Annotated in this window: 57 protein-coding genes (2 of these 57 running past the window's edge); 39 read left to right on the top strand and 18 right to left on the bottom strand. The window is 61.4% G+C overall.

The features are described 5' to 3' along the window. A protein-coding gene (purN, locus tag AF337_RS23015; protein WP_049733960.1) for a phosphoribosylglycinamide formyltransferase crosses the window boundary here: on the top strand, positions 1-23 show its end. 649 nt of this gene lie to the left of the window's left edge; only the last 23 of its 672 coding nucleotides appear in the window; its start codon lies beyond the left edge, outside the window; its stop codon occupies positions 21-23. A gap of 1 nt (position 24) precedes the next feature. Here purN and AF337_RS23010 read toward each other — a convergent pair whose 3' ends face one another. The 5 genes from AF337_RS23010 to AF337_RS22990 form a co-directional block, all read right to left on the bottom strand. Then, positions 25-1,185: an acyltransferase family protein gene (locus AF337_RS23010; protein WP_082336850.1), complete on the bottom strand. Its 1,161-nt coding sequence runs from the start codon at positions 1,183-1,185 to the stop codon at positions 25-27. Positions 1,186-1,230: 45 nt separating this feature from the next. After that, complete coding sequence (locus tag AF337_RS23005) at positions 1,231-1,629, bottom strand: hypothetical protein (protein WP_049733959.1); 399 nt, start codon at positions 1,627-1,629, stop codon at positions 1,231-1,233. 264 nt (positions 1,630-1,893) lie between these two features. After that, on the bottom strand, positions 1,894-3,063 hold the full coding sequence (locus AF337_RS23000) for an alpha-D-ribose 1-methylphosphonate 5-triphosphate diphosphatase (RefSeq protein WP_049733958.1): 1,170 nt from the start codon (positions 3,061-3,063) through the stop codon (positions 1,894-1,896). A gap of 147 nt (positions 3,064-3,210) precedes the next feature. Next, positions 3,211-3,801 (bottom strand): NUDIX domain-containing protein, encoded by a 591-nt coding sequence (locus tag AF337_RS22995; protein ID WP_049733957.1) that lies wholly within the window; start codon positions 3,799-3,801, stop codon positions 3,211-3,213. Continuing rightward, positions 3,798-5,936, bottom strand: coding sequence for a molybdopterin-containing oxidoreductase family protein (locus AF337_RS22990; protein WP_049734138.1), 2,139 nt, complete (start codon positions 5,934-5,936; stop codon positions 3,798-3,800). The genes AF337_RS22995 and AF337_RS22990 overlap by 4 nt, the downstream gene beginning before the upstream one ends. 81 nt (positions 5,937-6,017) lie before the next feature. Here AF337_RS22990 and AF337_RS22985 point away from each other — a divergent pair, with 81 nt between their 5' ends. Both AF337_RS22985 and AF337_RS22980 read left to right on the top strand, forming a co-directional pair. Next, positions 6,018-6,887, top strand: a complete 870-nt coding sequence (locus tag AF337_RS22985) for a 23S rRNA (adenine(2030)-N(6))-methyltransferase RlmJ (RefSeq protein WP_049733956.1) — start codon at positions 6,018-6,020, stop codon at positions 6,885-6,887. A gap of 161 nt (positions 6,888-7,048) precedes the next feature. Then, positions 7,049-7,645: a glutathione S-transferase family protein gene (locus AF337_RS22980; protein ID WP_049733955.1), complete on the top strand. Its 597-nt coding sequence runs from the start codon at positions 7,049-7,051 to the stop codon at positions 7,643-7,645. Positions 7,646-7,721: 76 nt separating this feature from the next. Here AF337_RS22980 and AF337_RS22975 read toward each other — a convergent pair whose 3' ends face one another. Continuing rightward, positions 7,722-8,357 (bottom strand): outer membrane protein, encoded by a 636-nt coding sequence (locus tag AF337_RS22975; protein ID WP_049733954.1) that lies wholly within the window; start codon positions 8,355-8,357, stop codon positions 7,722-7,724. Positions 8,358-8,722: 365 nt separating this feature from the next. Here AF337_RS22975 and AF337_RS22970 point away from each other — a divergent pair, with 365 nt between their 5' ends. The 5 genes from AF337_RS22970 (at position 8,723) to AF337_RS22950 (ending at position 13,234) form a co-directional block, all read left to right on the top strand. Then, positions 8,723-9,490 (top strand): SDR family oxidoreductase, encoded by a 768-nt coding sequence (locus AF337_RS22970; RefSeq protein ID WP_049733953.1) that lies wholly within the window; start codon positions 8,723-8,725, stop codon positions 9,488-9,490. Further along, positions 9,487-11,529, top strand: a complete 2,043-nt coding sequence (gene uvrC, locus AF337_RS22965; RefSeq protein WP_049733952.1) for an excinuclease ABC subunit UvrC — start codon at positions 9,487-9,489, stop codon at positions 11,527-11,529. The genes AF337_RS22970 and uvrC overlap by 4 nt, the downstream gene beginning before the upstream one ends. Positions 11,530-11,734: 205 nt before the next feature. Beyond that, positions 11,735-12,325, top strand: a complete 591-nt coding sequence (gene pgsA / locus AF337_RS22960; protein ID WP_003587473.1) for a CDP-diacylglycerol--glycerol-3-phosphate 3-phosphatidyltransferase — start codon at positions 11,735-11,737, stop codon at positions 12,323-12,325. Next, entirely contained in the window at positions 12,322-12,576 is a 255-nt protein-coding gene (moaD, locus tag AF337_RS22955) for a molybdopterin converting factor subunit 1 (protein WP_009992132.1), read from the top strand. Before pgsA ends, moaD begins: the two co-directional genes overlap by 4 nt. A 193-nt stretch (positions 12,577-12,769) precedes the next feature. Next, a complete protein-coding gene (locus tag AF337_RS22950) occupies positions 12,770-13,234 on the top strand; it encodes a molybdenum cofactor biosynthesis protein MoaE (RefSeq protein WP_049733951.1) in 465 nt (154 codons plus the stop codon). On the opposite strand, the gene AF337_RS22945 is transcribed toward AF337_RS22950, so the two are convergent. Continuing rightward, a complete protein-coding gene (locus AF337_RS22945; protein WP_049733950.1) occupies positions 13,231-14,127 on the bottom strand; it encodes a branched-chain amino acid ABC transporter permease in 897 nt (298 codons plus the stop codon). The two genes, AF337_RS22950 and AF337_RS22945, sit on opposite strands and share 4 nt — an antisense overlap. A gap of 65 nt (positions 14,128-14,192) precedes the next feature. Between AF337_RS22945 and AF337_RS22940 the strand changes: the two genes are divergently transcribed. Both AF337_RS22940 and AF337_RS22935 read left to right on the top strand, forming a co-directional pair. Further along, the gene (locus AF337_RS22940; protein WP_049733949.1) at positions 14,193-14,804 is read left to right on the top strand and encodes a CGNR zinc finger domain-containing protein; all 612 of its coding nucleotides are present in this window, start codon (positions 14,193-14,195) and stop codon (positions 14,802-14,804) included. Continuing rightward, the gene (locus tag AF337_RS22935) at positions 14,734-15,237 is read left to right on the top strand and encodes a hypothetical protein (protein ID WP_049733948.1); all 504 of its coding nucleotides are present in this window, start codon (positions 14,734-14,736) and stop codon (positions 15,235-15,237) included. Before AF337_RS22940 ends, AF337_RS22935 begins: the two co-directional genes overlap by 71 nt. A gap of 85 nt (positions 15,238-15,322) precedes the next feature. Here AF337_RS22935 and ndk read toward each other — a convergent pair whose 3' ends face one another. Continuing rightward, on the bottom strand, positions 15,323-15,745 hold the full coding sequence (gene ndk / locus AF337_RS22930; RefSeq protein WP_003574140.1) for a nucleoside-diphosphate kinase: 423 nt from the start codon (positions 15,743-15,745) through the stop codon (positions 15,323-15,325). A 483-nt stretch (positions 15,746-16,228) separates the two neighbouring features. On the opposite strand from ndk, the gene AF337_RS42485 reads away from it, so the two are divergent. After that, positions 16,229-16,528, top strand: a complete 300-nt coding sequence (locus AF337_RS42485) for a hypothetical protein (RefSeq protein WP_128146108.1) — start codon at positions 16,229-16,231, stop codon at positions 16,526-16,528. Positions 16,529-16,595: 67 nt separating this feature from the next. On the opposite strand, the gene AF337_RS22925 is transcribed toward AF337_RS42485, so the two are convergent. Then, complete coding sequence (locus tag AF337_RS22925) at positions 16,596-17,285, bottom strand: glutathione S-transferase family protein (protein ID WP_049733947.1); 690 nt, start codon at positions 17,283-17,285, stop codon at positions 16,596-16,598. A 138-nt stretch (positions 17,286-17,423) separates the two neighbouring features. On the opposite strand from AF337_RS22925, the gene AF337_RS22920 reads away from it, so the two are divergent. From AF337_RS22920 to AF337_RS22855, 14 genes are all read left to right on the top strand, one after another. Next, on the top strand, positions 17,424-17,933 hold the full coding sequence (locus AF337_RS22920) for a DinB family protein (RefSeq protein WP_049733946.1): 510 nt from the start codon (positions 17,424-17,426) through the stop codon (positions 17,931-17,933). A gap of 144 nt (positions 17,934-18,077) precedes the next feature. Beyond that, the gene (locus AF337_RS22915; RefSeq protein ID WP_049733945.1) at positions 18,078-19,127 is read left to right on the top strand and encodes a GGDEF domain-containing protein; all 1,050 of its coding nucleotides are present in this window, start codon (positions 18,078-18,080) and stop codon (positions 19,125-19,127) included. Between the two features lie 154 nt (positions 19,128-19,281). After that, entirely contained in the window at positions 19,282-21,165 is a 1,884-nt protein-coding gene (locus AF337_RS22910; RefSeq protein WP_049734137.1) for an ABC-F family ATP-binding cassette domain-containing protein, read from the top strand. 177 nt (positions 21,166-21,342) lie between these two features. Further along, positions 21,343-22,185, top strand: coding sequence for a polysaccharide deacetylase family protein (locus AF337_RS22905; protein ID WP_049733944.1), 843 nt, complete (start codon positions 21,343-21,345; stop codon positions 22,183-22,185). A gap of 135 nt (positions 22,186-22,320) precedes the next feature. Beyond that, a complete protein-coding gene (locus AF337_RS22900) occupies positions 22,321-22,905 on the top strand; it encodes a TetR/AcrR family transcriptional regulator (RefSeq protein WP_049733943.1) in 585 nt (194 codons plus the stop codon). Between the two features lie 107 nt (positions 22,906-23,012). Then, positions 23,013-23,843, top strand: coding sequence for a transporter substrate-binding domain-containing protein (locus tag AF337_RS22895; RefSeq protein ID WP_049733942.1), 831 nt, complete (start codon positions 23,013-23,015; stop codon positions 23,841-23,843). A 26-nt stretch (positions 23,844-23,869) separates the two neighbouring features. After that, entirely contained in the window at positions 23,870-24,616 is a 747-nt protein-coding gene (locus AF337_RS22890; protein WP_049733941.1) for an amino acid ABC transporter permease, read from the top strand. Further along, positions 24,613-25,404, top strand: coding sequence for an amino acid ABC transporter permease (locus tag AF337_RS22885; RefSeq protein WP_049733940.1), 792 nt, complete (start codon positions 24,613-24,615; stop codon positions 25,402-25,404). Before AF337_RS22890 ends, AF337_RS22885 begins: the two co-directional genes overlap by 4 nt. 4 nt (positions 25,405-25,408) lie before the next feature. Further along, the gene (locus AF337_RS22880) at positions 25,409-26,194 is read left to right on the top strand and encodes an amino acid ABC transporter ATP-binding protein (protein WP_049733939.1); all 786 of its coding nucleotides are present in this window, start codon (positions 25,409-25,411) and stop codon (positions 26,192-26,194) included. Between the two features lie 9 nt (positions 26,195-26,203). Further along, complete coding sequence (locus AF337_RS22875) at positions 26,204-27,562, top strand: MmgE/PrpD family protein (RefSeq protein ID WP_049733938.1); 1,359 nt, start codon at positions 26,204-26,206, stop codon at positions 27,560-27,562. A gap of 14 nt (positions 27,563-27,576) precedes the next feature. Then, the gene (locus AF337_RS22870; RefSeq protein WP_049734136.1) at positions 27,577-28,881 is read left to right on the top strand and encodes an LLM class flavin-dependent oxidoreductase; all 1,305 of its coding nucleotides are present in this window, start codon (positions 27,577-27,579) and stop codon (positions 28,879-28,881) included. Between the two features lie 81 nt (positions 28,882-28,962). Further along, positions 28,963-31,005, top strand: a complete 2,043-nt coding sequence (locus tag AF337_RS22865; RefSeq protein WP_049733937.1) for a prolyl oligopeptidase family serine peptidase — start codon at positions 28,963-28,965, stop codon at positions 31,003-31,005. Between the two features lie 114 nt (positions 31,006-31,119). After that, positions 31,120-32,046 (top strand): Gfo/Idh/MocA family protein, encoded by a 927-nt coding sequence (locus AF337_RS22860; RefSeq protein ID WP_049733936.1) that lies wholly within the window; start codon positions 31,120-31,122, stop codon positions 32,044-32,046. 69 nt (positions 32,047-32,115) lie between these two features. Further along, positions 32,116-32,610 (top strand): hypothetical protein, encoded by a 495-nt coding sequence (locus AF337_RS22855; protein ID WP_049733935.1) that lies wholly within the window; start codon positions 32,116-32,118, stop codon positions 32,608-32,610. Between the two features lie 24 nt (positions 32,611-32,634). Here the strand turns inward: AF337_RS22855 and AF337_RS22850 are convergent, their stop codons facing one another. Both AF337_RS22850 and AF337_RS22845 read right to left on the bottom strand, forming a co-directional pair. Further along, complete coding sequence (locus AF337_RS22850; protein ID WP_049733934.1) at positions 32,635-33,084, bottom strand: DNA polymerase III subunit chi; 450 nt, start codon at positions 33,082-33,084, stop codon at positions 32,635-32,637. After that, positions 33,084-34,574 (bottom strand): leucyl aminopeptidase, encoded by a 1,491-nt coding sequence (locus AF337_RS22845; RefSeq protein ID WP_049733933.1) that lies wholly within the window; start codon positions 34,572-34,574, stop codon positions 33,084-33,086. Before AF337_RS22845 ends, AF337_RS22850 begins: the two co-directional genes overlap by 1 nt. 144 nt (positions 34,575-34,718) lie before the next feature. Here AF337_RS22845 and AF337_RS22840 point away from each other — a divergent pair, with 144 nt between their 5' ends. The 7 genes from AF337_RS22840 to rsmA all read left to right on the top strand — a co-directional run bounded on the left by AF337_RS22840 (position 34,719) and on the right by rsmA (position 43,173). Next, the gene (locus tag AF337_RS22840) at positions 34,719-35,492 is read left to right on the top strand and encodes a phosphatase PAP2 family protein (RefSeq protein ID WP_049733932.1); all 774 of its coding nucleotides are present in this window, start codon (positions 34,719-34,721) and stop codon (positions 35,490-35,492) included. 100 nt (positions 35,493-35,592) lie between these two features. Then, entirely contained in the window at positions 35,593-36,774 is a 1,182-nt protein-coding gene (lptF, locus tag AF337_RS22835) for an LPS export ABC transporter permease LptF (protein ID WP_049734135.1), read from the top strand. Further along, complete coding sequence (gene lptG / locus AF337_RS22830; protein ID WP_049733931.1) at positions 36,771-37,859, top strand: LPS export ABC transporter permease LptG; 1,089 nt, start codon at positions 36,771-36,773, stop codon at positions 37,857-37,859. The genes lptF and lptG overlap by 4 nt, the downstream gene beginning before the upstream one ends. Next, positions 37,859-40,201 (top strand): LPS-assembly protein LptD, encoded by a 2,343-nt coding sequence (locus tag AF337_RS22825; protein WP_049733930.1) that lies wholly within the window; start codon positions 37,859-37,861, stop codon positions 40,199-40,201. Before lptG ends, AF337_RS22825 begins: the two co-directional genes overlap by 1 nt. A 165-nt stretch (positions 40,202-40,366) precedes the next feature. Beyond that, positions 40,367-41,311, top strand: a complete 945-nt coding sequence (locus AF337_RS22820; RefSeq protein ID WP_049733929.1) for a SurA N-terminal domain-containing protein — start codon at positions 40,367-40,369, stop codon at positions 41,309-41,311. A gap of 6 nt (positions 41,312-41,317) precedes the next feature. Beyond that, on the top strand, positions 41,318-42,346 hold the full coding sequence (gene pdxA / locus AF337_RS22815) for a 4-hydroxythreonine-4-phosphate dehydrogenase PdxA (RefSeq protein WP_049733928.1): 1,029 nt from the start codon (positions 41,318-41,320) through the stop codon (positions 42,344-42,346). Further along, positions 42,346-43,173, top strand: coding sequence for a 16S rRNA (adenine(1518)-N(6)/adenine(1519)-N(6))-dimethyltransferase RsmA (rsmA, locus tag AF337_RS22810; RefSeq protein WP_049733927.1), 828 nt, complete (start codon positions 42,346-42,348; stop codon positions 43,171-43,173). The genes pdxA and rsmA overlap by 1 nt, the downstream gene beginning before the upstream one ends. Here the strand turns inward: rsmA and gmk are convergent. The 7 genes from gmk to fabD all read right to left on the bottom strand — a co-directional run bounded on the left by gmk (position 43,170) and on the right by fabD (position 49,763). After that, positions 43,170-43,832 (bottom strand): guanylate kinase, encoded by a 663-nt coding sequence (gmk, locus tag AF337_RS22805; protein ID WP_049733926.1) that lies wholly within the window; start codon positions 43,830-43,832, stop codon positions 43,170-43,172. The two genes, rsmA and gmk, sit on opposite strands and share 4 nt — an antisense overlap. Before the next feature lie 3 nt (positions 43,833-43,835). After that, positions 43,836-44,723 carry a YicC/YloC family endoribonuclease gene (locus AF337_RS22800; RefSeq protein WP_049733925.1) on the bottom strand — a complete coding sequence of 296 codons (888 nt, stop codon included), beginning with the start codon at positions 44,721-44,723 and terminating at the stop codon, positions 43,836-43,838. Between the two features lie 18 nt (positions 44,724-44,741). Next, entirely contained in the window at positions 44,742-45,980 is a 1,239-nt protein-coding gene (mltG, locus tag AF337_RS22795) for an endolytic transglycosylase MltG (protein ID WP_049734134.1), read from the bottom strand. A 179-nt stretch (positions 45,981-46,159) separates the two neighbouring features. After that, entirely contained in the window at positions 46,160-47,422 is a 1,263-nt protein-coding gene (fabF, locus tag AF337_RS22790; protein ID WP_049733924.1) for a beta-ketoacyl-ACP synthase II, read from the bottom strand. 93 nt (positions 47,423-47,515) lie between these two features. Continuing rightward, positions 47,516-47,752, bottom strand: coding sequence for an acyl carrier protein (locus AF337_RS22785; RefSeq protein ID WP_003547058.1), 237 nt, complete (start codon positions 47,750-47,752; stop codon positions 47,516-47,518). Between the two features lie 286 nt (positions 47,753-48,038). Beyond that, positions 48,039-48,776 carry a 3-oxoacyl-[acyl-carrier-protein] reductase gene (gene fabG / locus AF337_RS22780; RefSeq protein ID WP_003578339.1) on the bottom strand — a complete coding sequence of 246 codons (738 nt, stop codon included), beginning with the start codon at positions 48,774-48,776 and terminating at the stop codon, positions 48,039-48,041. A 42-nt stretch (positions 48,777-48,818) separates the two neighbouring features. Then, positions 48,819-49,763, bottom strand: a complete 945-nt coding sequence (fabD, locus tag AF337_RS22775) for an ACP S-malonyltransferase (protein WP_049734133.1) — start codon at positions 49,761-49,763, stop codon at positions 48,819-48,821. Between the two features lie 200 nt (positions 49,764-49,963). On the opposite strand from fabD, the gene AF337_RS22770 reads away from it, so the two are divergent. From AF337_RS22770 to AF337_RS22740, 7 genes are all read left to right on the top strand, one after another. After that, positions 49,964-51,007, top strand: a complete 1,044-nt coding sequence (locus AF337_RS22770) for an aldo/keto reductase (RefSeq protein ID WP_049733923.1) — start codon at positions 49,964-49,966, stop codon at positions 51,005-51,007. A gap of 68 nt (positions 51,008-51,075) precedes the next feature. Continuing rightward, positions 51,076-53,466, top strand: coding sequence for a tetratricopeptide repeat protein (locus AF337_RS22765; RefSeq protein WP_152971160.1), 2,391 nt, complete (start codon positions 51,076-51,078; stop codon positions 53,464-53,466). 277 nt (positions 53,467-53,743) lie between these two features. Beyond that, the gene (rpsF, locus tag AF337_RS22760) at positions 53,744-54,211 is read left to right on the top strand and encodes a 30S ribosomal protein S6 (protein WP_003574183.1); all 468 of its coding nucleotides are present in this window, start codon (positions 53,744-53,746) and stop codon (positions 54,209-54,211) included. 14 nt (positions 54,212-54,225) lie between these two features. After that, positions 54,226-54,474, top strand: coding sequence for a 30S ribosomal protein S18 (rpsR, locus tag AF337_RS22755; protein WP_003547038.1), 249 nt, complete (start codon positions 54,226-54,228; stop codon positions 54,472-54,474). Between the two features lie 148 nt (positions 54,475-54,622). After that, entirely contained in the window at positions 54,623-55,609 is a 987-nt protein-coding gene (locus AF337_RS22750) for a DUF2232 domain-containing protein (protein WP_049733921.1), read from the top strand. A 21-nt stretch (positions 55,610-55,630) separates the two neighbouring features. After that, positions 55,631-56,209 carry a 50S ribosomal protein L9 gene (rplI, locus tag AF337_RS22745; RefSeq protein ID WP_049733920.1) on the top strand — a complete coding sequence of 193 codons (579 nt, stop codon included), beginning with the start codon at positions 55,631-55,633 and terminating at the stop codon, positions 56,207-56,209. A 329-nt stretch (positions 56,210-56,538) separates the two neighbouring features. Beyond that, on the top strand, positions 56,539-56,558 hold the 5' portion of the coding sequence (locus AF337_RS22740; protein ID WP_049734132.1) for a replicative DNA helicase. It continues 1,477 nt past the right edge of the window; 20 of the gene's 1,497 nt are visible here — the first part of the coding sequence; it begins with the start codon at positions 56,539-56,541; its stop codon lies beyond the right edge, outside the window.

The following is a 56,558-nucleotide window of genomic DNA, read 5'->3' as shown; positions in this document are numbered from 1 at the left end:
CGCTGATCGGCGACCGGGCCTAATTTAGTTCAGAGAAAACTTGCGGCTTAGATAAGCACGAACAGGTCTGTCGAACTGCGTGTGTAGAAAATGAGCCCCAGCAACAGCAGCCAAGAGCGTGCAGCTCACGGCGATCGGCAATGGAATAAAGCTGTTTGTGACGTTTTGGAATTGAGAGCCAAGTTGAATAACAGGCAAATGGACGGTGTAAAGAGGATAAGACAATTGTCCAAGGTAGGCCGCGAATGGCTGCTCCTCACTCTGCGGAACGGCAGCCGCTAGCGCCACCACGATTGGAATAATGACGGCGATGCAGACGAAATCGTAGATGTCGCGTGGGACGGCGAACGGCAAAAATAAAACAGCGATCAGGACGAAAAGCGGGATTTGACGTCGTACAGCGGGGATCCGCTGAATGATTTGCCAGCGGAAAATGAGAATACCGGCAAGGAACGAAAAGCCGGCCCTGACGAACCCTTCAAAGAACGTTCGCCAGTTCCCAAATCCAACGGGCCCGATAGTGCCTTCGATCGAAACAATTGCGAAAAGCGCCGCCGCCAACAACGCGAGAGCCGCTATCTCATGCCAAAAATGAATTCTTAGGCGAGCAACCGATCCGTAAATCATGCCAGCCACCATTTCAAAAAAGATGGACCAAAGCGGATTGTTGATCGCGAACGCCTCCTGCCCCAGCAAAAAGCCCGCGGGCAACAGGAGTAACGCGCCGACCGCAAGAATCGAAACATCAGCGAGAGAAATCCCTGGCGCGTAAGCGACTTGCAACGCGAGAACGCCCAAGCCAACACCGACCACGATCATGGGATAAAGCCGCACCATACGTTTCAGGAGGAACGCCGGGCTTCGCAGAGCGCCCGACCTCAGTTTCTGATCGTACGCATTTGCGAGCACGAAACCGCTCAGGCAAAGAAAGAAATCCACGGCCAGATAGGCGTGGGAATTGAGATTGAAGCCAAAAACCTGGCTGGCGTGCAAGAGAGCCACCGATATTGCAGCAATGCCTCGAAGCTCATCCAGAAAGATGAAATGCGGCTTCACCCCGTATTCCCAATTGGCGAGATACAAGGCATCGCTTGGACCAGGGTCCGTTGCGCCGTCTTCATGTCCGGTAATAACAACCAGAGCGGTGGCGCTTATAAAAGACTCCTTAGCATCCTCACTCAACATGTGGAGTTCCGAAACCTGGGTATGGGACAATAACCGACATTCAGCCTAAAACTCTGCTGAGCCTCGAAGAGTGAGCCCCTTCGAATAGCGGCGCACAGCGACCCAAGTGAAAACCTCGAAGGTTATGATGGCGAAAAGCGCAAGGATGACGCCGGCGGCATAGGCGTTGGAGCGGGCTTGGTCCACCAGAGGTAAGGCAACCCATACTGCATATGTGATCTGCACCAAAACGAATATCGAAAATAAAACAAAGAATAAATTTAGTATTCGCAGATCCAAGACCACAATGTTGAACGCGTAAAATCCAACGACCACTGTTCCACTCAGCCAGAAAAGTAACGCGATAGCATCTACCACGCCGAGCGGACCATTCCCCGTCACATAGTCGGATACGCCCCAAACCCACGAAAATGCGCTGCAGATAGCGAAAATCTTCCAGCCCATGATTTTCTCCTTTGAGTTGATAATACCCATGGAGGTTGAACTATCTATCGCAGCGGCCGCTAAAGTTTTAATAACGTTGAGATATCGCGCTGCTGGCACAGGGTGACAGCACATCAGGGTCAATGCCCGCCATCACAGCCCTGGATCTCGCGACAATAGGAGAACCGGAGTGATCCCTTTGGCCAGCCTACACCGTCAGACTGGTCGACCCCACCGGAGTCGGACGGGGATCGCACACCTAGACGAATTCAAGTTCTGATCCAGCTAAGCCGCAAGCGCCCGCAATGGATGCAACGTGCCGTCGCTGTAGACGAAGCGGCCGGCGCGGAAGGTGGCGCGGATGCGATGGACTTCACCCGGTTCGACCGCCACCAGATCGGCGCGCTGGCCGATGGCGATTTCGCCGCGATCCAGAAGGCCGGCGGAGCGGGCGGCATTGCCGGTCGCCATGGCGACGGCGGAGGGCAAGCCGCCTTCCACCATGTCGGCGAGCTTGAAGATGCCGGGCACGAAGGCGGCCGGGTGATAGTCGGCGGCGATGACGCTCAAGAGGCCGGCCCTGGCGGCATCGAGGGCGCTGAGGTTGCCCGACATCGACTGGCCGCGCAGCGCATTCGGCGCGCCCATCAGCGTCCAGAGACCGCGGCGGCGGGCCTCTTCGGCGGCGGGCGCCGTCACCGGGAACTCGCTGATGGTGACGCCGAGATCGTGCATTTCGGCGACTTTCTCGACACTGTCATCATCATGCGAGGCAAGCGACAGCTTGTGCTTCAGCGACAGCGCGACGATCTCCTTCAGCTTGGCCCCGATCTCAGGATTGCTGCGCATGGCGATACGCTTGGCGACGATCTCGGCGGCCATTTCCTCGGAGATGGCGCGGCGCTCGGAAATGCTAAGGATGTAGCTTTGCAGGTTGTTGTACTGGCCCTGGCCCGGCGTGTGGTCGGTGAGCGAAACCATGTCGATCTGGTCGGCATTCAGCAGGCGCTCGAGTGCGGCAGCGGCGCCGACATTGGTGATTTCATAGCGGGCGTGGACGCGGTGGTCGATCAGCAGATCATCGCGCAGGCGGTTGATACCCTCGATCACCGCCGAGGTCGTCTCCAGCGAGCGGACGTGACCGTAGACGCTTTCGGTGGCGAAGGAGACGGCGGCAAAGGCCGTGGTGACGCCGGCGGCGGCAAGCTTCTTGTCGAGCTCGTGGATACCGAAATCGATCGGCATCGTCGCGTTCGGGCGCGGCGCGATCTCGCGCTCGATCATGTCGCCGTGGAGATCGACAAAGCCCGGCATCAGCAACCGCCCGCCGCCATCGATGGCAGCCCCAGCGACCGGCGCCGGCCTGATCTCGGCGATGGCGCCGTCTTCAACCCGCACGGAACCTTCACTCACCACCTCGTTTGGGAGAACGAGGGTGAAATTGCTGAGCCACATGGGCTTTCTCCTGACCGCATCGATGATTGACAGACCGCAGCGGATAGAACCGCTTCGTGACAAACGTATGAACTTTCCGAACGCCAGAACCGCGATCGCGAAACCGTCTTGAGGCCAACCGGCGGCTTGCCCGAGACCGCGCATCCGCTATCGAAGCTTATTCCTGTTCAACAAGGCCCATTGCAGCAGCATGATCGTCTTGGCGTCGAAGATCTCGCCGTTTTCGATCATTTGAGCGGCCTCGTCGAGCGGGACTTCGAGAACCTCGATATCCTCGTGCTCCTCGTCCAGGCCGCCGCCTTCCGCCACGCGGTCGGCGATGTCGATCAGCGAGACGAAGAAGTGGACGACTTCCGTGATGGCGCCGGGTGACGGATAGCATTTGAACAGGAAGCGCGCATCGCGCAGGTGGTAACCGGTTTCTTCAATCGCCTCGCGGCGGATAGCCTGTTCGGGATGATCGTCGTCGAGAAGGCCGGCCGGCACCTCGATCATCCAGGCGGGATCGCCATGGAGATGGACAGGAAGGCGGAACTGGCGGACGAGTACAACGAGATCGCGTTTCGGATCGTAAAGCAGGATGCAGGCGGCCTGCGTGCGATGGTAAACTTCCCGCTTCAATCTCTGGGTCGCGCCCCTGCGGTCGATATAGTCGAGCAGATAGCTGCTCAACCGCGTCCAGCCATTCGACAGCGTTTCCTCGCTGACGATTTTCACCCGTGATTTCGGCTGCATCATGCTGCGTCCCTGCGAAGCCAGACCTTGTTGTCGTGTACGGCCGCCCCGCCATAGGGCGCGACAGGGTCAGCGCCGGTCAAAACGTTGATACCTTCGCCGTCGACATGCGCCTTGTTCGGCCAGAGGCCCTCGGCGATCAGCACGCCAGGCTTCACGTCGGTGGTGATGCGGGCGTGGATGCGCAGATCGCCGCGGCTGTTGCCGATTCGGACGAGATCGCCATGGGCGATGCCGTTGGCTTCGGCGTCGGCCGGATTGATCATCACCTCAGGACGGCCCTCCTTCTGACGCGAGGTCTTGGTCTCGGCGAAGCTCGAATTCAAGAAATTGCGGGCGGGCGAGGTGGCGAGGCGGAAGGGATGCCCGGGATCGGCGACTTCGATGACATCGACCTGATCGGGGAAAACCGGAAGCTCGGCATGCGGCCCGAGCAGGCCGATCGCCGCCGGCGGTTTGTTCGGCGCCGGCTGATCGATCCAGTCCGGGCGGAAATGGAATTTGCCGTCGGGATGGGCAAAGCCGTTCAGGAAATGCGCCTCCTCGAAGGCCGGCTGGCGATCGAACCATTTGTGTTCGAGGAAATGGTCGTAACCCGGTAGGCCACTCGATTCGAGCACGCGGTCGACCATCTCGCGAGCAGAAAAGCCGAAGCCCGGTCGATCGGCGACGCCCAGGCGTTTGGCCAGTTCCTCGATGACGAAAAGATTGGTGCGCACGCTGGGCGGCGGCTCGACCAGCTTCGGCCCGAGCAGGATATGGTTCTGGCCGCCGGCCCGGTAGATGTCGTCATGCTCGACGAACATGGTCGCGGGGATGACGATATCGGCAATCTCGGCCGTTTCGGTCATGAATTGCTCATGCACGGCGACGAAAAGGTCGTCGCGGGCAAAGCCGCGTTTGACGAGGCGCTGCTCGGGGGCGATGTTTGCCGGATTGGTATTCTGGATCAGCATCGCCGTCACCGGACCGCGATGGCGCAAAGCCACCGCATCGCCGGTCAGTACCCGGCCGATCTGCGACTGATCGAGCATGCGGATATCGGCATCCTTCATCGACCGGCCGGTCACCTCCGCATTGTTCATGCGGAAGATGTCGCTGTTCGAATGGAAGGCGCCGCCGCCCTCATACTGCCAGGAGCCGAGAACGGTGGCGACCGAGGCGGCCGCATGCATGGCGACCGCGCCGTTGCGCTGGCGGGTGAAGCCGTAGCCGAGGCGGAAGAAGGTCTTCTTCGTCGTGCCGACGAGGCGGGCGAAGGCTTCGATCTCCTCGACCGAGAGGCCGGTGATATCGGCGGCCCATTGCGGCGTCTTCGTTTTCAGATGGACTTCGAGGCCGGCGGGATCATCGGCATAGCGTGCCATGTAGTCCCGGTCGGCATAGCCGTCGCGGAAGGCGACGTGCATGATGGCGCAGGCGAGTGCGGCATCGGTGCCTGGCTTGACGATCAAGGCCATATCGGCCTGCTTCATCGTCGGATTGTCGTAAATGTCGATGACGACGATCTTGGCGCCGCGCTCCTTGCGCGACTTGATGGCGTGAGTCATCACGTTGACCTGGGTCGAAACGGCATTGGTGCCCCAGATGACGACGCAATCGGTGCGGCCCATCTCGCGCGGATCGGGGCCGCGCAGCGTGCCGGTCGCCACGGTGAAGCCGGTCCAGGCGGGGTTGGTGCAGATCGAGGAGAAGAAGCCGGAATAGCGCTTGGCGTGACGCAGGCGATCGATCGAATCGCGCTGCACCCAGCCCATGGTGCCGGCGTAGAAATAGGGCCAGATCGCCTCGCTGCCGTCCTTTGCCTCGGCCTTCACGAAGGCTTCGGCGATCTCGTCCAGTGCATCGTCCCAGGAAATCTGCTGCCACTGCCCTGCCCCCTTGGCGCCGGCGCGGCGCAAGGGATGCATCAGGCGATCGGGATGATAGAGCCGCTCGGCATAACGGGCGACTTTGGCGCAGATGACGCCGGAGGTGTAGGAGTGATCATTGGCACCGCGCACGCGGCCGATACGGCCGTCCTCGGATATGTCGACCTCCAGCGCGCAGGTGGAGGGACAGTCGTGCGGACAGGCCGTGTGGCCTACCCTGGTGTCCGGCTTCGGGGATTTGGCGTGGATGGGGGTCGCAATGTTCATGGCATTTGTATATTCCAAGCCTTGCACGGCCAAAAGCCACAAACTTTCCCATGACGCGAATTCATACGGGCATCAGCGAAAATGAACTACCGCCACATCTATCATGCGGGCAATTTTGCCGATGTGCTGAAACATGCCGTGCTGGCGCGGCTGATCCGCTATATGCAGAAAAAGGATGGGGCGTTCCGGGTGCTCGACACGCATGCCGGCATCGGGCTCTACGACCTCTCCTCCGAGGAAGCGCAGAAAACCGGCGAATGGCTCGATGGCATCGGCAAGCTGATGGAGGCCGATCTCGGACCGCAGGTTTCCGAACTGCTGGAGCCCTACCTGACAGCCATCCGCGAACTCAATCCCGAGGGCGGTGTCCGCTGCTATCCCGGATCGCCGAAACTGGCGCGCCTGCTGTTCCGGCCGCAGGACCGGCTGTCGGCAATGGAGCTGCATCCCGAGGATTTTGTCAGGCTGCACCGGCTGTTCGAGGGCGATCACCATGCCCGCATCACCGAGCTCGACGGCTGGTTGGCGCTCGGCGCGCATCTGCCGCCGAAGGAGAAGCGCGGCATCGTGCTCGTCGATCCGCCTTTCGAGGAAGAGGACGAATATCAGCGTCTGGCCGAGGGGCTGGAAAAGGCCTATCGCCGTTTTCCCGGCGGTACCTATTGCCTGTGGTATCCGCTGAAAAAGGGCGCGCCGATCAAGGAATTCCACGAGAGGCTGCAGGCGCTCGACATTCCGAAGATGCTTTGCGCCGAACTTTCCGTTCGCAGCGACCGCGGCATCACCGGATTGACGGGCTCAGGCCTCGTCATCGTCAACCCGCCCTTCACCCTGAAGGACGAGTTGCACCAAATGCTGCCGGCGCTGAAGGACCATCTGGCGCAGGACCGTTTCGCCTCGCACCGGGCCTTCTGGCTGCGCGGCGAGACCAAGGCGGTCAAGGACGATTGACCCGTTAACTAGAGCGCCGCGCGTCCGACAGAACGCGCTAAGGACGCTCTAGAATCCTTGGATTGCGCATAATCCTTTCCGAAAATCGATTCCGATTTTCGGGGTTATGCGCTAGCGTCGGGAATAGTCCGCCGCAGTTTCACAAACTCATCAGGTATCCCATGAAGCTCCTTTGGTCGCCGCCCTCCCCCTATTCCAGCAAGGTGCGGATGGCCGCGCATTTCCTGGACATCGAGTTGAACGCCATCCGGGTCGACACCAATACCGCGCCGGCGATGCTGGTGGAGAACAATCCGCTCGGCAAGATCCCGACGCTGCTGACCGATGACGACGCCTCGGTCTTCGACAGCGTGGCGATCATGCATTTCTTCGACCGGCTGGCGAAGGGCAAGCTCTATCCTTCGAAGAAGGGCAAACGCACGGATGCGGACGTCCTGGAATCGCTCTGCGACGGCATCTGCGATTGCCTGCTGGCGATCATGTATGAGCGGCGTTTTCGCGATGAGGAAAAGATCCATCAGCCCTGGATCGACCGGCAGTGGAAGAAGGTGATGAGCGGGCTTGCGCATCTCAGCGCCAAGCCGCCGAAACTGGGCAAGAAACTCAACGGCGGGCATTTCGCCCTGGCCGCCACGCTCGGCTATCTCGATCTGCGCTTCAAGGGCCAGTGGGAAGCCGATCATGCGCCGCTGATCGACTGGTTGCGGCAGTTCGAAAAGAAATTCCCCGCCTATCAGGAACTCAAGACCCAGGCCTGAGCGCCTGGCAACGACAAGCAAGCAGCAAAAAGCCGGGCGACGTGCCCGGCTTTTCCATGCTTGGATAATTCTGTTCTTAGAACTTGACGCCGATACCGAGCTTGACGCTGTTCTCGTCGTAACCGCGCGAGAAGCTGCCGGAGTCGAGGTCGTAATCCTTGCTCTGGTAGTCGGTGTAGCGATATTCCAGGCGCGTCGTGATGTTGTTGGTCACGAAGGCTTCGACACCGGCGCCGACCGTATAGCCGTAGTTCGTCTTGCTTTCGTCCGAAGTGCCGTCGGAAACCTTGACGTTGCCGAGGGCAAGACCGGCCGTGCCGTAGAGCAGGAAGGGGTTCATGTCGTAGCCGACGCGGCCACGGACGGAGCCGTTCCAGCCATACTTGTTCTTGACGCCGCCCGAGGAAACGTCGTCGCCGCTGTAGCCGAGATCGGATTCAACGCCGTAAACGATCTGGCCCTGCTGCCAGTTGTAGCCGGTGAAGACCTGGCCGCCGAAACCATAGGTGTGGCGGTCGGAACCGAAGTCACCCATGTTGTAGGTGCCGGCGCCGCCGAGGTAAAAACCTTCCCAGCTGCCGGCCGGCTTGACCGGAGCGTCCTGGGCGACCGGTGCTTCCGGAACCTGGTCGACGGCATCGGCCGCCTGAGCTGCCGAGACGCCCGCAATTGCAAAAACGGAGGCCATGAGGCCAGCAATGAGTACACGCATACTTAGTCTCCTTTCAGTCCCGCTTCGCTTGCCATCTGTCTATCAGTGAAGCATTGGCGGGATATTGCCAGATGTCCCTTCCGGATCGAGACTGAAATTGGAACTCAAATGCGGATTTGAAAGAGCCAAATTGTGATATCATTGTGGCTGCCACATGGCCGAAATTCGATGTTGCTTCGAAGCAACATACAATTCATTAACCTTACTGAAGGGTTAAACTGAAAATACTTAATTTAAGAAATCGCATTCTTAAATAATACATAGAATATCCCGCCCTTGGATGCAACCGCAATGGCCTATTTATATAATCTCCGCCCGCCCCTATATAGTCGGCAGACAGACTCGCGGGATTAGAAGGCAGGATTTTGAACCACAAAAGACTTCGCTCGGCCCTTGTAACAGGGGCTGCTAAAAGAATAGGCCGGGCAATCGCCGAAGACCTTGCTGCAAATGGCTTTTCCGTTGCGATCCACGCGAACGGCTCCCTCCGTGAAGCCGAAGAGTTGGCGGCGGAATTGCGGCAGAAGGGATTTCGGGCGATCGCGCTCAAGGCCGACCTTACCGATATCGGCGCAACCGGCGAGCTCGTGAAAAGAGCGTCGGAAGCTCTCGGGCCGATCGACCTGCTCGTCAACAACGCCTCTATTTTTCACCAGGATTCGGCCCGCAGTTTCGATGCACAGGCATGGTCGCAGCATTTCGACATCCATGTGCGGGCGCCGTCGATCCTTGCCGCAGCCTTTGCCGAACAACTGCCCGATGATGCGACCGGGCTGATCGTCAACATCATCGACCAGCGGGTCTGGGCGCTCAATCCCGGCTTCTATTCCTACACGCTTTCGAAGGCCGCACTCTGGACGGCGACGCAGACGATGGCGCAGAGCTTCGCGCCGAAGCTGCGCGTCAACGCCATCGGCCCCGGTCCGACGGTGCGCAGCGCGCGGCAATCGGAAGAGGACTTCCAGGCTCAGATCGACGGGCTTATCATGAAAGCGGGGCCGGGATTCGGCGAGTTCGGACAGACGATTCGCTTTCTCTTCGACACGCCCTCGATCACCGGCCAGATGATTGCCCTCGACGGCGGCCAGCACCTCGCCTGGCAGACGCCCGATGTGGCGGAGATTACGGAATGAACGGACGAAAGCTGCCGGATGGCGGCGTTCTCTACGACGATACGGATGAGAGCGAAGACGAGATCGAGGTGGAAGGCGACGTTTCCGCCGCTGCGCCGCTTGCGGCTGCGGTCGACTGGAACGCCGGCAGCCTCAACGAGACGGGACTCATCGGCGCCGAACTGATCGGTGAATTCGTCAAGCGGCTGCCGAACAGCCCCGGCGTCTACCGCATGTTCAATGCCGAAGGCGACGTGCTCTATGTCGGCAAGGCGCGGAGCCTGAAGAAACGCGTCGGCAATTACGCCGTCGGCCGGGTGCATTCCAACCGCATCGCCCAGATGGTGCGCCAGACGGCGAACATGGAATTCGTGACGACGCGCACGGAAACCGAAGCGCTGCTGCTGGAAGCGAATCTGATCAAGCGCTTGCGGCCGCGCTTTAACGTGCTGCTGCGCGACGACAAGTCCTTTCCCTATATTCTCATCACCGGGGATCACCGGGCGCCGGCCATTTTCAAGCATCGCGGCGCGCGGGCCAGAAAGGGCGATTATTTCGGACCCTTCGCTTCGGCCGGTGCGGTCGGGCGCACGATCAATTCGCTGCAGCGCGCCTTCTTGATCCGCACCTGCACCGACAGCGTCTTCGAAACGCGCACGCGACCCTGTCTGCTCTACCAGATCAAGCGCTGTTCGGGGCCGTGCACCCACGAGGTCAGCGACGGGGGATACAGCGAACTGGTGCAGGAGGCGAAGGACTTCCTCTCCGGCAAGAGCCAGAAGGTGAAGTCGCATATGGCCGAGGCGATGAACCAGGCGGCCGAGGATCTCGACTTCGAGCGGGCGGCGATCTATCGCGACCGCCTGGCGGCACTTTCGCATGTGCAGAGCCATCAGGGCATCAATCCGGCCGGCGTCGAGGAGGCTGACGTTTTCGCCATCCATCATGAAGGCGGCGTCTCCTGCATTCAGGTGTTCTTCTTCCGCACCGGCCAGAACTGGGGCAACCGCGCCTATTTCCCCAAGGCCGATCCGCAGCTTTCCGGCGCCGAAGTGCTGAATGCCTTCCTCGCGCAATTCTACGACGACAAGCCGGTGCCGAAGCAGATCATGCTGTCGGAAACGATCGAGGAAATGGAACTGCTCGCAGCAGCCCTCGGCGAAAAGGCCGGCCACAAGGTTTCGATCCTGGTGCCGCAGCGCGGCGAGAAGCGCGATCTGGTCGACCATGTCGTCGGCAATGCCCGCGAGGCGCATGGGCGCAAGCTTGCCGAGACCGCGTCGCAGTCGCGGCTGCTCGAAGGTTTCAAGGACACGTTCGGGCTTGCCTACGCGCCGCAGCGCATCGAGATCTACGACAACTCCCATATCATGGGCACCAATGCCGTCGGCGGCATGGTGGTCGCGGGGCCGGAAGGTTTCGTCAAGAACCAGTACCGCAAGTTCAACATCAAATCGACCGACATCACGCCCGGCGACGACTTCGGCATGATGAAGGAGGTGATGACGCGGCGCTTCTCGCGGCTGATCAAGGAGGAAGGCATTCCCGACCGGACGGCGCAGGCAGCCGCTGCCGACGCCGCCGATATGCCGTTCCCGGCCTGGCCGGATGTGATCCTCATCGACGGCGGCCAGGGGCAGATGACCGCGGTGCGCGCCATCCTGACCGAGCTCGGCATCACCGACAGCGTGACGGCGATCGGCATCGCCAAGGGTGTCGACCGCGATGCGGGGCGCGAGCGCTTCTTCCCGCCGGGACGCGAGAGTTTCACCCTGCCGCCGCGCGATCCGGTGCTCTATTTCGTCCAGCGCATGCGCGACGAGGCGCATCGTTTCGCCATCGGCTCGCACCGGGCCCGGCGCAAGAAGGAGATGGTCAAGAACCCACTCGACGAGATCGGCGGCATCGGCCCATCGCGCAAGCGCGCGCTGCTTCAGCATTTCGGCACGGCGAAAGCGGTTTCGCGCGCCGCACTCTCCGATTTGATGGCGGTGGAAGGCATTTCGGAAGCCGTCGCCAGGCAGGTCTACAACCATTTCCACGACGACGCCGCGAAATAACCGGCGTCCGTCGCAAATTCCACGCAAAGGCAGTGAAAAGACAGAAACAATGTTGACGGTCCGCGGTCAAAGCCGTCATCTACCGCATCGGCCCGAAAATCGGACTCGATTATCAGGAAAGTACGATGCGTCGGTTCAAAGTGTTACAGCGTCCTGAAAAGACGCGCGGCGCTGTAGCGGTGCATCCATTCAGAGAAACGATCCCATGGCATCGCGTGCGTACAGCATCCCCAACCTTCTGACCTACGGCCGCATCCTGGCCGTGCCGCTGATCGTTCTCTGCTTCTTCATCGAAGGCAGGCTTTCGATCAGCAACACGGCGCGCTGGGTGGCGCTGTGGATCTTCGTCATTGCCTCGATCACCGACTTCCTCGACGGCTATCTCGCGCGCATCTGGAACCAGACATCGAATATCGGCCGCATGCTCGATCCGATCGCCGACAAGCTGCTGGTCGCCTCGATCCTGCTCCTGGTCGCAGCCGACCAGACCATCGCCGGCTGGTCGATCTGGGCAGCGATCACCATTCTCTGCCGCGAGATCCTGGTGTCCGGCCTGCGCGAATATCTGGCGGCGCTGAAGGTCAGCGTGCCGGTGACGCGGATCGCCAAGTGGAAGACGACGCTGCAGCTCGTTGCCATCGCCTTCCTGCTCGCGGGACCCGCCGGCGACGAGATTTTCCCCTATACGACGCAGACCGGCATCGCGCTGCTGTGGATCGCCGCACTGCTGACCATCTATACCGGCTATGATTATTTCCGCGCCGGGCTGAAACATATCGTGGACGACGAAGAATGACGCGGCTTGTCTATTTCGCATGGGTGCGCGAACGCATCGGCAAGGGTGAGGAGGAGATCGACCTTCCCTCCTCCGTCGTCACCGTTGCGGATCTTCTGAATCATTTGAAGACGCTGGGCGAAGAATATGAGGCCGCACTTCAATATCCCGAGGTAATCAGGGTGGCGCTCGACATGGAGCATGTCGAGCATGACGAGCCGATTTCGGGCGCGCGGGAGATTGGGATTTTTCCGCCGATGACGGGGGGGTGAGCGAGATGAGGTCGGGCGCGGCATGTTCCCCCTTCTCCCCTCGGGGAGAAGGTGCCCGAAGGGCGGATGAGGGGGCCGCCGGGAACAAGGCTGCCCTTCGCTTGCGCTCAGTGCGTTCGCGGCTTTTGCCGCTCACCCCCCTCATCTGTCCTTCGGACATCTTCTCCCCGCTGGGGAGAAGGGGGAGGTTGCATTGACCCTCCCCCCCACGATCCGCGTCCAGCACGAGGATTTCGACCTGCAGGCCGAGGTAGACCTGCTCTCCAAAGGCAAGCCCGGCGTCGGCGCCGTCGTCACCTTCTCCGGCCTCTGCCGCGATGACGAAGGCACGCTTGATGCCCTCGAGCTCGAACATTACCCCGGCATGGCCGAAGCCGAGATGACCCGGATCGGCGAACTCGCCATTGCCCGTTTCGGGCTGCTCGGGCTGACCGCCATCCATCGTTACGGCAAGATCGCGGTGGGTGAGAATATCGTGCTCGTCGTCGCGGCCGCGCCGCACCGGCAGGCAGCGTTCGACGGTGCCAACTTCGTCATGGATTTCCTGAAAACCGCGGCGCCCTTCTGGAAGAAGGAGCACGGCAAGGACGGCGCCGCCGGTGACTGGGTCGCGGCGAAAGACGCCGACGATGCGGCCCGCGACAAGTGGAAAAGCTAAAGAACCACGCGCTCCCTGCGGCTCATGACCAGCAACAGGACGAGCAGCGAGAAGATGACGAGATCGCGCCAGACGAAGGGGCCATAGGCGCCCCAGAGGGTTTCGACCACGGCGAGCCCGGCAGCACCGCCGGCTGAGCGCAGCGGGTCGGAATAGCCGCCGACGGCTGATATCAGTAGCACCTTCAGCCCGAACATCAGGCCGGCGCCGAAATCCATCGAGCCGTAATAGAAGGTGGCGAGGATGCCGCAGATGGCGGCGACGAGGGCGGCTGCCGCATAAGCGACGAGAAAAACGCGGTCGGCGCTGGTGCCGCAGAGTTCGGCGGCCAGCGGATCGTCGGTGACGGCGCGCCAGATGCGGCCCCAGGCCGTGCGCCTGAGGATCAGCGCACCCACGGCGACCATGGCTGCCATCAGTACCGTGTCGATCAGCTGGATATAAGTCAGCGTCACCTTGAACGGGCCGTCGCTCCAGAAGACGACCGCGCCGTTCAGGAACGGCGGCAGCCAGATGGCGCGGGTATCGGCGGCAAGCCGGGCAGTTTCCATCAGCACGATCATGATACCGAGGGCTGCGACGATCAGCGTATTCGGCGATTTGCTGACCAGCGGCAGCATGATCGAGCGGCCGATCCACAGGCCCGCTGCCAGCGAATAGACGATCGCAGCGCCGGCGCCGACGGCAAGGGCAGCCGGCAGCACCAGCCAGAAGCGGTTGAAGGCAAGCTCGGTGAAGAGCAGCAGGATCTGGCCGGAGAAGGCGAAGATCGCTCCATAGGTGATGTCGGCCCGCTTCGTCACCCCGAAGGCGACGGCATAGCCGAAGGCGAGAGCGGCATAAAGGGCCGCAAGCGGAACCGCATTCGCCAGCTGCTGCAGAAGGTAGGCCATTCCATGCACTCCGCTTCAGCAAAATTATAACTGGTAAAACCTATTTCACCAGTTATAATTTCATTATGAGCTTTTCCTGGACCCCTCACCGCTTTGCCGGCGGCGCACTGGCGCTCGATGTCGCCAACAGCGTCGTCCTGCGCGACGATGCAACGCGGCGGATCGACCGCTTCGCGGTCCGGGACCAGATGCGGGACTTTCCGCGCGCCGCTGCCGAATTCTGCGCCGAACGGGCTCTCTTCGGCGATATCGCGCCGGTGGCGGCGGAAAACGAAACGGATTTCATCGCGCTGCGGGAAGCAACCGACCGCTATTTCCGCCAGCGTATACTGGATGGCGGCGACGACCAATTGCTGGCCGGGCTTCTCGACGCGCTGGCAAAGGTGCTGCGCGAGGCAGGCCCCGGCAGCCTGGCCGCCGCGACCGCCCATTCGGTGCTGCGGCTGATCGCCATGCCGGATCCGGAGCGGATGAAGATCTGCAGCAATTGCGGCTGGCTGTTCATCGACCGCAGCAAGAACAGAAGCCGCGCCTGGTGCGACATGGCGGTCTGCGGCAACCGCGCCAAGGCGAACCGGCACTACCGCCGCAAGAAGGAGGAATTCCATGAGGAAACATCTGATCCTGACGGCAGCAACAATCGGCCTGCTGCTGTCAGCCTGCCAGCGCCAGGCTGAAAACCTGGTCGAGGTCACCGGCCATCTCTTCGTCTTCAACTATCGGGTGGCGAGCGCCACCTATCTGCTGACGCTGAAGAAGACCGGTCCCATTCCCGACGGTTCTCTCATCATCGCCGAATTCGAAAATCCTCAAGGCGGCGCGCCGCTGGTGCTGAACCAGAAGATCTATCCGATCGACAACAAGATCGCACTGCAGAGCGAAAACCTGCATTGCGTGCGCAAGGACCGGCCCTATTCCGTCAGTGTACGGCTGGTCGACAAGGACGGCAAGGTGCTGCAGGAATTGAAGACCGAATTCCGCTCCGACCTCGATCAGACCGTGCTGCCGAGCAAGCCGCTCGTCGTCGGCGCGCTTTACGACAAGAATCCTGAGGTCTTCAAGCCTGACGGCAGCGTCGATTTCTCGAACACCGACAAGTGCCCGGCATAGATGTCAGGCATAGAAAAAGCCGGGGCGAGGCCCCGGCTTTCGAGAGTCAATTCAAGGCATTGCGAGCCAATGCCGAAGCGTGGCCTCAGCCGACGACTTCGGTATCGGAGAACCAGTACTTGATTTCCTGGGCAGCCGTCTCAGGAGCATCCGAACCGTGAACGGAATTTTCGCCGATCGACAGGGCGTGAACCTTGCGGATCGTGCCTTCGTCGGCGTTTGCCGGGTTGGTCGCGCCCATGATCTCGCGGTTCTTGAGGATGGCGCCTTCGCCTTCCAGAACCTGAACGACGGTCGGGCCGGAGGTCATGCCTTCGACGAGTTCGCCGAAGAAGGGACGATCCTTGTGAACGGCGTAGAAGCCTTCGGCTTCGCGGCGGCTCATCCAGACGCGCTTGGAGGCGACGACGCGCAGGCCGGCATCTTCGAGCATCTTGGTGATGGCGCCCGTCAGGTTGCGCTTGGTTGCATCCGGCTTGATCATCGAGAAGGTGCGTTCAATCGCCATAGTCAAATCCTCTGTTTTCTCGGGAAAAGTGGGCGGTCTTTACCCGCCCCAACGCCCGAAAACAAGGGGTCGGCGGCAATTTCACGCCGCTGTCACAGTCCGGCGCGGGTTTGGCGACGATCGAGACATCTTGTAGCTGTAGCGCGCAAATTCGAATGACACTTCGCGCAAGATCGAATGGCAACAGAAACTGCCGCGCCCTGAGGGTTATGTAAGGGCGGTGCCGAACTTCCGCTAAAAGCGAATGCAGCCTCAGATAACCTCATATTCCAGCCAGGCATTCGCTGAAAGACCCGCTGTCGAAATCATTTTCTTCTTAGGTTGCTGGATACAACTAATGGCCTCTAGGACAGTGTGAAGCAAGGTTTAACCTGGCTGACCATTTTTGGTCTCTTTCCATGACCAACGTTACCTGCGATTTACGAGCATTTCACAAGCTGTTACTCGGTGCGCTGGGGTTGCGAGGTGCTTGGGGGGCGAAAAGTGTCGTATTCGCAGGAAATCGATAAGCTTCTGACTGCTATTGCTGCAGAAGGAGGCCGTGTTACTGGTATCGGTCTTGCAGATGATGACGTCGTCAAAGCGGCAGCAGATCTCGGATTGATAGATGTTGCCACCGGCGATGCGTGGACCCTCGTCGATACCGTATCGCTCACGCCTCGGCAGCGCTTGGAAATGGGCCTGCCGCCCATCGTTCGAAAGCCTTCCATTTTCGCTTCGGCAGCAAACGCGATCGTATCGTTGGTAGGCCGTGTCTTCGGAAAACCTAGCCCGCTACGCTAACTCCCAGATCCGCGTTGATGATGTGGCGGCACCTGAACGTCAATTAAACACAGCCACCGCAGCAATTTCACGCCGCTGTCATAGTCCGGCCGCGGCTTTCATGGAGATCGAGGCAGCGTTCGAACCAGGCCAGGACGGGATCGTCGGCTGCCAGCATGGCGAGACCGGTGCAGACGCGCAGCCATTGCAGCGCGCCGAAGACGATATAATCGGCAAAGAGCGGTGTCTGCCCGCCGATGAAGGGCTGAAATTTCAGCATGTGCCGGAGCGGCTCCAGCTTGGCGCCGAAGGCGACCTTCTCCGCCTCGCTGTCGGCAGCAACGGCGTCAAACGATTTGCCGAGACGAGCTTCCCGGCTTTGGCGGAAATAGGCCTTGTCCCCTTCGTCGAGGATCGCATGGATGTCGAGAAGGGCAATGCGGGTGATCGCCGGATGGATGATCATCTGCGAATAGCCCTCGACCAGGCGCGACAGCGCCTTGCCGCCCTCGCCGCCAAACAGCGACGGCCGCTCGGGATAGGCCTCTTCCAGATAGAGGGCGATGGCGAAACTGTCGGGGATCAGCCGGCCGTTGTCGTCGAGCACGGGCAGAGTCGGCGAGACACCGCCGCCGATTTCGCCGATGCGGGCGTAGGTCGTCGGAATCTCCTCGAAAGCGAGCCCCTTATGCGCCAGCGCCATCACCGCCTTCCAGCAATGGGGCGAGAAGAGGTGCTGCTTGTCGGCGCCGCACAGGGAATAGAGGGCTCTGGTCATGGCAGTCCTTTCGAGATCGAAGCGCTGCGCATTCCACGACAGAAAACGGCTGCGATCAAATCAGGAAATTTCATGGCCCCATCACTCGGATTTCTCGGGAAACTGGCTAGACTGCCGCAATCACGACAGGGGGACCGAATGCTCCGACATTACAGGATGTTTGCCGCCTATAACCGCTGGGCCAACGCCCAGATCTACGCTGCGGCGGCCGAGCTCAGCGACGCCGAATTCCGCAGCGACCGCGGCGCCTTTTTCGGGTCACTGCACCGCACGCTCAATCATCTGCTCGTCGCCGACCGGATATGGATGAAGCGCTTCACCGGCACCGGCGAGGCGCCGGCGACACTGGATGCCGTTCTCTATGAAGAACTGGATGCGCTTGCCGTGGCACGCAGCGCGGAGGACGAGCGGATCATTGCCTGGACGGGCATGCTTGACGAGGCAAGCCTTGCCGCCGACTTCACCTATGTGCCGGTGACGCAGCCGATCGAAATCACCCAGCCATTGCAGCCGGCGCTTGCGCATCTCTTCAACCACCAGACCCATCATCGCGGCCAGTGCCACATGACGCTGACGGCGCTCGGCAAGCCGAGCCTCAGCCTCGATCTCATCTATTTCCTGCGCAGCGAGGGCCGCGAGTGGATGTGAGGCAGCCTGCGTCATCAAGACCGCATTAACCGCCTTTGCCGGTTTCGCCGCGAATCCAGGGCTTTCCGCCCCAAAATTCAACCTCTTTTAAAGCCTTGCAGGCATAGCGGAATGAAGGGAAAAGCCGGGCTGCGAGGGATTGTCATGCAGAATGCAAGCGCAAACACTTTGGTGCCGCGCGAGGCGGCGCACCCGACGCCTATGGCCGACATTCAGAGGATCGCCCAGCACCTGGCGCGGCTGAACGTTGCGGCGCTGCCGCGCAACTACGAACTCTTTCATGAGGCGATCATCGGGCTCAATGCCGGTCTTGCCCAGGATATCGCAGCACTCGGGCCGCAGCCGCAACAGGCGATGCTCGACGAACTCGGATTGAAATACCGCCTTGTCGGCCATTGCGGTCTGGCCGGCGAGACGTCGCGCAACGAGGCGAGCCGGATGCTGCGCGAGGTGGCGAAGAGGCTTGCCGAGGGGCTGCGGCACAAAGACGCCTTTGCGCGCGCCTGCGGTACGATCCTGAAATCGGTTTCCGGCAACGACAACCAGAGCCTTGCCGCCTTCCTCGGCGAGGTCGATTATCTCTCCGCCTCGCTGGCCACGGTGCTGTCGGCGGAAACGGAGATCGCGGCTAAGCTGCAGGACGACATCAAGAGGCTGGAAACGCTGGAGCGCGGCATTTCGGCGATGCAGTCGGCCGCCGTCGCCGACCGGATCACCGGACTTCCGAACCGCATCGCGCTGCACCGCGAGATCGCCGATCTCTATGAGCGCGAAGAAGGTTTCGCCGGCAGCGCGCTTGTTATGGTCGACATCGACAATTTCACCGATCTCAACGACAGATACGGCACCCAGGCCGGCAACAAGCTCTTGAAGAAGCTCGCAGCCCTCTTCCGCAAATCGGTCAAGAAGAACGACTTCGTCGCCCGCACCGAGGCGGACGAATTCGCTTTCCTGTTTGCCAATGTCGGCATGCAGGATGCGATGACGATCGCCGAGCGCCTTCGTGCTTCCGTCGATGACAATCTGGTCTTCGCGACCTCCGACAGGGCCGATCGCGGCAGGCTGACCATCTCGGTCGGCGTCGCACTCAGCACGGACGCGGCAACGCCCGGACAGTTGCAGGCCAATGCCCGCGTGGCGCTTCTCGCCGCGCAGACGAACCCCCGCCAGCCGGTGCAGGCTTTCGGCCACTGAAGGCGCGGACAGCGCGCCGCCGGACGGACAAGCAAGCTTGCCGTGGGACAAGCAAGCTTGCCGTGGGACAAGCAAGCTTGTCAGCGCACAAGCAAGCTTGGCGTAGGGATAAGTGCTCTTGCCTTGGCGGGCGCTTTCAGCCAAAACGCCGGCCATGATCACGCTCACCGATATTTCCGCCCGCATTGCCGGGCGCCTGCTTCTCGACAATGCCAGCATTTCGCTGCCTTCGGGCACGAAGGCGGGGCTGGTCGGGCGCAACGGCGCCGGCAAGTCCACGCTGTTTCGCGTCATTACCGGCGACCTCGGCTCGGAGACCGGATCGGTGTCGATCCCCAAGGCGGCGCGCATCGGCCAGGTGGCGCAGGAAGCACCGGCGACCGAGCAATCCCTGATCGAGATCGTGCTTTCAGCCGACAAGGAACGCGCGGCCCTCGTGGCCGAGGCGGAAACGGCGACCGATCCGCACCGCATCGCCGAAATCCAGATGCGCCTTGTCGATATCGACGCGCATTCGGCCGAGGCGCGCGCCGCGAGCATTCTTGCCGGCCTCGGCTTCGACCAGGCGGCGCAAGCCCGCCCCGCCTCTTCCTTCTCAGGCGGCTGGCGCATGCGCGTGGCGCTTGCCGCCGTGCTGTTTTCCGAGCCGGACCTGCTGCTGCTCGACGAACCCACAAACTATCTCGACCTCGAAGGCACGTTGTGGCTGGAAGACTATGTCCGCCGCTATCCGCACACCGTCATCATCATCAGCCACGACCGCGACCTCCTGAACAACGCAGTCAACGCAATCGTCCATCTCGACCAGAAGAAGCTGACCTTCTATCGCGGCGGCTACGACCAGTTCGAGCGGCAGAAAGCGGAAGCCGACGAGCTGCAGACCAAGGCCAAGGCCAAGAACGATGCGGCGCGCAAACATCTGCAGGGCTTCATCGATCGCTTCAAGGCCAAGGCCTCCAAGGCCCGGCAGGCGCAATCGCGCGTCAAGGCGCTCGAGCGCATGGGAACGGTCGCCGCGGTCATCGAGGATCACGTACAGCCGATCACTTTTCCCGAGCCGGAAAAGCAGCCGGCCTCGCCGATCGTTGCGATCCAGAGCGGCGCCGTCGGCTACGAACCCGGCAATCCGATCCTGAAGAACCTCAACCTGCGCATCGACAATGACGACCGCATCGCCCTGCTCGGCTCGAACGGCAACGGCAAATCGACCTTCGCCAAATTCATCTCCGGCCGGCTTGCGCCGGAAAGCGGCGAAGTGAAGCTGGCGCCGAGCCTGAAGATCGGCTTCTTCGCGCAGCACCAGCTCGACGACCTCATTCCCGAGCAATCGCCGGTGGAACATGTGCGCCGGTTGATGCCCGGCGCGCCGGAGCCCAAGGTGCGCGCCCGCGTCGCCCAAATGGGACTTGCGACCGAGAAGATGGCAACCGCCGCCAAGGATCTTTCCGGCGGCGAGAAAGCCCGGCTGCTGATGGGGCTCGCCGCCTTCAATGCGCCCAATCTGCTGATCCTCGACGAACCGACGAACCATCTCGATATCGACAGCCGCCGGGCGCTGATCGAGGCGCTGAACGATTACGAAGGCGCCGTCATCCTGATCTCGCATGACCGTCACCTCATCGAAGCGACGGTCGACCGGCTGTGGCTGGTCAATGGCGGCACGGTGACGACCTTCGAAGGCGACATGGACGAATACCGCGACCTGATCGTTACCTCGGGTAAAAAAAAAGAAGAAAAGCCGCAGCTGACTGAGGATGCGACGTCGAAGGCCGACCAGCGCAAGCTCAATGCCGAACGTCGCGCCTCGCTGACGCCGCTCAAGAAAAAGATCAACGAAATCGAATCCTTGACGGCGAAGCTGGAGAAACAGATTCAGGCGCTTGACGCGGAACTTGCAGATCCCGCCCTTTACGAAAAGACGCCCGCCAAGGCGGCCGAGAAAGCAAAGCAGCGCGGCGAGGCTGCGGCCAAGCTGGCTGCCGCCGAGGAAGACTGGCTGATGCTTTCGGCCGAATACGAAGAAGCCATGGCGGGATAGCCACATCCTTAGAGCATGATGTCGCCCGAAAACCGCTGACACTTTTCGGCATCATGCCCCGTTCAAAGCGTGGCGAAGTGCCGCGCATCGGCACAATTCCGGCCACCATCAACCAATCGTTAACCATAATTCGAAAGGTTGTCTCAACATTCGTTACCGATTTGTTGAGCCCTTTCGATGTATCGCTTTTTTATTCTGTCCTGCATGGCCCTCACGGCCACCCTGTCTGCCTGCAGCACCACCAAACAGGCCCCGGATACATCGATCAAGACCTCCTCGGTAATTGCGCCCGAGGCGCGGAAACTTGCCTATGCCGGCGACGATGCGCCGCCGCGCATGACCGGCTGGCACCACCTGGCCGGACGGACGCTGGAGGTCTCCTCGCTCGGCGGTCTCAAGCTGCAGGACAAGGAAGTGATCCTGAGCTTCGACGACGGCCCGATCCCCGGCCGGACCGACAAGGTGCTGGCAATCCTCGACCAGTTCGGCGTCAAGGGCGCCTTCATGATGGTCGGCGAAATGGCCGAAATGCATCCGACGCTGGCCCGCAAGGTCGCCGAGGACGGCAACACGATCGGCAGTCACACCTATGACCACGCCGATCTGACTTCGCTTGATTTCGACGCGGCGATGGCCGAGGTGATCAAAGGCGAAATGGCGGTGACCAAGGCGACGGGAACCGACGTCTCCTTCTTCCGCTTCCCCTATCTTGCCGAAAGCCACAGGCTGCGTGCCGCCATCGCCATGCGGGATATGGTGGTCATGGATGTCGATATCGACAGCAAGGACTATTTCGCCATCACGCCGGCCTCCGTCACGCAGCGGACGATGGACCTGCTGCACAAGCGCGGCCGCGGCATCATCCTGATGCATGACATCCACAAACGCACGGCAACGATGCTGCCGACCCTGCTCTCGGAACTCGAAGCCGAAGGCTACAAGGTGGTGACGCTGAAGTTCAAGAAGACGCAGGCGCCGAACAATCTCGTCGCCTCGGCCGATTTCGTGACCACGCGTTAGACGAGAGGCCAATCAACGGCGTCTCGCTCGGAGGATTTTTCAAAGGTCGCAGGTATTTGAAAAAATAAAATCTATAAAAACGATCGTGATAGTGATCTTTTCGAGAAAGAACGTTCCTTCTCTCACCGGTCACCGATGCCTTTCAAAACTGCCCAATTGTCGACCCGCGGAAGAATAATCGATGCGATCAGCGACCTTTTCTACCGGCGCGGCACCTATCTGGTCGGCATCGACGAAATCGTACGGGAATTAAAAATCGCCCGCGCCACTCTCTACCGTCATTTCGACGGCAAAGAGGGTCTCATCGTCACCTATCTCAGTCACCGCCATACCTTGGTCAGCGACCAACTGGAGAAGCTCGTCGCCGGCAAAAGCAGTGCACCAGCCATTTTCGCGATCTTCGATAGCCTGGCCGACAAGACCCGCAACGAAAACTTCCGGGGCTGCGCCTTCCTCATTGCGGTGACCGAAAACCCCGGCTCGGCAGCGATCCGGGACGTGGCCCGCGCGCATAAGGCCTTTCTTCGCGAACTCTTCGGCCGGCTTGTCCCGCCAAGCCCGGCTCACGACGAGATCAGCGAGCAATTGCTCGTAGTCTACGAAGGCGTGCTTGCCGCATCGGTCCTGCGACCGGAAGCGAGGCCGGCGGAGATTGCCCGAAAGGCGGTCGCGGCTCTTCTTCAGGCCGGCGGTTTCGACGCATCCGGAGACGAGGCATGAGCGAGATCATACCCGAAGCGCCCTCCTCATCGCCGACTTCGATGTCGTCCGGACTTCTCTTTTCCATCCCTTTCTTTCCTTCTTTCGTTTCGTAATGGAGCTCAAACATGTCACATAAAATTCTGCCAAAGGCGCTTTTCGCCGTGTCGATTTCGCTGCTGGCCGCAACGCAGGCATTCGCGGACGCCACGCTTGATCGCATTAAAGCCCGCGGCACCCTCACCGTCGGCGTCATCCTGTCCGGCGCGCCGTTCGGCTATATCGATCCGACGTCGCAAACGCAGAAGGGATACAATCTCGATATCGCCAAAGCGCTGGCCGACGATCTCGGCGTCAAACTCGAGACCGTCACCGTCACGCCGCCGAACCGGGTGCAGTTTCTCCAGCAGGGCAAGGTCGATATTCTGATTGCCAACATGCAATACACCGAAGATCGCGCCAAAATCCTCGACTGGGTGCCAACGCCGTACGACCGCAGCGGCGGTGCCGCCGTCGGACGCAAGGACAGCGGCCTGAAGGATTGGGCAGATCTCAAGGGAAAGCCGGTCTGCGTTTCGCAAGGGTCGAACTACACCCAGCCGCTGATCGAAAAATACGGCGCCGAGGTAAAAGGCCTGCCGAGCCAGCCGGAGTCGCTGCTGGCGCTGCAGGGGGGCAATTGCGTGGTCGCGGTGCATGTCGGCGCAACCCTTGGCCTGCTGCTGCAGGATCGCCCTGAGGACTGGAAGGACTACGCCATTCTCTTCCCGACGGAACTGATCCCGTCCGATTCCGTCATCTGGGTTCGAAAAGGCGAAAAGGAAACGGCCGAGGCACTCGATAAGACGATCCGGCAGCTTCATACCTCCGGAAAGCTGCTGGAGTTTGCCAAGGCGAACAGGCTCAGCAACACCGAATATCTCGAGCAGGAGCGCAACACCCTGTCAGCCAGCAAATAAGACGGCGCGCGCACTGGTAGATCGACATGTGGAATAGCGGCATAACCAGCCTGTTTGTCGACCTGACGAACAGGCTCGGCCTGAATTACGAGTTTCTGGCAACCGGCTACGAGGCTGAGATATGGCGTGACGGTTTCATAACCACGCTCTATCTGATCGCCTTACTGATCCCGGTCAGCCTGATTGCCGGACTGCTGTTTGCCGCCTGCCTGACATCGGGCAGGCTCTGGCTCTCGGCGCCGGTGCGCGCCTTCGTGGAGATCACCCGAAACACGCCGACGCTGGTGCAACTGATGTTCAGCTTCCTCGTCCTCAATACCTTCGTGTCGAACCTTGTCGGCGGCGCGCAGAACAATCCGTTGACGCCGTTCTTCTGGGTGGTGGCGGTGGTCGGGCTGCACATTGCCGCCTTGCATGCCGAGGCGATCCGCGCCGGCATCGAAGCGGTTCCGGCCTCGACCGTGGAAGCGGCGCGCGGCATCGGCTTCAGCAAGCTGCAGATCCTTCGTTACGTCGAAATTCCCCTGGCGTTCCGGGCGTCGCTGCCGGCGATGATCAACAACCTCATCAACCTGGTGAAACTGACGACGGTGGGCAATGCGATCGCGGTCAGCGAGATTACCTATGCCTCGATCATGGTGTGGACACAGCGCGACAATGTGTTGTCGTTGATGATCGTCATCCTGCTGTTCTTCAGCATCATCAATCTCGTCATCGCCCGCGTCGGCCTGTGGGTGGAACGCAAGCTCGCCGTTCCGGGATATGGCCTATGACGACGGTGGCGCTTTCCGAGCCGCGCAAGAGCGGCCACCTGCTGCGCAATATCGGCTTCGCAGCACTCCCGGCCGTCATTCTCCTCTGGTCGCTGGCCGATCTCACCCTGGGGCGCGAACTGGCGGAGTGGATCCCGTATCTCGCCTCCGGCTTCCTGATGAACGTCGTCATCAGCCTCAGCGCGATGACACTCGGAACAATGGTCGGAATCATATTCGGCATTCTTCAACTGGTGCCCTACAGGCCGGTGCGCTACCCGGTCGTCGCCTATGTGCAGGCCTTCCGCAATGCCCCGCATCTCGTGCTGATTTTCGCCACGACTTACATCTTTCCCTTCGAGATCGTCGTGTTCGGCAATTACCTGCCCTTCCCCGACTGGCTGAAGGCGGTGATCGGGCTTGCCATACCGGCCAGCGCCTATGTGGCCGAAATCACCCGTGGCGCCATCCTTTCCATCCCGACCACGCAATGGGAAGCGGCAAAAGGGCTTGGTTTTTCGCGCAGCCAGGCGCTGCGCTGGATCATTCTACCGCAATGCCTGCGGCGCTCGCTGCCGCCATGGATGAACATATTGGCCTCCATCACCATGGGCACGTCGCTTGCCTCGCTGGTCGGCGTGCATGAACTCTTACATGCGGCAACCGATGCCAGCACGGCGGTGCGCCGGCTCGATTTCACGATCATCGCCTATATCGTGGTGATGGCCGCCTTTTTCACGCTTTGCTACCCGATCGCCCGCCTGACCCGACGCCTCGAGCGGCGCTTCAACGCGGCCTCCAGGATTTGAGACGATGAACGCAAAAAGCGACGACACGATCGTGCGACTGGAAGACGTGCACCTTTCCTTCGGTCAGACCGAGGTGCTGAGGGGCATCGAACTGACCGTCAACAGAGGCAATGCGGTTTCCATCATCGGCCCATCCGGCTCGGGAAAGTCGACGATCCTGCGCTGCATCAACGCACTGGTGACGCCGCAGCGCGGCCGCATCACGGTCGGCGGCACCCGCGTCGACCAGCTGGCCACGGAAAGCGAGCGCATTGCGCTGCGCAAGCGCGTCGGCATCGTCTTTCAGCAATATAATCTTTTTCCTCACCTGACGGTTCTGGACAATATCGTGCTGGCCCCGACCCGCATCCTCGGCGTCGCGCGGGACAAGGCAGAAAAACTTGCGCGCGAACTGCTCGAAAAGGTGCGGCTCTCCGAAAAAGCAGGCGCCTATCCCGGCCAGCTTTCCGGCGGCCAGCAGCAGCGCGTGGCGATTGCCCGCGCGCTGGCGATGAAGCCGGAACTGGTGCTGTTCGACGAAGTGACCTCGGCGCTCGACCCCGAGACTGTCGGCGAAGTGCTGTGGGTGATCCGCGACCTCATCCGCGACGGCATGACCAGCATCCTGGTGACCCATGAAATGCGCTTCGCCGAGGAGATCAGCGACACCGTCGTCTTCACCGAGAACGGACGCATCGTCGACCACGGCTCCCCCGAAGAAATATTCCATACGTTCGACAATCCCCGTATCCGCCAATTCGTCGGCGGCCTAGCCGGCGGGCGCGGAATGGAGCGCGGCGAAGGCATCTAGGATATTGTCATGACGAGAACATTCGCACCGCTAACCTCGGCATTCGCGCAGGCGATCATCTCCTCGGACCCGTCGAAGGATCCCGCGGCGATGGGCGCGGCCCGCCTGGCGATCATCGATTTTCTCGCCTGCGCGATTGCCGGCGCCCGCGACAACACGACCGGCCTTCTGGCCGATGCCGTCGGCGCCGATCTGCCGGGTGAGGCGATCCTGATTGGAAGCCCGCGCCGAACCGATCCGCTGGCGGCTGCGGTCGTCAACGGCTATGCCGGTCATGTGCTCGACTATGACGACGTGCATGCAAGCGTGCGTGGCCATCCAACGACGGTGATCGTTCCGGCGCTGCTGGCGTTGGCCGCCGGGCGCGCGTTTTCCGCGGAGGCGCTGGTCGCCTCCTATATCGTCGGGCTCGAAGCCATGGCGCGGCTGGGATTGTCGCTCGGCTCGAAACACTACGAGAAGGGTTTCCATGCCACGGCAACGCTCGGCACGATGGGCGCGGCAGCCGCAATTGCCCATCTCAAGCGCGCCTCTGCGGACGAGACCACCATTGCACTGGGCCTTGCAGCAACGCAGTCCTCCGGCCTGCGGCTGCAGTTCGGCAAGGACGCCAAACCATTTCATGCCGGCATGGCGGCGCGATCCGGTCTGTTGTCGGCGCGATTGGCTGGGGCGGGTTTTGGCGGCGCGTCCGATTTTCTCGACAATCCGGTCGGCTTCCATTCGGTTTTTGCCTTCGGCGCGGAACGCCTGTCCGCCTTGACCGAGAACTGGGGCTCACCCTGGCAGATCGTCGCGCCCGGGCTGACGCTGAAGGCCTATCCCTGCTGCACCGCCAGCCATCCGGTCGCTTCTCTCGGCATCGACCTCAACCGCGAAGGCCTGCGCGCAGACGCAATCGAGCACATCACCTTCACCTATCCCCCCGGTGCCGATGCAGCCTTGGTGGTGAGCGAGCCCACCAACGGGATCGAGGCCCGCTTCAGCCCGGAATATGTGTTCGCGGCGGCCCTGATCGACGGCGCCTTGCGGCTCGATCACTTTGACGGGCAGCCGGTCGAGCCACGTCTGATGGCGCTCGCCAAGCGCACCGGCCGCCGCCATGACGAGGCCGCGCCGCGCATGTCGAGCGATCCACAGACCCGCTTCGTGATCGTCGATATCGCGCTTGCCGACGGCAGCACGATACAGCGCCGTTTCGACGGCCTGCCGGGGCTGACCAATCCGACGGAAAAATTTCGTGGCGCGACCGGTCGTCATCAGGCCTTCGCCGACATCCCCTCGCTCGTCCGGACAATGCACAGCACCGCCGACCTTGCCCAACTCCTGGCGCTGCTCAACCAAGACGCCGCCCAAGACCTCGTTTGACGAAAGATTTTGCCATGACCCGCAAGAGAGAAATCCATCTGGGCCTGTTCCTGCAAGGGGCAGGCCACCACGTATCCGGCTGGCGTCACCCTGACGCCGAGGCGGGAAGCGAGAATTTCGGCCTGTTGAGGCGCGTGTGTGAGATCGCTGAAGCGGCGAAATTCGATATGGTCTTCCTGGCCGATGGATTGACCAGCGGCATCGATGCGCATCCCTCGACGATCGCCCGTTTCGAACCGCTGACGCTGCTTTCGGCGCTGGCCGTGGTGACCGACAAGATCGGCCTGGCGGCAACGGCTTCGACGACCTACGGCGAGCCCTACCACACCGCCCGCGCCTTCGCCTCGATCGACCATCTGAGCCATGGCCGCGCCGCCTGGAATATCGTCACGACCTCCTATGCCCGCACGGCGAACAATTTCTCCAAAGCCCATCCCGAGCATGACGAGCGCTACGCCGTGGCCGAGGAATTTGTCGACGTCGTGCGCGGGCTCTGGGACAGCTGGGACGACGATGCCTTCGTCAAGGACAAGCAGAGCGGCGTCTACGCCGACCCGGCCAAGCTCCGTGTCCTCGATCACAAGGGCAAGTATTTCTCCGTCAAGGGTCCGCTGAATATTCCGCGTGCACCGCAGGGCCACCCGATCCTGATCCAGGCCGGCTCGTCCGGACCGGGCCAGGATCTTGCCGCCCGCACCGCCGACGTGGTGTTCACCGCGCAGCAGAGCCTCGAAGAGGCGCAGGCTTTTTACAGAAGCCTCAAGGAGCGTGTCGCTCGTTTCGGGCGCCAGCCGGACGACGTCGCCGTCATGCCTGGTTTTCTGCCGGTAATCGGCCGCACGGCCAAGGAAGCCGCGGACAAACTTGCAGAACTCGACAGGTGGACGGACATCAAAAGCGCCATGCCGCTTCTGGAAGAACGCATCGGCCACAGCCTTGCCGAATACGATCTCGACGGCCCCCTGCCCGATCTGCCGATCTCAGATCAGTTGCGCAGCCGCGCCGAACTGCTGATGGCGCTGGCAAGGCGCGAGGATCTGACCATCCGGCAGCTGGCGCTGCGCGTCGCCGCCGGCCGCGGCCATCATATCGTCCTTGGCACGCCGGTCGAAATCGCCGACAGGATGCAGCAATGGTTCGACAGCCGAGCCGCCGATGGCTTCAACATCATGCCGCCCTTCTTCCCCGGAGGCCTGGAAGACTTCACGCAGCTGGTGGTGCCGATCCTGCAGGAGCGCGGCCTGTTCCGCAGGGAATATGGCGGCTCAACCCTTCGCGAGCATCTGGGCCTGACGCGGCCTGCGCCAATTTCGCCCTAACTCTGCGAAATATTGGCTCCTGCACAATTCAAAATGCTACAGCGTCTGAAAAGACGCGAAACAGGAGCCGGCAGGTCAGCTATGAACCTTCATCTCGAAACGGACGACGATCCGCGCACCCGCCAGTTCATCGACGGATATAACCGGGTTTCGGACGCGGCACTCAGAACAGCTGAATTCGCCCGGGATCGCGATGCGATCAAGGCGCTGATCGAGCGGCAGGACCGGCTGATCGTGCCGATACGCCGCGGCGGCTGGCTGTTCGATTTCCGGCAGAGCAAGGACAATCCGCTCGGCGTCTGGCTCCGTCTGCCTGAAGACCAGGAGCCGCGGCCGGATGCCGATTGGGAGCCGGTCTTCGATCTCGATGCCTTCTGCGTCAGTGAAGGCAAGCGCTGGAACTGGCGCGGCGCCGTCACCTGCCCGTGGGAGCCGACCCGGGTGCTGCTCACCCTTTCGGACGGCGGCTCCGATCTTCTCCGGCTGCTCGAATTCGACGCCGAGAGCAAACAGATCGTCGAGGGCGGTTTCGATACGCCGGCCGCACGATCGCATGCCAACTGGCTGAGCCGCGACGAGATCTGCTATTTCGGCTCCATCGACCGATTTTCGGCGACCCGTTCCGGATGGCCGCGCGTCGGGCGGCGATTGAAGCGCGGCCAGCGGCCGGAAGAGGCCGCGATCATATTCGAAGCCGCCGACGAGGACGTCTATGCCTCCAAACTCGTCATCGACCCCGCCCAGTCGGGCGCTTCGGCGCATGCGGGCGTGATCGACATTTTCGTCGCCGCCCATGAGATCGGCGTGGCCAGCGCCTTCCTGACCGCCGACGACGGCACGCAGCGGCGCATCGATCTGCCCAAGGAATCGGACTTTCAGTTCAATCGCGATCACTGCCTCTGGCGGGCAAAGACCGATGAACGCGTGCCCACCGGCAGCCTGGTGCTGCAGCGCTTCAATCCGGGCTCGGAGACAGATCCGCTCGGGCCGGAGCGGATCCTGTTTCAGCCTGGCGAGGGCCAGTCGATCTCGCAGCTGATGCTGATGCGCGAGTGGTGCGTCTTCATCATCTCCGATCGGCTGCGCCCGCGTCTGATGGTGCTTGATCTGACGAAGCCCGATGCCGAACAGCGCGAGATCGCGCTGCCGGCGGACATGCAGACGGCTCATTTCAGGCCGCTCTATGCGGATCTGCATCTTGGCGACGATACGCTGTGCATCATCGGCCAGGGCTTCCTGCAGCCTCCGGCCTGTTACCGACTCGAGCTGTCGGACCGCAGCAAGCAGGCCGAGCCGATTTTCATCGCCGCGGCACCCAGCTATTTCGATGCGACCGGCATGTCATCCGAACTGCTGGAGGCGGTTTCCGAGGACGGAACCAGGGTTGCCTATCGGCTGGTCCTGCCGAAGCAATGGACCAAGGGCGCGCTGCCGGTGCTGCTTTACGGCTATGGTGGCTTCGATGTTTCGCTGTCGCCAACCTATTCCGGCGTGACAGGACGCTGGCTGGAGCAGGGCGGCGCCTATGTGCAGGCCTATATCCGCGGCGGCGGCGAATTCGGGCCCGACTGGTATCGCAGCGCCAAGCGGCAGGGGCGAGACAGGGCGTTTGCCGATTTCGTCGCCATCGCCCGCGATCTTGTCGCCCGCGGCTACACCGTGCCGTCGCGGATCGCCTGCCAGGGCGGCAGCAATGGCGGCCTGCTGACCGGCGTGATGCTGACGCGTTACCCGGACGATTTCGGCGCCGTCTGGTGCCAGGTGCCAGTGCTCGACATGACACGCTTCCACCTGTTCAGCGCCGGGCAGGCCTGGATGGACGAATATGGCGATCCGGAGATATCAGCGGATAGGGATTTCATGCTCGGCTACTCGCCGCTTCACAATGTCAGACCGGCGACCGAGATCAGCTATCCGCCGATCTATATCGAAAGCTCGGCCAATGACGACCGGGTGCATCCCTCGCATGCGCGCCGCTTCGCCGCGCGGCTGGAGGAAGCCGGACACCGGCCGCTCTTCCATGAATTCGGCTCGGGCGGGCATGGCGGCGACGGCAATTCCGAAGAGCGCGCCGCCCGCGCGGCCATGGGTTACAGCTTCCTTCGCCAAACTATCATGAGGTAAGACGGCCATCATGCGGTAGGATAGAATAGAATGAAGGGGGAGAGCTTGTCGGCGCTCTCCTTTCTGCTAAAAGAAGCGCAATAAATCATACTTTTTACAGGCTCGAGCGAAACCATGTCTCCTATCAACCTCGCCATCGTCGGCGTCGGCAAGATCGTCCGCGACCAGCACCTCCCTTCCATCGCCAAGAACGCCGATTTCAAGCTCGTCGCCACGGCAAGCCGTCATGGCACGGTCGAAGGCATCAACAGCTATACGACGATCGAGGCGATGCTCGACGCCGAGCCATCGATCGATGCGGTGTCGCTCTGCATGCCGCCGCAGTATCGCTACGAAGCGGCTTATAAGGCGCTCGTCGCCGGCAAGCACGTCTTCCTGGAAAAGCCGCCCGGCGCGACGCTCAGCGAAGTGGCCGATCTCGAGGCGCTTGCGAGCCAGCAGGGCGCGTCGCTGTTTGCCAGCTGGCATTCGCGCTATGCGCCGGCCGTCGGGGCCGCCAAGGCGTTTCTGGCTTCGACGACGATCAAAAGCGTGCATGTGATCTGGAAAGAAGATGTACGCCACTGGCATCCGAACCAGGACTGGATCTGGCAGGCCGGCGGCCTCGGCGTTTTCGATCCCGGCATCAACGCGCTGTCGATCGTCACCCATATCCTGCCGCGACCGATCTTCATCACTGAGGCCGTGCTCGAATTTCCTGAAAACCGCGATGCGCCCATCGCGTCCGACATTCGTTTCCGCGATGCCGACGGCCTGCCGGTTCATGCCGAATTCGACTGGCGCCAGACCGGCAAGCAGAGCTGGGACATCGTCGCGGAGACGGCGGCTGGCCAGATGGTTCTCGCCGAAGGCGGCGCCAAGCTTTCCATCGACGGCACGCTGACCTTTGCCGAGCCGGAGCAGGAATATCCCTCCCTCTACCGCCGCTTTGCCGAAATCATCAGAGCCGGCACCTCCGATGTGGATCTGGCGCCGCTGCGCCACGTCGCCGACGCCTTCATGCTCGGCAAGCGGAAATTCGTGGACGCGTTCCACGACTGAGCCATTGGCGGCTTTGGGACGCCATCTTGGACTTTTGCAGGCTTATGACAGTTGTTTCGGGGGCTCCGCATGAGCAGCAAGACCCGCCGCAAGGGTCAGGTTTTTCGTAGGCTGACAATCGGCGCCCTCCTGGCGCCGGTTCTCGGCATCGCCGCATGTTCGGACGAACAGGTCGTCATGCCTGCCGATGCGCCGGGCATTTCCCGATCGGAGGAATATTCGTTCGGTTCGGCGACCCAGGCGCAGGACTGGCGAGCGGCCAGAACGGTGCTGGACCAGCTGGAAGCCCAGTTCGGCCAGAAATCCATGCGCATCCTGGCGCGCAATCTCGACAGCGCCGCCGATCCCCAGATCCTCAAAGCTCATTATGCCGAACGCCTGGCGGGCTGGACGGAAATGCCGCTGAACAGTTTTGCCGAGCGGGCATGGGCTTTTGCGTTCGTCAGTCCGAATGGAGATCGGGTTTTGGCGGTGGAGGCACTCAAAGCCTCGGAAAGTGCCGGGGGAATCGTGCCGCTCAATATCCTCACCAATCTCGACGACGACAAAGGCTTGACGCGGTAACGCGCCACCGCCGCGGTGACACGCTCAAGCCTTCTTCTCCCACCGCCCTTCCGGCGTCTGCTGCCAATAGGTGAGGTTATGCCCCTCGCCTTTCAGCTTCTTCCATTGCGCCCGGGCGGCCTCCAGTTGCGCCTGGTCGTGGCCGTCGAACATGAAGACAACGCGCTCATAGGCATCGACCGGCGGCGGCTCGGCGCCGTCGATGACGAAACGCACGGTCGCAGCATTGGCATTGCCTGGGGTCACCGTCAAAAGCACGGGCTGGCTTTCGGCGAAATCGCCCTCGTCGGTGCCGTGCGGCAGAAAACTCTCCTCGCGAAACGTCCAGAGATGCGCGTCGAGAGCATCGCGCCGCGCCGGCTCACGCGTCTGAACGGCGACGCGCCAGCCGCGCTCGACGCTTTTGTCGATCAGCGGCGGAAGCGCGTCTTCTAGCCTGGTTTCGGTCAGATGATAAAAGAGAACGTCCGTCATCAGGCTTCATAATGGGCGCGAACGAGCTCGTCGAGCAGGCGCACGCCGAAACCGGAACCCCAGGACTGGTTGATCTCGTCCTGCGGCGAGCCCATCGCCGTGCCGGCGATGTCGAGATGCGCCCAGGGCGTGTCCTGTACGAAGCGCTTGATGAAATGCGCGGCAGTGATCGAGCCGGCCTGCCGGCCGCCAGTGTTCTTCATGTCGGCGAACTTGCTGTCGATCAGCTTGTCGTAATCCTTGCCGAGCGGCATGCGCCAGAGCTTCTCGTTTGTGGAAAGGCCAGCTGCCGTCAGTTGCGCGGAAAGCTGGTCGTCATTGGAGAACAGACCGGCATGCCCGCTACCGAGCGCCACGACGATGGCGCCGGTCAGCGTGGCGAGATTGATCATGAACTGCGGCTTGAAACGATCGTTGCAGTACCAGAGGGCATCGCAGAGCACGAGGCGGCCTTCGGCATCGGTATTGATCACCTCGATCGTCTGGCCGGACATCGAAGTGACGATATCGCCAGGACGCTGGGCGTTGCCGTCAGGCATGTTCTCGACCAGGCCGATGACGCCGACGGCGTTGACGGCGGCCTTGCGGGCGGCGAGCACATGCATGAGGCCGGTGACGGCTGCCGCCCCCCCCATATCGCCCTTCATGTCCTCCATGCCGGCGGCCGGCTTGATCGAAATGCCGCCGGTATCGAAGACGACACCCTTGCCGATGAAGGCGATGGGACGATCCTTGGCTTTGCCGCCTTTCCACTGCATGACCGCCAGGCGCGGCGGGCGCACGGAGCCCTGGGCAACGCCGAGAAGGGCGCCCATGCCGAAACGGCGCATTTCCTTCTCGGTCAGGATGTCGACTTCGACGCCGAGCTTTTCCAGCTCCTTCGCCTTGGCGGCAAATTCGACGGGGCCGAGCACGTTCGGCGGTTCGTTGACGAGGTCACGGGCAAGATTGACGCCGCCGGCAATGGCTTCGGAATCGGAAAACGCCTTCTTGGCGCCGGCCGGATCGGCGGTGACGATCGTCACCTTCACGGATTTCCCCGCCTTTTCCTCGTCGTCGCTCTTCTTCGTCTTGTAGCTATCGAAACTATAGGCGCGCAGCAGCATGCCGAGCGCGAAATCGGCGGCTGCCCGCACGCTCGTCTGAAGACCAGGCACGTCGATGAACACGGCAGCCTTGTCGGTATTCTTGATTTTCGCTGCCGCACTGCCGCCGGCCTTCAGCCAGTCATGGGCGGTGAGGTCGGCGGCCTTGCCGAGCCCGATGACGACGATGCGCTCGACGGATGCGCCTTCCGGGGCGACGATATCGAGCGCGCTCATGGATTTCGCGGAGAATCTGGAGATCCTGGCGGCCTTGGCGATCACGCCCGCCGGATCGACTGTTTCGGCGCCGGCAGCGCTGTCGGCTTCGCCGGTCTTCAGCAGGATCGCCAGGCCGCCGGTGAGCTTTACCGATTTTGAAAATGAGATTTCGAACTTTGCTGACATGTCTTCTCCGCAGGGATTCTTTGAAATCCGTTCCCGGCGGATAATTTCGCGTTTGGCGGGTCTGTCAATGGCTTGCGACAATTGTTATGGTCGCCCGCGGTCATCACGGCCCTCATGTTTTCGTCAGTTTCATAGATATTCGCGTTGACAGTTTTTTCGAAAAATCGCCCGCGGGGGCCAGTAGTCCGCCTGCCTAAAACGACTTTCGGTGCATTCATGCTGTTGTTCTGGGTGTGGTGGGCGCTGCTTGCCGTCTTCCGCGCCTTTCCCGGGATAGACATCTATTTTTCCCAGCTTTTTTTTCTGGCCACGGATTGCGATCCGACGGCAGCGGCCGGAAGCATCTGCGGCGGCTTTCCTTATCGCGACTCGGGGAACTTCGACCTGCTGCGCACCATCTTCTTCCGCCTGCCCTATGTGGTGGCCATCGTGATGGTGTGGAAATTCATCGAATGCTACCAGCAGCATGGCGCGACCTTCAAGGCCGAACGGGCGCGCAAGCTGAAAGTGGCGTTGGGAACGCTGCTGATCGGACCGGTGCTGCTCGTCAATGTCGTGCTGAAGGAACATTGGGGCCGGCCGCGGCCGATACAGACGGACATTTTCGGCGGCGCGCTGCATTTCGTCGAGGCCGGTTCGCTTGCCGGAAAATGCGTTTCGAACTGTTCGTTCATCTCTGGCGAGGCCGCGAGCGCCGGCTGGCTTTTCTGTTTGCTGCTTTTCGTGCCGAAATCCTTGCGGTATGCGGTGGCAGCACCCCTGGCGGCGATCTCTATTCTGACGCCTGCGATGCGGCTATCCTTCGGCGCGCACTACCTTTCCGACGTCGTTCTCGGATGGCTTTCCTCGCTTGTCGTCTTCGCCGCGTTGCTGGCGTTAACCGAGTCGCAACAGCATCAAAAAAATTCTGAAAATTGAATGAATTTTTGACACCAGCTTGTCGCAATACGGCGACAAAGAGCGTAGAGGGTTTCTCCTGCAAAGCCGTTTGGGCGTGCAGGTGCTTTCAAGGGCAGGCATGAAACTACTTGAGACATACATATTGCGGCGCGTCGGCCAGATGTTTCTCGTGGCGCTCCTGCCCGTTCTGGCGATCATCTGGACGACTCAGGTTCTGCAGCGAATCAACCTGGTCACCGACAGCGGCCAGTCGATCGGTTCGTTCGCCAAGCTCGCGACGATGATCCTGCCGTCGATCATTCCTGTTGTCCTGCCCTTCGCCCTCGTCATCGCCATCACCCAGACGCTGACGACGATGAACAACGATTCCGAGCTGACCGTCATCGACGCGGCCGGGGCGCGGCGCAGCGTGCTGATCCGCCCGATCCTGCTGCTTGCCGCCGTCGTCAGCCTCTTTTCCTTCTTCGTCGATAACGTCGTCGAGCCGCGCGCAAAGACCGTCGTGCGCCAGATGATCGCCGAGACCTATGCCGACCTGCTGTCTTCGGTGATCGAAGAAAAGACCTTCCGCAAGCTTGATGAAGGTCTTTATGTGCAGATCTCGAAGCGAATGGCCGGCCGCATGCTGAAGGGCCTTTTCGTCGCCGACGAGCGCGATCCGGCCTACGAGCTGATCTATTATGCGAAGGAAGGCGCCGTCGACGATACGGGCACGACGCTGATCATGCACGAAGGTGAGGTGCACCGCAAAACCCCCGACGGCAATGTCTCGGTCATCAATTTCGATTCCTATTCCTTCGACCTCTCCGACATGACGGAAAATCGCGGCCAGGCGACGCTGCGCGCCAGCGACCGCGACCTGTGGTTCCTGCTCAACCCGGATCCGGCCGACAAGGACTATACGATCCGGCCGCAGAGCTATCGCGCCGAACTGCATCGGCGGCTGACGGACTGGGTCCTGCCTGTCGTCTTCGCGCTGTTTTCGCTGGCGATTGCCGGTGATGCGCGTTCGCACCGCGAAGCGCGGCTGCATCCGATGGTGAGCGCGCTCGCCTATGCCTTCGCGCTCAGATGGGCGGCGTTTTACGCTGCCAATCAGATCGATACCGATCCTGAATATATCGTCGTTCTCTATGCCATACCGATCGTCAGCAGCATCATCTCGATCGTCTTCCTCGGCCTTCACAAACGACTGGCCGTACCATCGTTCATCCGCGACCGGATGTCGTCTTTCTGGAGACGGACGCAGGAAAGGCTGCTTGCCCCAACCAGCAGGACCGGCGGAGATGCCGCCCAATGATATTCGGGACATTGTCGCGTTATTTCTTTCGCCGCTACCTGGCGACGATGGGCTGGTTTCTGATCGGCGTCTCGGCGATCTCCTTCCTTCTCGATTTCAGCGAGACGGCAGGCCGGATGTCGGGCCTACCCGGCTACACGATCGGCGGCGGCATTCTGATGACCGCCGTGCGCCTGCCGCTCATCCTGCAGCAGACGGTGCCCTTCATCGCGCTGTTCGTCGGCATGACGGTGCTGATCGGGCTCAACCGCAAATATGAGCTCGTCGTCACGCGCGCTGCCGGCATTTCGGTCTGGCAGTTCATGTTCCCCTTCATCGCCGGCTCGCTGATACTTGGCCTGCTGACGATGATGGCGCTCAATCCGCTTGCCGCCTGGGGGCAGCGTCAGGCGCTGCTCGTCGAATCCGATTGGCGCGGCGAGAACGCGGTTCTGCGCAAGGCGCCGCAGATTCCGTGGCTGCGTCAGATCAGCGGCCGGGACGATGTCATCATCGGCGCCCAGACGGTTCAGGAGAACGGAACCAAGCTGATCGACGCCGTGCTGATCCATTTCGATTCAAGCGGTCAGGTCATTCTGAGACAGGACGCCGCGACGGCAAAATTGGAAGATGGTTACTGGCAACTTAACAATGTTGTCGAGCGCAAGCCTGGCGAAATCCCGATGCGTAAAGCTTCGGTTCAACTTCGCACCAATCTGAAACAGGACTTCGTCCAGGAGCGGCTGACAGCGCCGGAAACAATTGGTTTCTTTGACCTTTCCAACCGCATCGCCGCGGCCAAATCCTTCGGCATCTCGACCAAGGCGCTGGAGACGCAATTCAACTCCCTGTTGTCCCAGCCGCTGCTGCTGGTAGCCATGACTTTCATTGCTGCAACAGTGTCCCTAAAATTTAGCCGGTTCAACCAATCCCGCTCCGTGATTCTGGGTGGCATCCTTTCGGGCTTCATGCTTTATGTCATCACCGTGCTTGTAAAGGCATTCGGAAGCAGTGGAGTCGTGCCTCCCTTCGTGGCGACGTGGATACCGGTGATCGTCGCGCTGGCCTTGGGTGCGACGATTCTGCTTCATCAGGAGGACGGCTAGTGGCGGCAGGCGACCGCAAGTATTTTAGTAAACAGTTGGTTGCCCTGCTCGTCGGCGCGACTCTATGTTCCTATTTCGGCAGTGTCCCGGTCTCCTACGGCCAGGCCAATACGTCCGCTCAAGATATTGGGAAGAAGATTCCGGAAGGGGCCAAGCTCCTGCTTTCGGCCAATGAACTCGTCTATAACCGTGACGCCGATCTGGTGTCGGCGGTCGGCGGCGTGCAGATCAACTATGGCGGCTACAAGATGGTCGCGCAGAAGGTCGAGTACAATCAGAAGACCGGCCGCATGATGGCGCTCGGCAATGTCGAACTGGTCAGCCCGGACGGCAACCGCATCTATGCCGACAACCTAGACGTGACCGACAATTTCGCCGACGGGTTCCTGAACTCACTGCGCATCGAAACCTCCGACAATACGCGTATCGTCGCCGAAAGCGGCCAGCGTGTCGGCGGCACGATGATGATTCTCAATAAGGGCGTCTACACCGCCTGCCTTCCCTGCGCCGAAGACCCGAAGCGCGCGCCTTTCTGGCAGGTCAAGGCCAAGCGCGTGATCCAGAACGGCGTGACCCACACGATCCGTCTGGAAAGTGCGCGCTTCGAGCTGCTCGGCTATCCGATCGCCTTCCTGCCGTTCATCGAGGTCCCCGACAATACGGTGAAGCGCAAGTCGGGCTTTCTCTTCCCGACGATGAGCCTGTCGCAGAATCTCGGTTTCGGTCTTTCAATTCCTTATTATTACGTGATCTCGCCGAGCATGGACGCGACGGTCACCACCACCGGCTACACCGCCCAGGGCTTCCTCGTCGAAGGCGAATTCCGCCAGCGCTTCGAAAACGGCACACATATTCTGCGCGTCGCCGGCATTGACCAGGCAAAGCCGGACAATTTCAGCTCCGGCACCAGCGATGCCGAAGCCGGTCAGCGTGCCATGGTTGCCTCGAAGGCCGAATTCCGCATCAATCCGCGCTGGACGTTCGGCTGGGACGTCATGGTGCAGAGCGACAACAATTTCTCGAAAACCTACAAGCTGCGGGATTTCACCGGCACGGATCGCACGAACCAGATCTACCTGACGGGACTTGGGAAACGCAATTATTTCGATATGCGGGCGTTCTATTTCGACGTCCAGGATGCCGATCGGAAGAACACGGCCGAAAAGCAGCAGGCGATCGTCTATCCGTCGCTCGACTACCACTATGTGGCGCCGCAGCCGCTTGCCGGCGGCGAATTGTCGGCCGATGTCAACCTGACGAATATTTCGCGCACCCATGACGACTTCTATACCGTCGATGGCTTCGACCGCTTCCGCGGCCTGAAGGGACAGACCTCGCGCCTGACGGCCGAACTGCAGTGGAAGCGCACTTATGTTACGCCGACCGGCTTGGTGATCACGCCGCTTCTGGCCGCGCGCGGCGATGCTTTCGCGCTCAACATGGACAGTCCGGTCAATGCCAACGGCGTTCCCTATGCCGGCAACTACCTCGACGACAATTCCGCCACCCGCTCGATGTTCACCGCCGGGCTGGAACTGCGCTATCCGATCCTGATGACGACGGAGAACAGCACCCATATTCTCGAACCGATCGCGCAGATCTATGCCCGCCCCGACGAGCAGCTCGCCGGCCGGCTGCCGAACGAGGATGCGCAGAGCTTCGTCTTCGACGCCACCTCGCTGTTCGATCGCGATAAATTCTCGGGCTACGATCGCGTCGAAGGCGGCACCCGCGCCAATGTCGGCATCCAGTATACCGGGACGTTCGACAGCGGCTACAAACTGCACGGCATCTTCGGACAATCCTATCAGATTGCCGGCCAGAACTCCTTTGCGACCGATGATCTCGTCAATGTCGGTGCGGATTCCGGCCTGGAGACCGACCGCTCCGATTATGTCGGCCTTGGCGGCGTCGAAACGCCGTACGGCGTTTCCGTCGCGGCCTCCTACCGCCTCGACGAGAAGGATTTCGAGTTCCGCCGCGGCGACCTGACGACAGCCTACCAGAACGACACCTTCCAGACACAGGTGACCTACACCCATCTCAGCGCCCAGCCGGCCTATGGCTTTGCCGAGGACAACGACGAGATTCAGACCAGCAGCAAAGTCAAGTTCAAGGATTACTGGTCGATCTTCGGCGGCATCGCCTGGGATCTGAACAATGATGTGCTCAGCCGCCGGACGCTCGGTCTCTCCTATGAGGATGAATGCACGATCTTCACGATCGCCTATACCGATACCCGGGACTCCGACGATGAGTCGGCCAGCGACTGGACGATCGGTGCAAGGCTGACCTTCCGGACGCTCGGCGACATCAAGATCGGTACAAACACCCTTGAGTGACAGGCGGCCGGCGCAAACATGGCCTAAAGCCATTCTTTCGCCGTATGCCTATGCAGGACATTGCCGCCAGTCGATATCTGAGGCATAGGGGTTTCGCCGCGTGTCTCGCACTGTGGTAAAAAACGCCGCGAACAACGTTTCGCGGCGCTATCGGGAGGTCAACAGATGATTGACGCGAAAAAAGCCATAACCAAGTTCCTCGCCGGGGCGGCGCTTGCCTTGCTGACGGGTGTCGCCGCTCCAGCATTTGCCGCAAGCGAGGTCAAGGCCGTGGTGAACGGCACCGCCATCACCAGCGGCGACGTCGCCAAACGCCAGGCCTTCCTGCGCCTGCAGCATACCAAGGCCGATGCCAAAGCTGCCGAGGAGCAATTGATCGACGAGGCGCTCAAGCGGCAGGAGGTCTCCCGTGTCCATATGTCGGTTTCGCAGCAGGACGTCGATGCCTCTTTCGCGCGCTTTTCGGCCGGCAACAAACTTTCCGTCGCGCAGATGTCGCAGATCCTCGATCGCGCCGGCGTCGGCGTCGACCATTTCAAGGGTTTCATCGCCGTGCAGATGAGCTGGCCGCGGGTCGTCAACGCGCGCTACGGTTCGACCTCGCGGCTGTCGAACTATGACCTCGTCTCGCGCATGATGCAGAACAACAAGCAGAAGCCGGTGACGACCGAATATATGCTGCAGCAGATCATCTTCGTCATTCCGCAGGCCAAGCGCAACGCCATCACCGGCAAGCGCAAGGGTGAAGCCGAGGCGTCGCGCTCGAAATTTCCGGGCTGCGACCAGGCAAAGGTCTTTGCCGCGACGATGCGTGACGTTTCCGTGCGCGATCTCGGCCGTATGCTCGCCCCCGAAATCCCGCCGGATTGGAAGCCGCTGGTCGAACAGGCCAAAGGCAATACGACAGGGACTCGCGTCACCGACAAGGGCGTCGAATATCTGGCGATCTGCAGCCAGCGCCAGGTTTCCGACGACCAGGCGGCAGAGATGGTCTTCCGCCAGGAAGATATCGGCAAGTCCAAGGCTGACAAGGACGCCAGCCCGGAAAACGAAAACAGCAAAAAGTATCTGGATGAACTGCGCAAAAAGGCGCAGATCGCCTATCGTTGATCTACGATGACGATACCGTTTTCGCGACCGCTTGCGCTGAGCCAGGGCGACCCCGCCGGCATCGGGCCGGATATTACGCTGATGGCCTGGCTCCGGCGGCGCGAACTCGGGTTGCCGCCTTTCTTCCTGATCGGCGATCCCGATGTCTTGGCGTTGAGAGCCCGCCAGCTCAACCTTTCGGTTTCGATCCGCGAGACGGATAAAGCCGGCGAGGCTGCCGGCATATTTGCCGACGCGCTGCCGGTCATGACGGTGCCCGCCGGCATCGAGGTGGTGGCCGGCGAACCGCATGCGGCAACGGCGAAGGGCACGATCGCGGCAATCGAGAAAGCCGTGTCGCTTGTCATCGACGGCGAGGCACTCGCGGTCGTTACCAACCCAATCGCCAAATCCGTGCTCTACGAGGCCGGCTTCCGCTTTCCCGGCCATACTGAATTTCTCGCCGATCTCGCCGGCAGAGCGACCGGCAGCCCGGTGACGCCTGTCATGATGCTGTCGGGGCCGAAGCTTCGGGCTATTCCCGTCACCATCCACATTCCGGTCAGGGACGTGCCGCAGGCGCTGACCGGCGACCTGATCGTGGAAACCTGCCGGATCGCTCATGAAGACCTGAGACAGCGTTTCGGCATCGAGGCGCCGCGGCTCGCCGTTGCCGGCCTCAACCCACATGCGGGCGAAGGCGGGACGATAGGCAGGGAGGACGAGGATGTCATCCGCCCGGCGATCGAGCGCCTACGTGACGAGGGCATCGATGCGATCGGCCCCCTGCCCGCCGACACGATGTTCCATGACGAGGCGCGGGCGCGATACGATGTCGCCATCTGCATGTATCACGATCAGGCGCTGATCCCGGCCAAAGCGCTCGGTTTCGACGACAGCGTCAACGTCACGCTCGGCCTTCCTTTCGTACGCACCTCGCCCGATCACGGCACCGCTTTCGGCATTGCCGGCAAGGGTTTGGCGCGCGAGCAGAGCCTGGTTGCGGCGCTGAAGCTCGCCGCCCAACTCGGCCGTACAACGGAAAGCCGCCGCTGATGGCAGCACTTGATGGCCTGCCGCCGCTTCGCGACGTCATCCAGCGTCACGGCCTCGATGCCCGCAAGGCGCTCGGGCAGAACTTCCTGCTCGACCTCAACCTGACGCAGAAGATCGCCCGCACGGCGGGCGCGCTTGAAGAAGCGACCGTCTTCGAGGTCGGTCCCGGCCCGGGCGGACTGACGCGAGCAATCCTGGCGCTCGGCGCCAAAAAGGTTATCGCCGTCGAGCGGGATACACGCTGCCTGCCGGCGCTCGCCGAGATCGCCGATCATTATCCCGGCCGCCTGGAGGTGATCGAAGGCGATGCGCTGAAGACCGATTTCGAGGCCTTGGCGCCGGAAGGCCCGATCAAGATCATTGCCAACCTGCCCTACAATGTCGGCACGCAGCTTCTGGTCAACTGGCTGTTGCCGAAGGCCTGGCCGCCCTTCTGGCAGTCGCTGACGCTGATGTTTCAGAAGGAAGTCGGCGAGCGTATCGTCGCCTCGGAAGACGACGACCATTACGGCCGGCTCGGCGTGCTCTGCGGCTGGCGGACGCAAGCGCGCATGGCCTTCGACGTGCCGCCGCAAGCCTTCACGCCGCCGCCGAAGGTAACCTCGACGGTCGTGCATCTGATGCCCCGGGAAAACCCCATTCCCTGCGCCGTTGCCAATCTGGAAAGAGTGACGCAGGCGGCCTTCGGCCAGCGCCGCAAGATGCTGCGCCAGAGCCTCAAACCACTCGGCGGCGAGAGACTGCTCGTCAAGGCCGGGATTGATCCGGCCCGGCGGGCGGAGACCCTGTCGGTCGAGGAATTCTGCCTTCTGGCAAACAGTCTTTAGAGCGACGGCGTCTCTTCCAGCAGCTCGCGGACGAAATCGAACATCCCATGGCGGCGGTCGCGGCGCAGGCGTTCGGCCCTGACGATCGACTGGACGGCGTCGAAAGCGGCATTGAGGTCGTCGTTGACGATGACATAGTCATATTCGCGCCAGTGGGCGATCTCGGCGCGGCTGTTGGCCAGACGCGTCTGGATGACCTCCTCGGAATCCTCGGCGCGGCGGTGCAGCCGCGACTGCAGCTCGGTCATAGTCGGCGGCAGCACGAAGATCGAAACCACGTCGGCCGACATCTTCTCCTGCAACTGCTGGGCACCCTGCCAGTCGATGTCGAACAGCATGTCGCGGCCCTCGGCCATGGCTTGCTCCACAGGCTCGCGCGGCGTGCCGTAGAAATTGCCATGCACCTCCGCCGATTCGAGCAGCGCATCGCTGTCGCGCATCCGCTCGAACTCGCGCACACTCTTGAAGTGGTAATGCACATCCTCGACTTCGCTCGGGCGGCGCTGGCGCGTGGTGACGCTGACGGAGAGGCCGATTTGCCTGTCCTGCTCCAGCAGCGTGCGCGCGATGGTGGATTTGCCGGCGCCCGACGGCGACGAGATGACAAGCATCAAACCGCGGCGGGCGATCTGCACGGGCGAGGATTTCGCCGGTTTCATGTCTTACTCCAAATTCTGGACCTGCTCGCGGAACTGGTCGATCACGACTTTCAACTCGATGCCGGCGGCGGTGACCGCCGAGGCATTCGACTTCGAGCAGATGGTATTCGATTCGCGGTTAAATTCCTGTGCAAGGAAGTCCAGCCGGCGGCCGGCAGGGCCATCTTTCACCAAGAGATCGCGTGCTGCGGCAACGTGCGCCTTCAGACGATCGATTTCTTCGCGCAGATCCGCCTTGGTCGCCAGCAGTGCGGCTTCTGCATGCAGCCGGTCGCGGTCGAGCGCGGCCATGCCGTCCATCAGCAAGGCGACCTGCGCGGCAAGCCGCGCGGCGATCTCCTGCGGCGAGCGTGAAGGATCAGCCTCGATCGTGCGCGTCAGGCCTTCGATCGTCGTCGCATGGTCGAGGAGAATGCGGGTCAGCGCCGAGCCTTCCTGTTCGCGCATGGCCCGGAGATCGGCAAGTGCTGCCAACAGGCCGGCAGTGATATCGGCGTCACGGGCGGCGAGTGCTTCCTCGCCATCCTCGCCTTCGCGAAACTCCACGATGCCCCGTACCAGAAGCAGCGTATCGAGCTTCAGCGGCGCCGGATCGATCACGCCGTCCAATTGCTCGCGCATCGCAAGCACCGCTGAGAGCGCCTGCCTGTTCAGCACGGCCTCGAAGCGGTTCTCGTCGGCAGTGACGGACAGCGATGCCTGCAGGTTGCCGCGGCTGAAGCTTTCGCCGGCAATGCGGCGGACCTCCGCCTCCATGCGTTCGAGGCCGGGCGGCAGGCGCAGCCGCAGGTCGAGGCCCTTGCCGTTGACCGAGCGCAGTTCCCATGCCCAGCGCCAGCGGCCGCTCGTTCCCTCGCGCCGCGCAAAACCGGTCATGGACTGCAAAGCCATACGAGCCTCCAGAAGCTATCAATTGATCTTCTTTTTCTTCGGCGGCGCAACGGCAGCGCCGTCATCGGCGGGCTGCTCGTCAGGCTGGCCGTCGACTGCGATGTTCGGGTCCGAGCCCTTGTCGGCTTCGAGCTTGCGCCAGCGCTTGACGTTGGCATTGTGCTCCTCGAGCGTCGCCGCGAAAACATGGCCGCCGGTGCCGTCGGCGACGAAATAAAGGTCCTGGGTCTTCCAGGGATTGGCGACGGCCTCAAGCGCATCCTTGCCCGGATTGGCGATCGGCGTCGGCGGCAGCCCCTTGATGACATAGGTATTATAGGGCGTTTCCCGCTTCAGGTCCGACTGGTAGATCGGCCGGTCGGCCGGTTTGCCGTCGCCGCCGAAGAGGCCGTAGATGATCGTCGGGTCGGACTGCAGGCGCATGCCCTTGCCCAGCCGGTTCAGGAAAACCGAGGCGACATGGGCGCGTTCGTCGGCAACGCCGGTTTCCTTTTCGACGATCGAGGCGAGCGTCACGAATTCTTCCTTGGACCGCAGCGGCAGCGAGGAGTCGCGCTTGTCCCAGATCTGATCGACGATTTTCTGCTGTGCCGCCGCCATCTGCTGGATGATCTCCGAGCGCTTGGTGCCGCGCGAAAATTTGTAGGTATCCGGGCGCAGGCTGCCCTCTTCAGGCAGGGCGGCCGGCAGATCGCCTTCCAGCACCTGATCCTCCAGCATGCGGTTGAACATCTGGCGGACCGTCAGGCCCTCGGGGAAGGAAACTGAATAGAGAATGGATTTGCCCGATTTCAGAAGCTCCATGATATCGCTCATGGAGGCTCTGGCCTTGATCTCATATTCACCGGCCTTCAGACTCTCGCCGGCAGACAGATGCGTTGCCGTGAGATAGCGGAAGATCCGGGCATCGCTGATGATCGCATTGCGCTCGAGGTTCGTGGCAATTTCGGCGAGGCCAGCGCCATTGCGGATGATGAAATTGGTATTGGTCTGCAGCGGACCGGGATTCCGATAGGTCGAGGTGGCGTAGTAGAAGCCGATGACGGCGACGACGCAGACCAGCACCGCCATCGTCATGATGAAGTTCAGGAAAAGAACGACCTGGCCGCGGGCTTTCTTGGATCGCTTCGGCGGCTCCGGAACACGCTCCGGACGCAGGGCTTCGCTCGGCGACTTCGGGATGATCGGTCCCTTCTGCGCTTGCCGGCCGTTCTCGCCCTGCGGGGTATCGTTGCTCTGGTTCGTCGTATCGCTCACCGGCAATCCTCTAAAACTTGACCCTCACTTCGCTATTTCGCGAAGCAATGCGGCAAAAGCAGGTTCTGCCGCCGTTCAACGGCGCCGCCGCCGGTCGTTATGCGCCCGCACGCCCTGCTGCGCAATGCAGAGGAACGGCCGTCGCGGCGCAAGGGACATTCATTGCGCCGCGCGGGCTGTTATTGCGCGTAACGGCGCAGGACGAGCGACGCGTTCGTGCCGCCGAATCCGAACGAGTTGGACAGCGCCACATTGATTTCTCGCTCACGCGCCTTGTGCGGCACAAGATCGATCGCCGTCTCGCGTTCGGGATTGTCGAGATTGAGCGTCGGCGGCGCAATATTGTCGCGAATGGCAAGCGTGGTGAAGATCGCCTCGATCGCGCCGGCAGCACCAAGAAGGTGTCCGGTCGCCGACTTGGTCGAAGACATGGAGATCTTCGATGCCGCATTGCCGACCAGCCGCTCGACGGCGCCGAGTTCGATCGTATCGGCCATGGTCGAGGTGCCGTGGGCGTTGATATAGTCGATATCGGCCGGCGTCAGGCCGGCGCGCTTCAGCGCCATCGCCATGCAGCGGCCGGCGCCCTCGCCGTCTTCGGACGGCGCGGTGATGTGATAGGCATCGCCCGACAGGCCGTAGCCGACGATTTCGGCATAGATCCTGGCGCCGCGCGCCTGGGCGTGTTCCAGTTCCTCGAGCACGACGATGCCGGCGCCCTCGCCCATGACGAAGCCGTCGCGGTCGCGGTCATAAGGGCGCGAGGCCTTCTGCGGATCGTCATTGTGCTGGGTCGACAGCGCCTTGCAGGCGGCAAAGCCAGCGAGCGAAATGCGGCTGACCGGGGATTCCGTGCCGCCGGCGACCATGACGTCGGCGTCACCCAGCGCGATCAGCCGCGCGGCATCGCCGATCGCATGCGCGCCCGTCGAGCAGGCGGTGACGACCGAATGGTTGGGGCCGCGCAGCTTGTGGCGGATCGAGACCTGGCCGGAGACGAGGTTGATCAGGCGGCCGGGGATGAAGAAGGGGGAGATGCGGCGCGGGCCCTTGTCGCGCAGGGTGTAGCCCGCCTCGACAATGCCTTCGATGCCGCCGATGCCGGAGCCGATCAGCACGCCGGTGGCGATCTGGTCCTCATCGGTCTCGGGATGCCAGCCGGCATCGGCAAGCGCCATGTCGGCGGCGGCCATGCCGTAGATGATGAAGGGATCGACCTTGCGCTGCTCTTTCGGCTCCATCCACTGATCGACATTGAAGGTGCCGTCGGTGCCGTCGCCGATGGGAATACGGCAGGCGATCTTGGCGGAAAGGTCGTCGACCTCGAATTCGGTGACGAGGCGGGCGCCGTTCTGGCCGGCAAGCAGCCGCGACCACGTCACCTCGGTTCCGCATCCCAAGGGTGACACCATGCCGGTACCGGTTATGACGACACGTCTCATCGCGTGCTTCCCCCCGTCTCTTATGTTCTATGGAGAAATAGGCCGAAAAGAAAAGGGCGGACTCCAGGCCCGCCCTTTCTCAAACTTACAGGATCAGGCCTGGGCCTTCTCGATAAACTTCACGGCATCGCCGACCGTCAGGATCGAGTCGGCGGCGTCGTCGGGAATTTCAACGCCGAATTCTTCTTCGAATGCCATGACAAGTTCGACCGTGTCGAGCGAGTCGGCGCCCAGATCGTCGATAAAGCTGGCGCTCTCGACGACCTTGTCGGCATCGACGCCAAGATGATCAATAACAATTTTCTTTACGCGTTCTGCGATATCGCTCATGTCGGTTTCCTCGACCTTATGTCCTGATCGGAATGCCGTTGCGGCACCCCTACCCTGTTTCAGCCTGCGATGTTTTCAGACATCCTCGGCAAACTCGTTTACCCGGCTTCAGAGATGTCCCAGGCTTGCAAAAAGCTCGCCGGTCCGTCTGCTTTCTCGGGACGACTGTTGACAGTCATGGCCCGCTTAACATGCTTTAGGTCCGCCGCAAAGCGAGAAAATCAACGGTTCGTGATTGCTCAACATGCTATTGGCGGAATTACTCCCATGCCGGCGGTTTGTCGTTTCAGATCATCGCCATGCCGCCGTTTACGTGCAGCGTCTGGCCCGTCATATAGGCAGCCTCGGAGGACGCAAGATAAGCGACCGCCGAAGCAACCTCGCCGCCCGTGCCCATGCGCTTCATCGGGATCGCTCCCATGATCGCTTCCTTCTGCTTGTCGTTCAGCTTGCCGGTCATGGCGCTTTCGATGAAGCCGGGCGCCACGCAGTTGACCGTCACGTTGCGGGTGGCGATTTCCTGGGCCAGCGACTTGGTGAAGCCGATCATGCCTGCCTTGGAGGCGCAGTAATTGGCCTGGCCCGGATTGCCGGTGACGCCGACGACGGAGGTGATGTTGATGATGCGGCCATAGCGGCGGCGCATCATCGGATGCGTCAATTCGCGCGTCAGGCGGAAGGTCGAGGTCAGGTTCACTTCGAGAACGGCGTCCCAATCTTCGTCGCTCATGCGCACGAAGAGGCCATCCTTGGTGATGCCGGCATTGTTGACGAGGATATCGACGCCTTCGAGTTCGGCTTCGGCCTTCTGGCCGAGAGCCTTGACTTCATCGCGGTCGGAGAGGTTTGCCGGAAAGATCTTGACGCGCTCGCCAAGATCGGCCGCCAGCGCTTCCAGCTTCTCAACGCGCGTGCCGTGCAGGCCGACGATGGCGCCCTGCTTATGCAGAAGGCGAGCGATTTCCTCGCCGATACCGCCCGATGCGCCGGTGACGAGAGCCTTGCGGCCGGAAAGATCGAACATGGAAACGTTCCTTATATCTCTGGAAATCTCTGGAAATACCAATCAGGCCATGAGGGCGGCAACAGTCGCGTCGATATCGGCCGGGCCGTTGACGGAGATGCCGTTAATCGTCTTGTCGATGCGCCGCGCAAGGCCGGTGAGCACCTTGCCGGAACCGAGTTCATAAAGCGTCGTGACGCCATTGCCGGCGAACCATTCCACGGTCTCGCGCCAGCGGACCTGACCGGTCACCTGCTCGACCAGCAGGCTGGCGATCTCGCCGGCATCCGTCACCGGGGCGGCGCGGACATTGGCGATCAGAGGCACGACCGGATCGGATTTGGCAACCGTTGCCAGCGCTGCACGCATGGCCTCGGCGGCAGGCGCCATCAGCTTGGAATGGAAGGGAGCGGAAACCGGCAGCAGGATGGCGCGCTTGGCGCCCCTGTCGGTCGCCAGGCCGGCGGCCTTTTCGACGGCCGCCTTCTCGCCCGAGATGACGATTTGGCCGCCGCCATTGTCGTTGGCGATCTGGCAGGCGCCGGTCGCAGCAGCCTCTTCGCAGACGGCGACGACGTCGGCATGTTCGAGGCCGATGATCGCGGCCATGGCGCCGATGCCGACGGGGACGGCCGCCTGCATGGCGTTGCCGCGAATGCGCAGCAGCCGGGCCGTGTCAGCGAGCGAAAAGGTGCCGGCGGCGCAAAGGGCCGAATATTCGCCGAGCGAGTGGCCGGCGACATAGGCGACCTTGGACTTCAGATCCAGCCCCTTGGCCTCAAGAATGCGGACGACGGCGATCGAGACGGCCATCAGCGCCGGCTGGGCGTTCGCCGTCAGGGTCAACGTATCCTCGGGACCGTTGAACATGACGTCCGAAAGCTTTTCACCGAGCGCCTCATCGACCTCGTCGAAAACGGCGCGGGCTTCGGCGAAATTCTCGGCGAGTTCCTTGCCCATGCCGACGGCCTGACTGCCCTGACCGGGAAAAGTGAAAGCAATGGTCATTTTCATGTCCCTGATTGCGCCCCTCGAGGCTGTTTTGCCTCCAATTGACATTCTTTCCGGCAGAGTCAAGTGGCGGCTCATTCTCCGCAAAGCCTTTCGCACCGGCACAAAAGCGAGGTTTTTGCTCTTGCGCTCGGCCAAATCCGGCCTAGATTTGCCCGGTCCTCCCCAAGGCTTCAGCTCTCTCCCAAGGTTTTCTCATGAAGTACAATTCACTCGGCCGCACCGGCATTTCCGTTTCAGAAATCTGCCTTGGCACCATGACCTGGGGTTCGCAGAACAGCGAAACCGACGCCCATGCACAGATGGATTACGCCGTCGATAAGGGCGTCAATTTCTTCGATACCGCCGAACTCTACCCGACCACCCCGGTTTCGCCGGAAACACAGGGCTGGACCGAAGACTATATCGGCACCTGGTTCGAAAAGACCGGCAAGCGCGGCGATATCGTACTCGCCACCAAGGTCGCAGGCCGCGGCCGCGACTATATACGCGGCGGCGAAGGCGCCGACGCAAAGAATATCCGGCTGGCGCTCGAGGCCAGCCTGACGCGGCTGAAAACGGATTATATCGACCTCTACCAGATCCACTGGCCGAACCGCGGCCATTTCCATTTCCGCCAGAACTGGAGCTACAATCCCTTCAACCAGGACCGCGACAAGGCCGTCGCCAATATGCTCGACATCCTGGAAACGCTCGGCGCACTGGTGAAGGAAGGCAAGATCCGGGCGATCGGCCTTTCCAACGAAACCACCTGGGGCATCCAGAAATACCTGACGCTGTCAGAGCAGAAGAGCCTGCCGCGCGTTGCCAGCGTCCAGAACGAATACAATCTGCTCTACCGCCATTTTGACCTCGATCTCGCCGAGCTTTCGCATCACGAGGATGTCGGGCTGCTCGCCTATTCGCCGCTCGCCGGCGGCATCCTCACGGGAAAATATGTCGGTGGCGCCAGGCCGAAGGGGTCGCGCGGCTCGATCAACCACGATATCGGCGGCCGCCTGCAGCCGCTGCAGGAGCCGGCGACCAAAGCCTATCTGGAGATCGCGGCCAGATATGGTCTCGACCCTGCGGCCATGGCGCTCGCGTTCTGCCTGTCCAGGCCCTTCATGGCCTCGACCATCATCGGCGCAACCTCGATGGAGCAGCTGAAAGTCGATATCGGCGCGGCCGACCTGACGCTTTCGGACGAGGTGCTGGCGGAGATCGCGAAGGTGCACCGGCAGTATCCGCTGACGCTGTAAAAATCACTCTACTCTCCTTGACCGTGCAATGCCGGATGTTACGCTTCGGCTCGGCAAGAGGGAATGGAATGTCGATTATTGGTAAGGGGATAGGAGCCGTCGTTCTAGCGATCGCCGGCTCCGCTTTGGCGGTGGATCCGACGGGAACCACGTCCGGCGTTGCGACCAAAGCTTTGGGGATCGCTGCCGGGCTTGCCGGTGATATCGCCGGCAACGAAGCTCACGCTGCCTACACCGCTTTTGGTGACCGTTACGCGGCCGCACTCTTCAAGCGCCATCCAGAGATTGACCGCAATCACCATATTATGGCGCTGCGACTTTCGCACCTCGACGCGACGGAAACGATCCTTGCACGTTTCGACGAAGCACGCAGCAACGATTTCAACGATATGCGGCAGGTCGAGGCTGAGCGCGTCTCAGCGTTGCTATGGTCCTATCTGAAGGACGCGAGGAAGTTCAACAGCGACGGTGCGGCATCCGCGGAAGAAAATAACATTCTCAGCATCCTGCCCACAGCCTATGAAACCGCTCTCGCCGCTCGAAGCGATGCTGCGCCTGATGCGACCACTGTCCGCAAAGAACTGGAAGATAACGTGCTCAGGGAATTGTCCGTCGAGATCGGCGACACCTTACCCGCCCTATTAATGGCCGCTTTCCACGGTGGTGCGAACGGAAATGACGGCTGGCACGATCTTTTCGTCCGGGCAGCCTCGGGAAGACTAAAGGACAACGAGGCATTCAAGGCGATATGGAATGCGGAGCAACTGGCGCGGATCGGCGCCATTCTGGATTTTGTCGATAAGAAGATAGGCCGGGTCCTCGACGGACAAACTACAGCAGAAAGAGAGGCCGAACGACGCCACAATGAGCAGATGGAGATGCAGACGCGGATTCTTGATTTCGTGTCAGAGGAAAAGGGCATCCCTGTAAAAGAATTGGAACCTGTTCTCGCGCGGTTGATCGGTCATTCCGATGTACCCCGGGACAAAATCGCCCGGGTGCTCGCCGATGCAGTGGATGACCTTCTTGCCCGCTCCCGGACACTGGCGACCATTCACAATGATCATCCCGAAATCGATCGCGCCATTAACGCCGCACGCAAGAAGCTGGAAACCCTGGATATCGAAGGTGCACTCGCAACCGTGCGCGAAGCGCAGAGGAAACAAGCCTTGCAACGGCGCGATCAGGACAAGGAAGATGCGAGACTTTTCCTCGAAGAAGCAGATATCCTTATGCCTCTTTACGATCACGAGGGCGTAGTTGTGGCTTTACAACAAGCGCTGATGCTCGATCCCGACCCAATATGGCGATGGGATCAGCTTGGCGACGAACTGCGAAAAACGGGCCAGCGTTTGAACGCAGTTGCTGCATTTGAAGCGGGCTTGGAGGCTGCGTTTAGAGTAGGAGACGAACGTGCAATTGGTGTTTTGCACGAGAGGATCGGCGACATGTGCCGGGCCGAAGGCGATGCCAAAGGGGCTCTTCAAGCCTACCGGAACGGTCTCAATATCGCAAAGGCACTTGCCGAGCGCGATCCCGGCAACACAGAATGGCAGCGAGATCTCTCCATTTGTTATGACAATATTGGCAACATCCGCCGGGCAGAGGGCAACGCCAAGGGCGCTCTTCAAGCCTATCGGAACGCTCTCGATATCGCAAAGGCACTTGCCGAACGCGACCCCGGCAATGCCCAATGGCAGCGAGATCTTTCTGTCAGCTATGACAAGATCGGCGACATCCGTCGGACCGAAGGCGACGCCGAGGGCGCTCTGCAAGCCTATCAGGACAGCCTCAACATTCGAAAAACACTTTCCGAACGCGATCCTGGCAATGCCCAATGGCAGCGGGATCTTTCCATCAGCTACAACAAGATCGGCAACATTCGTCAGGCCGAAGGTAACGCCCAGGGCGCTCTGCAGGCCTATCAGGACAGCCTCGACATTCGAATAACACTTGCCGAACACGATCCCGGCAATGCCGAATGGCAGCGCGATCTTTCTACCAGCTATGACAATATCGGCGGCATGCGTCGGGCCGAAGGCGACGCCAAGGGCGCTCTTCAGGCCTATCAGGACAGCATCGATATCGCAAAGGCGCTTACCGAACGCGATCCCGGTAATGCCGAATGGCAGCACGACCTTTCCATCAGCTATGACAGGATCGGCGACATGCATCGGGCCGAAGGCGACGCCAAGGGCGCTCTTCAGGCCTATCAGGACAGCATCGACATTCGAAAAACGCTTATCGAGCGCGATCCCGACAATGTCGAATGGCAGCGCGGTATGATCACGAGCTTGGTGAAGTTAGCTGAATGCGAACCGGCGAATGCATCGACGCACTATGCAATGGCATTGAAAATCGCGCTGACTCTGAGCACCTCGGGCAAGCTTGCACCGACCGAGGCCTGGATTCCGGATGATTTGGCCCAACGATTAGAGGCAACCCACACAAGCAGCTAGGCATCTCTTGCAAATTTCCCGTCCAACCCTTGCCTTCCCGCGAAAAATCCGTATAAGCCGCCCTGTTCGTTAACCCGGTCTTCTGGCTGGTGGCTGAACGGAGGGCCGGTTTGCATTTTGCAAATCGTTCGGAGCGCAAGCGTTCCAGCCTCCCGTGTCTCCGCTCTCGACCGTCTCGGAAACGCTTTCTTGCCTGGGTCCGCCCAATCAGGAGCAGTCGTTGAGGCTTAGCCGCCGAATATCGGGTTGAACCAAACGCAAGAAAGGCAAAGCTGTCATGGCTCTTTATGAACATGTATTCCTTGCCCGGCAGGATATTTCCGCTCAGCAGGTCGATGCCCTCGTAGAACAGTACAAGGGTGTGATCGAAGCTAACGGCGGTAAAGTCGGGCGTATCGAGAACTGGGGCCTCAAGTCCCTCACCTACCGCATCAAGAAGAACCGCAAGGCGCACTACGCCCTGATGGACATCGATGCACCGGCTGCTGCCGTCCAGGAAATGGAACGTCAGATGCGCATCAGCGAAGACGTTCTTCGCTACATGACGATTGCCGTCGAGAAGCATGAAGAAGGTCCGTCTGCCATGATGCAGAAGCGCGACCGTGACGACCGTCCGCGCGAAGGCGGCCGTGGCCCGCGTGAAGGCGGCTTCGGCGATCGTGACCGCGGCCCGCGTCCGCCGCGTGAAGGTGGCTTCGGCGACCGTGAAGACCGTCCGCGCCGTCCGCGCGAAGACCGCGTATAAGGGAGATCTGAGATATGTCTGAAACTTCCTCCGCTCCGGTCCGCCGCCCGTTCCATCGCCGTCGCAAGACCTGCCCGTTCTCCGGCGCCAACGCGCCGCGGATCGACTACAAGGACGTACGTCTGCTGCAGCGCTACATTTCCGAGCGCGGCAAGATCGTTCCGTCGCGCATCACGGCCGTTTCCCAGAAGAAGCAGCGCGAACTCGCCCAGGCGATCAAGCGCGCCCGTTTCCTCGGCCTGCTGCCCTACGTCGTAGCCTGATAGAATATGTGACCCCCGGATTGCTGATCCGGGGGTTGCCTCCCTTCCGCGATGGGCGCGGATCGGAACTCTAAAAACCCATGTTGAGACGTTTCTGAATTCGATTCAGCAACATCCTCTAACTGCTTGATGAAGCAGGACAGCGACCTTGAACCGACCGAATCTTAAAACGCTGCTGATCGGCGCACTCGCCGGATTGACCGCCTTCCTGCTGATGCTGGGCGCGAGCATGCAGCCGTCGTTTTTCAGCGCGCTGCTCTATACGGCCTCGGCGCTGCCGATTCTGATCGTCGGGCTCGGCTGGGGCAATGCCGCGGCAATCGCCGCCGTCGTCACGGCAGCGGCGCTCGGCGCGGCTATCATTTCCCCCTCTTTCGCGCTGATCATGACGCTGGTGACGCTCTTGCCGGCCGGCTGGCTCAGCCATCTCGCCAATCTGGCGCGGCCCGCTTCCGAACTCGGCGGCCCGGATCATCTGCTTGCCTGGTATCCGCTCTCCGATATCCTGCTGCATCTCTGCGGCCTGGTGACGCTCGCCGTCATCGTCATCGGCGTGATGATCGGCTATGGGCCTGCGATCACCGACCAGATCGTCGATCTGCTGATCGCCTCGGTCAAGGAACAGCAGCCGGAATTCATGCCTGATCCGGCGGCGACGGCGCAGACCAAATCGCTGATCGTGCTGATGCTGCCGGCCGTGCAGGGCGGCATGTGGGTCTCTATGCTGTTTGCCGCCTATTATTTTGCCGTGCGCATCGTCGCAGCCTCCGGCCGCGGCCTTCGCCCGCGCGAGGACATTCCCTCGTCGCTGCGCATGAACCGCAATTCGATCTTCATCTTCCTCGCCGGACTTGCCGCCTGCTTCTTCGGCGGCGTGCCGGCGCTGGTCGGCGCGACGGTGATCGGCACTTTCGGCGCCGGCTTCATGCTTTCCGGTTTCGCCTCGCTGCATTTCCGCACGCGCGGCAAGGACTGGCGCCTACCGGCCCTCATCCTCAGCTACCTGGCCTCGATGCTCATGCTGCTGCCAGCTTTCCTCATCCTCGTTCTCGGTCTCAGCGATACGCGCAAGGCGATCGCGCTGACCCCGACGAAAGATGCTGATGCCCCCAAACAATCCGACACGAAAATCTGAGACACAGAAAGGTAAAAGAAAATGGAAGTCATCCTTCTCGAACGCATCTCCAAGCTCGGCCAGATGGGCGAAACCGTAAAGGTTCGCGACGGCTTTGCCCGCAACTACCTGCTGCCGCTCGGCAAGGCGCTGCGCGCCAACGCCGCCAACAAGACCCGCTTCGAAGCCGAGCGCGCGACGCTCGAAGCCCGCAACCTCGAGCGCAAGTCGGAAGCCCAGAAGGTCGCCGACGTTCTCGACGGCAAGTCGTTCATCGTCGTGCGCTCCGCCGGCGAAACCGGCCAGCTCTACGGCTCGGTCGCGGCCCGTGACGTCGTCGAAATTCTCGCCGCCGAAGGCTTCAACATCGGCCGCAACCAGGTTCACCTCAACACGCCGATCAAGGCGATCGGCCTGCACAAGGTCGAGCTGCAGCTGCATGCCGAAGTCGAAATCCACGTCGAGCTGAACGTTGCCCGTTCCGCCGAAGAGGCAGAGCGCCAGGCCAAGGGTGAAGAACTCACCTCGGTCGACGCCATCTACGGTGTCGACGAAGACGCCCTGCGTCCTGAAGATTTCTTCGATCCGGAAGCCGACGGCGTCGACGAAGACGAAGCATAATATCGCCGGAGCCATCCGCGTGAGGAAAGCCCGGCCTTAGCGCCGGGCTTTTTCGTTGGGGATGGTCGGGATGTTTTTGCTGCGTGCCTTATGGCATCGCGCTAAAATAGCATTCTCCGAAACGGATGGGCTGAGTCGGCGCCATGCCGTGTCGTGCGGGTGACACTGCCAGTATTTCTCCTGTGTGTCGTCCAGGACTGTGGAGAAGTCGAACAACGTGCACAGCGTTCAGGATTTCAGCGAAGCGGGCGCCTGCTCCTTTCGCAGCCTCTTGATTTTCGCGTCCGGAATTGCAAATCCGGAGCTGGAAAAAGACAGAACGGATGATGATGAACGACGCCGCTCGAAA

The organism is Rhizobium ecuadorense, from assembly GCF_001187535.1.
GTDB classification, from domain to species: Bacteria; Pseudomonadota; Alphaproteobacteria; order Rhizobiales; family Rhizobiaceae; genus Rhizobium; species Rhizobium ecuadorense.
The sequence above is the reverse complement of the archived record's forward strand: the minus strand, read 5'-3'. Positions and strand labels throughout refer to the sequence as shown.

Excerpts from the sequence above, each read along its gene's own strand:
- pdxA (WP_049733928.1), top strand. The coding sequence starts at position 41,318 with ATGACGATACCGTTTTCGCGACCGCTTGCGCTGAGCCAGGGCGACCCC.
- AF337_RS22855 (WP_049733935.1), top strand. The coding sequence starts at position 32,116 with ATGAGCAGCAAGACCCGCCGCAAGGGTCAGGTTTTTCGTAGGCTGACA.
- AF337_RS22860 (WP_049733936.1), top strand. The coding sequence starts at position 31,120 with ATGTCTCCTATCAACCTCGCCATCGTCGGCGTCGGCAAGATCGTCCGC.
- AF337_RS22765 (WP_152971160.1), top strand. The coding sequence starts at position 51,076 with ATGTCGATTATTGGTAAGGGGATAGGAGCCGTCGTTCTAGCGATCGCC.
- pgsA (WP_003587473.1), top strand. The coding sequence starts at position 11,735 with ATGGCATCGCGTGCGTACAGCATCCCCAACCTTCTGACCTACGGCCGC.
- moaD (WP_009992132.1), top strand. The coding sequence starts at position 12,322 with ATGACGCGGCTTGTCTATTTCGCATGGGTGCGCGAACGCATCGGCAAG.
- fabF (WP_049733924.1), bottom strand. The coding sequence starts at position 47,422 with ATGAGACGTGTCGTCATAACCGGTACCGGCATGGTGTCACCCTTGGGA.
- AF337_RS22995 (WP_049733957.1), bottom strand. The coding sequence starts at position 3,801 with ATGATGCAGCCGAAATCACGGGTGAAAATCGTCAGCGAGGAAACGCTG.
- AF337_RS22900 (WP_049733943.1), top strand. The coding sequence starts at position 22,321 with ATGCCTTTCAAAACTGCCCAATTGTCGACCCGCGGAAGAATAATCGAT.
- gmk (WP_049733926.1), bottom strand. The coding sequence starts at position 43,832 with ATGAAACCGGCGAAATCCTCGCCCGTGCAGATCGCCCGCCGCGGTTTG.
- AF337_RS22940 (WP_049733949.1), top strand. The coding sequence starts at position 14,193 with ATGAGCTTTTCCTGGACCCCTCACCGCTTTGCCGGCGGCGCACTGGCG.
- AF337_RS22800 (WP_049733925.1), bottom strand. The coding sequence starts at position 44,723 with ATGGCTTTGCAGTCCATGACCGGTTTTGCGCGGCGCGAGGGAACGAGC.
- AF337_RS22820 (WP_049733929.1), top strand. The coding sequence starts at position 40,367 with ATGATTGACGCGAAAAAAGCCATAACCAAGTTCCTCGCCGGGGCGGCG.
- AF337_RS22770 (WP_049733923.1), top strand. The coding sequence starts at position 49,964 with ATGAAGTACAATTCACTCGGCCGCACCGGCATTTCCGTTTCAGAAATC.
- AF337_RS22985 (WP_049733956.1), top strand. The coding sequence starts at position 6,018 with ATGAACTACCGCCACATCTATCATGCGGGCAATTTTGCCGATGTGCTG.
- AF337_RS22910 (WP_049734137.1), top strand. The coding sequence starts at position 19,282 with ATGATCACGCTCACCGATATTTCCGCCCGCATTGCCGGGCGCCTGCTT.
- lptF (WP_049734135.1), top strand. The coding sequence starts at position 35,593 with ATGAAACTACTTGAGACATACATATTGCGGCGCGTCGGCCAGATGTTT.
- AF337_RS22935 (WP_049733948.1), top strand. The coding sequence starts at position 14,734 with ATGAGGAAACATCTGATCCTGACGGCAGCAACAATCGGCCTGCTGCTG.
- AF337_RS22875 (WP_049733938.1), top strand. The coding sequence starts at position 26,204 with ATGACGAGAACATTCGCACCGCTAACCTCGGCATTCGCGCAGGCGATC.
- rpsF (WP_003574183.1), top strand. The coding sequence starts at position 53,744 with ATGGCTCTTTATGAACATGTATTCCTTGCCCGGCAGGATATTTCCGCT.
- AF337_RS22895 (WP_049733942.1), top strand. The coding sequence starts at position 23,013 with ATGTCACATAAAATTCTGCCAAAGGCGCTTTTCGCCGTGTCGATTTCG.
- AF337_RS22945 (WP_049733950.1), bottom strand. The coding sequence starts at position 14,127 with ATGGCCTACCTTCTGCAGCAGCTGGCGAATGCGGTTCCGCTTGCGGCC.
- AF337_RS23005 (WP_049733959.1), bottom strand. The coding sequence starts at position 1,629 with ATGGGCTGGAAGATTTTCGCTATCTGCAGCGCATTTTCGTGGGTTTGG.
- AF337_RS22915 (WP_049733945.1), top strand. The coding sequence starts at position 18,078 with ATGCAGAATGCAAGCGCAAACACTTTGGTGCCGCGCGAGGCGGCGCAC.
- AF337_RS22920 (WP_049733946.1), top strand. The coding sequence starts at position 17,424 with ATGCTCCGACATTACAGGATGTTTGCCGCCTATAACCGCTGGGCCAAC.
- fabG (WP_003578339.1), bottom strand. The coding sequence starts at position 48,776 with ATGTTCGATCTTTCCGGCCGCAAGGCTCTCGTCACCGGCGCATCGGGC.
- AF337_RS22890 (WP_049733941.1), top strand. The coding sequence starts at position 23,870 with ATGTGGAATAGCGGCATAACCAGCCTGTTTGTCGACCTGACGAACAGG.
- AF337_RS22880 (WP_049733939.1), top strand. The coding sequence starts at position 25,409 with ATGAACGCAAAAAGCGACGACACGATCGTGCGACTGGAAGACGTGCAC.
- rpsR (WP_003547038.1), top strand. The coding sequence starts at position 54,226 with ATGTCTGAAACTTCCTCCGCTCCGGTCCGCCGCCCGTTCCATCGCCGT.
- AF337_RS22925 (WP_049733947.1), bottom strand. The coding sequence starts at position 17,285 with ATGACCAGAGCCCTCTATTCCCTGTGCGGCGCCGACAAGCAGCACCTC.
- AF337_RS22845 (WP_049733933.1), bottom strand. The coding sequence starts at position 34,574 with ATGTCAGCAAAGTTCGAAATCTCATTTTCAAAATCGGTAAAGCTCACC.
- rplI (WP_049733920.1), top strand. The coding sequence starts at position 55,631 with ATGGAAGTCATCCTTCTCGAACGCATCTCCAAGCTCGGCCAGATGGGC.
- AF337_RS23010 (WP_082336850.1), bottom strand. The coding sequence starts at position 1,185 with ATGTTGAGTGAGGATGCTAAGGAGTCTTTTATAAGCGCCACCGCTCTG.
- fabD (WP_049734133.1), bottom strand. The coding sequence starts at position 49,763 with ATGACCATTGCTTTCACTTTTCCCGGTCAGGGCAGTCAGGCCGTCGGC.
- AF337_RS22850 (WP_049733934.1), bottom strand. The coding sequence starts at position 33,084 with ATGACGGACGTTCTCTTTTATCATCTGACCGAAACCAGGCTAGAAGAC.
- AF337_RS22990 (WP_049734138.1), bottom strand. The coding sequence starts at position 5,936 with ATGAACATTGCGACCCCCATCCACGCCAAATCCCCGAAGCCGGACACC.
- AF337_RS22885 (WP_049733940.1), top strand. The coding sequence starts at position 24,613 with ATGACGACGGTGGCGCTTTCCGAGCCGCGCAAGAGCGGCCACCTGCTG.
- rsmA (WP_049733927.1), top strand. The coding sequence starts at position 42,346 with ATGGCAGCACTTGATGGCCTGCCGCCGCTTCGCGACGTCATCCAGCGT.
- lptG (WP_049733931.1), top strand. The coding sequence starts at position 36,771 with ATGATATTCGGGACATTGTCGCGTTATTTCTTTCGCCGCTACCTGGCG.
- AF337_RS22870 (WP_049734136.1), top strand. The coding sequence starts at position 27,577 with ATGACCCGCAAGAGAGAAATCCATCTGGGCCTGTTCCTGCAAGGGGCA.
- AF337_RS22975 (WP_049733954.1), bottom strand. The coding sequence starts at position 8,357 with ATGCGTGTACTCATTGCTGGCCTCATGGCCTCCGTTTTTGCAATTGCG.
- AF337_RS22865 (WP_049733937.1), top strand. The coding sequence starts at position 28,963 with ATGAACCTTCATCTCGAAACGGACGACGATCCGCGCACCCGCCAGTTC.
- AF337_RS22980 (WP_049733955.1), top strand. The coding sequence starts at position 7,049 with ATGAAGCTCCTTTGGTCGCCGCCCTCCCCCTATTCCAGCAAGGTGCGG.
- AF337_RS23000 (WP_049733958.1), bottom strand. The coding sequence starts at position 3,063 with ATGTGGCTCAGCAATTTCACCCTCGTTCTCCCAAACGAGGTGGTGAGT.
- ndk (WP_003574140.1), bottom strand. The coding sequence starts at position 15,745 with ATGGCGATTGAACGCACCTTCTCGATGATCAAGCCGGATGCAACCAAG.
- uvrC (WP_049733952.1), top strand. The coding sequence starts at position 9,487 with ATGAACGGACGAAAGCTGCCGGATGGCGGCGTTCTCTACGACGATACG.
- AF337_RS22785 (WP_003547058.1), bottom strand. The coding sequence starts at position 47,752 with ATGAGCGATATCGCAGAACGCGTAAAGAAAATTGTTATTGATCATCTT.
- AF337_RS22905 (WP_049733944.1), top strand. The coding sequence starts at position 21,343 with ATGTATCGCTTTTTTATTCTGTCCTGCATGGCCCTCACGGCCACCCTG.